Consider the following 54,529-nt stretch of genomic DNA (forward strand, 5'->3'; position numbering starts at 1 on the left):
ACAAATATTGGGAAAACCCCCGCATCATCTGATGCGGGGGTTTTCTGCGTTCAGGGTCCGGAAACGTCGAGGTCCCGGATATCGGGGTGAGCGCCGTGGCAGGGGCGGCTACCGTGGCCGCATGACTACCCCGACCAGCGACGACTACATCGTCCGCGCCATACGCCCCGACGACTGGACCGCGGTGAAGCGGCTGCGCCTCGACGCGCTGCGGGACCCGGTGGCGCACCTTGCCTTCCTGGAGACGTACGAGGACGCCGCGGCCAAGCCGGACGCGTTCTGGCAGGAGCGTGCGATCGGTTCGGGGGAGAGGTCGGAGTCGGCTCGGCAGATCATCGCTGAGACACCGGACGGCACCTGGGCCGGCAGCGTCACCGTGCTCATCGAGGAGGCGGGCTCGGAGGACTGGGCCGGTTACCCGGTGGAACGACGGCAGGGGCACGTGGTGGGCGTCTTCGTGCGGCCCGAGCACCGCGGGAACGGGCTGATCAAGACCCTTTTCGACGCGGGTGTGACCTGGGCGTGGCAGCAGGGTGCCGAGCGGATCCGGCTCTTCGTGCACGCGGACAACACGCGGGCGCAGGGTGCCTACCGCAAGGTGGGCTTCGCGCCGAGCGGGGTGGCCGTGGCGTTCTCGAAGGACGAGGCCGAGTCGGAGCTGGAGTTCGTCCTGGAGCGGCCGCTCTAGACCGGGAGTTCCTGGTGGGGCCAGCGGGACCGGGCCTGCTCACGGGAGCGGAGCAGGGCGAGCGCCGGCAGGCCCTGCTCGGCTCCGCCGGTGAGGAGCGTCGGCAGCTCCGGGAACGGCGCGACGGCCGCGACGTCGTCCAGGACCAGGACGAGTGGTGGGTCGAGCCGACCGGAGGATGACCGTTCGGCCATGCGCCGGCCGCGCTCGACCACGCTGGAGACGAGGGCCGTCAGGAGCGGCATCGCGCCGGGGCTCGTCCTGGGGTCCTCGATGGATTCACCTACCACATAAAGCGTGCCCCCTTCGTGGACGAAGGAATCCAAGGCAAGGGCATCAGTTCGGTTTGGAGTGCAGGCTTCGCGGATGTTGACCGTGGACAGGGCGGACAGCGCACGGCCGGTCAGTTCCTGGGCCACTTCCCGGCGTTCGGGGTGTGCGGTGAGGGCTGCCTCGAGTTCGCCGGCGGCGCCGGGGGCTGCCTTGGCATGGGTGCGCAGGGTGCGTACGGCGTCCTGGACCTGTGTGCCCTGGGACCAGCGCTGGACGTGGCGGATGGTCCGGTTCTCCAGCGCGGCGGCGTGGAGGTAGCTCCGCAGGAGCGTTGTGGCCGTGTCGGCGACCGCCTGGTCGATCCTGGCCGTCGGCTGCACGGGGCTCAGCAGGGCGGTGGCCCTGTGCAGGGCCGTCTGCCTGTCCTCGCAGCCGCTGATGGGCGACCAGTGGAGGCGGCCGGGGGTGTCGCAGAGGTGCGTGGGGTCGTAGAGGAGCGTGGGGCCCAGTTTGGCCCGGGCGTCCTTCGTGTCCTGCCAGAGGGCGGGGTTCGAGGTGACGACGAGGGCGGGACCCTGGGCGTCCTGGACGGCCTGGACCGCGGTCGCGTGGCGGACCGCGGGCGGGGCGTAGTGCACGGCGCACGCGGCGCGGTCGCTCCCCCAGACCGCCGTCTGTCCACCGACCGGCTGGGCGGCCACGGGGTCCGCCGTCGCCATCTCCCTCTGCATGTGCTCCACCGGCTGCGGGGCCGGTTCCGTGCGCTGCCCGGGTACCTCGTGCACCTCGTGCTGTCGCACCGGTGCCGGACGCGGGCGCTCCGCGACCGGGGCCTTCTCCGTCCGTCGCGCGGCCTTCCCGGCCCTCCATCGCGCCACCGTGCCCATGACGAACACGGTGAGGACCAGGAGGACCATCAGCTGGCCGATGAACAGGCCCCAGAACAGGCCCCAGCCGGAGAGCTGGGGCGCGGGGGTGTCCGGCCAGGCGCCGGCGATGTCGTGCGGCCGGCCGACGAGATGGCGCATGGCGGGCGGGGTGCGGGTGAACGTGAGGCCGTCGGGCCAGGCGCCGTGGGCGAAGAGGGCCGCGAGACCCGTGGCCGTCCACACCATCACGGTCATGCCGAGGAGGAACGCGAGTATGCCGATCAGAAGGCCGTCGGGGATGCCGCCCTGGGCCTCCCGCCGGCCCTCACGGCGATCGTGGGCGTCCGGTCTCACGCTGTCCCCCCTACGCCACCGTCGATTCCGAGTCGCCCAGGTGCTGCTCCACGAAAGCCGCGGCGCGCTGCTCGGCCTCCAGTTCGGCGGCGCGCAGTGCGTCGTCGGCCGTGAGGTCGGCGGAGGACTCGGTCATCGCGCGGTCCGTGAAGACCAGTGGGCGTTCCGTCTCCGTGATCAGGTGTTTGACCACCTGCACGTTGCCGTTGACGTCCCAGACCGCGATGCCCGGCGTCAGGGTCGGGATGATCTCCACCGCCCACCTGGGCAGGCCCAGCACCCGGCCGGTGGCCCGTGCCTCGTCGGCCTTCTGGGCGTAGATGGTTCTGGTCGACGCCATCTTCAGGATCGCCGCCGCCTCCTTCGCCGCCGCCCCGTCGACCACGTCGGACAGGTGGTGGACGACCGCCACGAAGGACAGGCCCAACCGGCGCCCGAACTTCAGCAGCCGCTGGAACAGCTGCGCCACGAACGGGCTGTTGATGATGTGCCAGGCCTCTTCGACCAGGAAGATGCGCTTCTTGCGGTCGGGGCGGATCCAGGTGTGCTCCAGCCACACGCCGACGATCGCCATGAGGATGGGCATGGCGATGGAGTTGCGGTCGATGTGGGACAGGTCGAAGACGATCAGCGGCGCGTCCAGGTCGATGCCGACGGTCGTCGGGCCGTCGAACATGCCGCGCAGGTCACCGTCGACCAGCCGGTCCAGCACCAGCGCGACGTCGAGTCCCCAGGCCCGTACGTCGTCTATGGCGACGTTCATGGCCTCCGCCGACTCCGGCTCGGGGTGCCGTAGCTGCTCGACGATGTCGGACAGGACCGGCTGGCGGTCGACGATGCTCTCGTTGACGAAGGAGTGGGCGACCTTCAGGGCGAAGCCGGAGCGTTCGTCCAGGCCGTGGCCCATCGCCACCTCGATGATCGTGCGGAGCAGCGCCAGCTGGCCGGTCGTCGTGATCGACGGGTCCAGCGGGTTGAGCCGGATCCCGTGGTTCAGGGCGGCCGTCGGGTCCAGCCGGATCGGCGTGATCCCCAGCTCCTGCGCGATCAGGTTCCATTCGCCGACGCCGTCCTCGCCCTGGGCGTCCAGGACGACCACCTGGCGGTCCCTGAAGCGCAGCTGGCGCAGGACGTACGTCTTCTCCAGCGCCGACTTGCCGTTGCCGGACTCGCCGAGGACGAGCCAGTGCGGGGCCGGCAACTGCTGGCCGTACAGCTGGAAGGGGTCGTAGATGTAGCCCTTCCCGGAGTACACCTCCCGGCCGATGATGACGCCGGAGTCGCCGAGGCCGGGCGCGGCGGTGGGCAGGTAGACGGCCTGGGCCTGGCCCGTGGAGGTACGCACGGGAAGCCGGGTCGTCTCGACCTTCCCGAAGAGGAAGGAGGTGAAGGCGTCGGTGAGGACGGACAGCGGATCCCGCATCGGTGAATCAGCCCCTACCTTCGGATGCCGGTGGCGAAGGGAAGTGTGTTCACGAAGGCGCGGTGGTGCTCTCGGTCGCACCACTCCAGCTTGAGGTACGACTTGCCGGCGGAGGCCCTTATCGTGCGCTTGTCGCGGGCGAGTGCCTCCGGGGAGCGGGAGGAGACGGTGATGTAGCCGACCAGGTTGACGCCCGCCGCGCCGCTGGCGAGATCCTCGCCCCGCTGATCGAGGCGGTTGTGCGCGGCGATGTCCCGGGGGTCCACCGTCCGGTTCATCTTGGCGGCGCGGGACGCCTCGGCCTCGTCGTTGGTCTTCTCGGTCAGCATGCGTTCGATGGCCACCTCGGTGGGCTCGAGGTCCATCGTCACGGCGACCGTCCGGATGACGTCCGGGGTGTGGACGAGGAGGGGCGCCAGGAAGTTGACGCCGACCGGGGTCATGGGCCACTCCTTCACCCAGGCCGTCGCGTGGCACCAGGGGGCGCGGGTGGTGGACTCCCGGGTCTTGGCCTGGAGGTAGGTGGGCTCCATGGCGTCGAGCTCGGCGGGCCAGGCGTTGCGCCTGGTCATGGCCTGGATGTGGTCGATGGGGTGGTCCGGGTCGTACATGGAGTGGATCAGCGAGGACAGCCGGCCCTGCCCGAGCGGCTGCCGTACGCGGATGTCGGCCTCCTGCAGCCGTGAGCAGATGTCGGTCAGCTCGCGGGCCATGACGACGGCGAGCCCGGCGTCCCGGTCGACCTTGCCACCCTGGGCGCGCACGGCACGGGCCATGGCGTTCGCCTCGGCGGCCAGTTCGCGGTTGAAGTGCATGCAGGCGACGAGGTAGGCGCGGTGCTGCTCGCTGCTGGTGGACACCATGGACTGCAGCTGGTCGTACGAGCTGCGCAGCCAGTCGGGGGAGCGGGTGTCGCCGCGCAGGACGACGTCCTTGGCGTGGGCGTCCGGGTCGGCGGGCAGGGTGCGGGCGAGCATCTGCAGCCGGGTGACGAAGCCGTCCCCGTTGGCGACGTGCTTGAGCAGCGTGCCGAAGCGGTCGACCAGGGCCTCCTGGTCCTCGGAGTCGCGCAGGCCGACGCCGGGGCCCTCGATCTCGATGGCGGCGGTGACGGTCTTGCGGTCGGCGTGCAGCAGTACGGCGATCTCGTCGGGCCCGAAGGGAGCGGCGAGCCAGGTGATCCGTCCGATGCCCGGGGGCGGGCCGATCTCGATCTCCCGGCCGTCGAGACGGGTGCCCGCCTCCATGACGTTCGACCGGTAGACGGCGCCTCGCTTGACGGTGCGCTTGTAGCTGCGGTTGATCTCGAACCACTTGTAGAAGGTGCGGCGCTTGTAGGGCACGTAGACCGCGGCGAGCGCGAGCAGCGGGAAGCCCATCAGCAGCACGATCCGCAGTGACAGGACCGGGACGAGGAGGCCGCACATCATGCCGAGGAACGCGCCGGCGATGATCAGCGCGATCTCGCCGGACTCGCGGTTCCGGCCGACGATCGCGTTCGGCCTGGCGCGGCCGATCAGATACGTGCGGCGGGGCGTGACCGGATGGGACAGGTGGGACTCGGTCGTCAACGCCCTTCACCTCCCGAGCGGTTGTTACGGGCGTTGCTGGCGTGCGGGGTGTTGACCGTGCTGGCCGCGCGGGGCGCGGGAGCGGCGGACGGGACGGCTCCGCCGGTCCCGGTGGGGGTACGGCTGCTGTGGGCGGCGACGCCGCCGGTGGCGGGGTTGGCCGGGCGGGGTGCGCTGCCGCTCTGGCCTCCCGCGTTGCTGTCGGCGCGGGTGCTGTGGGTCTTGATGCCCTGGGCGACGAGGGTGGCGGGGGAGCTGATGACGGCGGCGGCCTTGCCTTCGGCGCCCTGCATGATGCGGTTGCTGCGGGAGCCGGCGAGTTCGTCGCCGAAACCGGGGACGAAGCGGTAGATCATCGCGCTGGCGAAGATGGCGAGCAGGATGATGGCGAGGCCGGAGACGACGGCGGAGAAGGCGTCGGGGCCGCTGTCGCCGGAGAGTGCTCCGGCGAGTCCGAGGACTATCACGATGACCGGCTTGACCAGGATGACGGCGATCATGATGCCGGCCCAGCGGCGGACGTGTCCCCACAGGTTCTTGTCGACCAGTCCGGCGTAGACGACGGTGCCGAGGAGGGCGCCGACGTAGAGCAGGGCGGCGCGGATGACCAGCTCCAGCCAGAGGATCCCGGCGGCGAGGATGCTGACCAGGGAGACGACGATCAGCATGATCGGTCCGCCGCCGATGTCGTTGCCCTTGCCGAGGGCGCCGGAGAAGGTGCCGAAGAACGTGTTCGTCTGGTCGCCGGTGGCCTTCGCGAGGACGTCGGTGACGCCGTCCGTGGCCGACACGACCGTGTAGAGGATCAGCGGGGTGAAGGCGGAGGCCAGCACGGTGAGCCACAGGAAGCCGATGGCTTCGGAGATGGCGGTGGTGAGGGGCACGCCGCGCACGGCTCGCTTGGCCACGGCCAGCAGCCACAGCAGCAGGGTGAGGACCGTCGACGCGGCGAACACGATGGCGTACTGCTGCAGGAACTTCGTGTTGGTGAAGTCGACGTTCGCGGTGTCCTTCACGGCGTCACTGAGCTTGGTGATGGTCCAGGAGGCGGCGTCGGCACAGCCCTTGGCGAGGGAGCCGAGGGGGTCGAGGGTGTCGGAGAGGGGGGAGTCGGGGGAGACGCCGGAGGAGCCGCCGCCGGAAGAGCCGTTGTCCTTTTCGCAGAAGTCCCGTGCGGCGCCGTGGATCAGGTCACAGGGGTCGTTGCTTTTGGCGGGCTTCGGGGTCGGGGCCGCGAACGCACGCGTGGCCATGAGGACCGCGGTGGTCTGAGTGGCCGTGACGGCTGCGGCCAGGCCGAGTACGCGTCGATTAGCGGGCATAAGTGAACCCTCCGTACTCGTTGACTGCCTTCGACATCTCATCGGCGCCAGCGGCCCTGTCGTCGCCGGGAACGGGCGCCGGGCCTTCCTTCTGCGAGTGCGTAATGATCTTCCAGTCGTTGGCGGCCCACTCCAATTTCATGGTGATGGTGAACCAGCTGTTGGTGACCGGGTTGGTGGACTTGTCGCCTGCGAGACCGAGGATGCCGCTGCACCAGACCTCGACCGTGGCAGCGTCGCTTGTGGCTGCTGTGACTTTGGTACCGATGGGGCTCGTTCGTGAGACGAACGTGTAGCCCTTTGGGGCCGAGCCGTCGTCATTCAGGCCGAGGCTTTTGTTGAAGGCCGCCGTGTAGGCCTTATCGAAGGCCGCTTCGGAGTCGGAGATCCCGGAGGGGGTGATGACGGCCTGCAGGATGGAGTCGCGCCCGGCCTTGTTGAACATCTCGGCCGACCCCAGCGCCACCGCGTAGTTCGCCGCCGCGCTCTGCGCTCCCTGTTCCGTGTGGGCGAAGCCTGAAGGGATCGTGCCCGTCTTCGTCTCCACCGGCTTCGTCCCGCTCGCCGCGGTCGTCGCCGCCTTCGGCCGGTCCCCCTTGTCCGCCGAGCCGTCGGCGGACGACTCGTCGCCGCGGTTCGCGAAGGCGATGGCGGCGATGAGCAGGACGACGACGCCGACGACGGTCACCAGGCTCCGGGAGGAGGAGCGGCGGCCGCCTCGGCGTGGGGCGCCACCGTAGGGGTCGTTCTCGGGCAGGCGGGTGCGGGTGTGGCCCGTGTCGTCGTAGCCGGTGTAGCCCTGCTCGTCTCCGGGACTCATGCCGTGTACGCCCCCTCCACCTCGTAGACATACGACGGTAGCCGTGCTGGTTCCCGCGCGGGCGCGGTGTGGTGACTCGACATCAGGGAAACGCAACCTCAGCCGGTGGGCACGACGGGTGGGTGGGGTGGAGGGGACAGCCGGGCGCGCCCGGGTGCGAAGGCGAGCGGAGAGGTCGTCAGACCGCCATGCCGTACACGATGGTGAACAGTGTGCCGAGGGAGCCGATGATGAAGACGCCGGTGAGACCGGCGATGATGAGGCCCTTGCCCTGTTCCGCGCTGAAGGTGTCGCGCAGGGCGGTCGCGCCGATCCGTTGCTTGGCCGCGCCCCATACCGCGATGCCGAGGCAGAGGAGGATGGCCACGGCCATGACCACCTCGATCATCACCTTGGCTTCGTTGCCCAGGCTGCCGAAGGGGCCCCAGTCCGGAGCGATCCCGCCGATGATGGTGTTGATGTCTCCCTTGTCGGCCGCAAAGAGCATGTAGTCACCGCCCCTGGTGGGTAGTTCCGCGAGTGCCCCTGCGGTGTGCAGAGGTCACTCCTCATTGTCGCCGACAACGTCGCCAACGTATGTCGACTTGACGTCATTGGCTGGCGGGTTTCGTACGAATGGCGCGTACGGTCACTCTGTGTATCACGCGAGGTCACGCCGGGCAACGAAGACGGCCCGAAACCCGGGGTGCGGTCCCGTCGTTGGCCATCTTCACGGCTTCGCCCGGTTTCTGACGACTGGTCGGGTGAGGCGCCGAGACGATGTTCTCACGGGTTCCGGTGGCCGCCCGGGGGTCAGCGGGGCTTGAGGCCGTGGAGCAGCAGGTGGACGTGTTCGTCCAGGCCGGCCAGGACCTCGTCCGCGTCCAGGGCGCAGCCGGCGATGAGTGCGGCGAGGCCGTGCAGGCTCGCGGCGGCGACCGTGGTGATGCGTTCGGGGTCGCCCTGGACGATCTCGCCCTGGTCCTGGGCGTCCGCGATCAGCCGGGTTATGGAGCCGAGGGACCGGTCCACGGCGCCGGCGAGCTGCGCGGAGCTCTCGGGATCGTGCTTGCGCGCGAACATCAGCTCCAGGAGTTCGGGGTTGTCGACGGCGAAGCCGAGGTAGGCGCGGGCGAGGGCGGTCATCCGCTCCTCGAAGGACTGGCCGGCGCGGAGGCCGGCCGCGGCCAGGGACTGGTTCATCCGCTCGTATCCGTCGAGCGCCAGGGCGTCGAGCAGGGACTGCTTGTCCTTGAAGTGCCGGCCCGGGGCGGCGTGGCTCACGCCGATGTCACGGGCCAGTTCGCGCAGCGAGAGGGCACCGGCCCCCTTCTCGCGCAGAGTGCGCTCGGCGCTCCTGAGCAGTTCCGCTCGCAGGTCTCCGTGGTGGTAGGGGCGGCTCGTGGACATGCGCGTCATCGTATCCCGATGTTGTCGACGCCAGCATTGTTGTCATTGACAGCATTGTTGGCGATGCCTACATTGGCGTCATGGCTGCTACGAGCGGACCGCGCGGCAGGCGCGGCAAGTGGAACGCGACCCACCTCCCCGACCTGACCGGCCGTACGGCCGTGATCACGGGCGCCAACAGCGGCCTCGGTCTCGTCACCGCCGGGGCCCTGGCCGGGGCCGGGGCGCACGTGGTGTTCGCCGTACGGGACCTCGCGCGGGGCGGCGCCGCCGCGGCGAGGGTGGACGGCAGTACCGAGGTGCGCCGCCTCGACCTCGCGGACCTGGACTCGGTGCGCGAGTTCGCCGCCGGCTGGGACCGCCCGCTGGACGTGCTGGTCAACAACGCGGGCGTGATGATGCTGCCCGAGCAGCGCACCGCGCAGGGCTTCGAGATGCAGTTCGGCACCAACCACCTCGGGCACTTCGCGCTCACCAACCTGCTCCTGCCGCACATCACGGACCGGGTGGTGACCGTCTCCTCCGGCCTGCACCGGGCCGGCGACGGAGTGATCGACTTCGCCGACGTGAACCTGACCGGGCGCTACTCCCCGACCCGCGCCTACGCCCAGTCCAAGCTGGCCAACCTGCTGTTCACGCTGGACCTCCAGCGCCGGCTGACCGAGGCCGGCTCCCCCGTGCGCGCGCTGGCGGCCCACCCTGGCTACGCGGCCACCAACCTCCAGAGCCACGCCGCGAACCCCTTCGCCCGCGCCTTCATGACCCTCGGCAACCGGTTCCTCGCCCAGGACGACAAGGGCGGCGCCCTGCCGACGCTGTACGCGGCGACCCAGGACCTCCCCGGCGCCTCCTACGTCGGCCCCGACGGCCTCGGCGAGATGCGGGGCGCACCGGCGCTGGTCGGCCGCAGTGCGGCGGCGAGCGATCCCGAGGCTGCGCGGCGGCTGTGGACGCTGTCGGAGGAGCTGACCGGGGTGACGTGGGGGCTCGCGCAGGCCGAGGCCGGCCGGCCTTGACGTGACCTCGCGGCGCCGCGGCGGCCGGGCCCCTGCCGACCGGCCCCGCCTCACTGGCCCGCATTGCCCTGGACCAGCGCGTTCACGTTCTTGTCGCCCTTCCTGGACCGGGTCTCCTTGGTCGTGACCTTCTTGGTGATCTTCGTGACGCGCCCGTCCGGGCCGAACTCCACGGACGTCTCGGTCGTCGTCTCCCTGGAGCTCGTTCGCCGGTGGTGATTGCCGCGCTCGTCGCCGTGGCGGTCGCCGTGGTGATGGGCGACGACCGCGGCGGAGCCGGTGTGCGAGGTCGCGGGGGCGGCGAACGCGCTGGTCGGCAGCAGCGCGCCGCCTGCGGCGAGGCCGGCCGTGGCGCCGAGCAGGGCGAGACGCTGGATGCGGGAAGTCTGGGCGATGCGAGCCATGACGGTTCTCCTTCGTTGCTCAATACGGCTGGGGACGACCGCCGGGCGGCCGCGTCCCTTCAGGGGCCTCTCGGTCGGGCCGCCTGATCTCGCTTGCTGCGATGTATCCAGTAGGCCCCGGGCCCGTGCGTCACGTCATGACACTGCAATTCGGGACTTGACGGACGGCCGCTGCCGTGTTGGGGGGCGGGAGGAGTCGTAGCCCCGGGTGGCGGGAAGCCGTTGTGGTGGACCGTCACCCGGACGGCCCAGTGCGACACGGGGTGTGGGAGGTGGGGCCGTGAAGCCGGGGCAACGGCTCGGGAACGTTTCGCAGGTGTGTGCGGCTCGTGGCGTGGAGGCGGTGGGCCGGGCGGCCCACTACGGTGAGCCCGAAGCCGATCGTGATCGCGGGACCCCGACCGCCGCACCCGTGAGCGCGTCCGGTGAGCGTCGAGGCCCAGGGGCCGCGGGAACGTTGCGCGGAGGAAGCGAGGCTCTGATGAAGCGCGACTCACGCCACCGGCCGGCCTCGCGTCCCGCCCTGCTGGGCGCCGTGGTGCTGCTCGCCCTCACCTCGGCGTCCGTGGCCGCCGCCGACGACGGGCCGGGGCCCCTCGGGGTCACCGCCGACGCGGTCGCCTCGCGGCAGAGCGCGCGGGTCGGCGCGCTGTTCCACGCGGACCGTGCGGACGACCTGGCAGGCGGGCACTTCTGCACCGCCTCGGTGGTGCACAGCCCGCGGCGCGACCTCGTCGTCACCGCCGCGCACTGCGTGGACGGTGTCGCCGGCGACCTGGTCTTCGTGCCGGGCTACCGGGAGGGGCGGGCGCCGTTCGGGGTGTGGAAGGTGACGCGCACCGTCCTGCCCGACGGGTGGGACGAGGACAGCGACGTCGCCTTCGCCGCCGTCGACGAGCGCGACGGCAGGCGGATCGAGGACGTGGTCGGGGGCAACCGGTTCACGCCCGGGGTCGCCACCGGGGCCACCGCGGTGACCGTCACCGGCTACCCGGACTCCCGCGAGGTGCCCATAAGGTGCACCGCGAAGCCGACCCGCTACAGCAACACTCAGCAGCGCATCGCCTGCCCCGACTTCACCGCCGGCACCAGCGGCAGCCCCTGGGTCAACGGCGACGGCCAGGTCGTCGGCGTCCTCGGCGGCCACGAGAAGGGCGGCTCCACCGACGACGTGTCGTACAGCGTGGTCCTGGGGAGCGAGGCGGAACGGCTGTACCGCGGTGCGGCGAGCGGGGCCTGAGGAAGCGTCACTTCCGCCGGTTCACCTGTGAAATGGCGCCACTTCACGTCCAAATGGCCTTGAACGACGCCCGCGTGGGGGAAAGTTGAACCGTGCGGAAGGTATGGGTGATCGGTGGGGCGGCCGTCGGGCTCGGCATGGGCTTCGTCATGCTGCTCGTCGTCGGGGTGTACGTCGTCGCCGGGAACCTCGTCAACGGGGTGACCACCGGCAGCCGCGGTCTCGCCAAGGGAGCCGTGCCGGCCGCCTACAAGCGGCTCGTGCAGGAGTGGGGCAACCTGTGCCCGGCGCTCAGCCCGGCGCTGCTCGCCGCCCAGCTGTACCAGGAGAGCGGCTGGAACCCGACCGTCGTCAGCCCGGCCGACGCACGCGGCATCGCCCAGTTCATCCCCGGCACCTGGGCGACGCACGGCATCGACGGCAACGGTGACGGCAAGCGCGACATCTGGGACCCGGCTGACGCGATCCCATCCGCCGCGTCGTACGACTGCGAACTCGCGAAGTACGTGAAGGACGTGCCGGGCAACGTCTCCGACAACATGCTCGCCGCCTACAACGCGGGCGCCTACCGCGTCATCCGGGCGGGCGGCGTCCCCGCCATCAGCGAGACGCAGGGCTATGTGAAGCGGATCCGCAGCCTGGAGAAGAGCTTCGCCGCCCCGGTCAAGCGGATCGATCCCACGCGGCAGGCCGCCGGTGCCATCGCCTTCGCGCAGAGCAAGCTCGGCACGCCCTACCTGTGGGGCGGCGACGGCACCGCCGACCAGGGTGGGCGCTTCGACTGCTCGGGTCTGACCAAGGCCGCTTACGAGAAGGTCGGCATCACCCTGCCCCGGGTCGCCAACGACCAGTACAACGCGGGGCCGCACCCCTCGCGGGACCAGTTGCTCCCCGGCGACCTCGTCTTCTTCTCCGACGACCTCACCGACTCGCGGGCCATCCGGCACGTGGGCATCTACGTCGGCGGCGGTTACATGATCGACGCGCCCCGGTCGGGCGCCGTCATCCGGTTCGACCCGGTCGACACACCGGACTACTTCGGGGCCACCCGGGTCACCGAAGATGGCGCAAAAGCGCTCCCCACGAAAGTGTGACCAAGCGTGAACCGGGCCCCTGAGCTGCGGAGACGTATCTCTCTTCGATAACGTCTGCGTGATCATTCAGTGGAGAGTGGAACGTATCAAGGGTGGGTGTGCGTTCCTGTTGACGTAGCCGAGCGGACGTCAGTGCGGGCAGTGCAGCGGAAGCGGATCTACGAACCACGGGGGGCAGGAGCGACGCACACCCGGTGCGTCCGGAAAGACGACGAAGGGGCCGCAGCACCATGGCTGTACTCGCCGAATCCGGATCGAACCCCGACGTCGACCTGCTCTACGACATCAACGGCCTGGCCAAGGACGCCCCGCACTGGTTCGACCGCGTCATGGAGTTCGTGGGCGAGTACGGCCTGCTGCTCGCGATGGTGCTGCTGGTCCTGTGGTGCTGGTCGACCGTGCGGCGCCGGGGCGGCGAGAGCGCGGCCCCCTCGGTGGCCGCGCTGGTATGGGCCCCGCTCGCGGCCGGCCTCGCGGTCCTGGTCAACGTGCCGATCCGCGGCTTCGTCGAGCGCCCCCGCCCCTTCGTCGACCACCGGAACCTGGACGTCCTGGTCTCCGGCAAGACCGACTACTCCTTCGTCAGCGACCACGCGACCATCACGATGGCGCTCGGGGTGGGGCTCTTCGTCGCCAACCGCCGCTTCGGCATCGCCGGCATCGGGCTGGCCCTGCTGGAGGGCTTCTGCCGGGTCTACATGGGCGTGCACTACCCGACGGACGTCATCGGCGGCTTCGCGCTGGGCACGGCGGTCGTGCTGCTCCTGTCGCCGCCGGCCACCGCGCTGCTCACGCCGCTGATGCGGGCGGTGGAGCGGTCGGCGCGGGCCGGGTGGATCGTGCGGCGCCGGCCGGCGGCGGGGAGCAGTGCCGTGCTGCCCGGCGCCCGTCAGCCGGTCGAGTCGGAGGAGCGGGATCTCGCGGCGTAGCCGATGCGGGGTGCGGCTGGGCGGGGTGGGTTCGGTCTGCCCGCGCCTGCGGGGATGCCGCTGCGCCCACCCGTGCCGCCCCAGCGGCACGCCCGCGGCTGGGGCGGTGCGACTGCCCGCGGCTCAGGCGGTGCGCGTGCCCGCGGCCGCCGCTCACACCCCCTGGGCGTAGGAGAAGAAGCGTGACGGGTCGTACTGCTTCTTCACCTTCGTCAGGCGGGTCGCCGCGTCGCCGTAGTAGGCCGTGCGCCAGTTCTTGAGCGTCGGATCCGTGTAGTTCTGGTACGCCGCGCCGGACGCGTACGGCTTCATGGCCCCGTGCGCGGCCGTCAGCCACGACTGTGCCGTACCGCCGGAGGCTCCCGCGCCCCAGGAGGCGATGTACTGGGCCAGCATTCGCGAGCGGCGGTGGACGAACGCCGTCGCGGTCGGCGAGACCCGGTTGACCGCGCCGCCGAGTGCCGTGAACGCGATGCTGCCCGCCCCGCCCCGCACCGACGCGATCTGCTTCAGCACGGTTTGGATGCCCGCCGCGGACAGCGAGCGGTCGAAGAAGTCGGAGCGGGCGGCGTAGGTCTCGCGGCCCAGCCTGCCCTGCGGGGAGCGGCCCGGAGTCGAGCCGGGCAGATGGCACTGGGCGTCGGTGGAGAAGGAGGAGCAGCCGGCGTAGATCTCCATCGCCTCCTCGTAGCCGTGGCGGCGCAGGGACACGGAGGCGGCGTTCGCGTGGGCCTGGTGGGCCAGGCGGTCCACGGCGTTCTGCAGCTCGCCGTAGGTGCCGAGGGAGAAGCAGGCCACGGAGACGGCCGGGGTGCGGCCCGGTGAGCACGACAGGTGCAGCGAGGACCAGATCTCGTCGGGCTGGCTCGGACCCCACTCCTGCCAGGCCTTGAGCACCGCGGCCGCCTTCGACCACGGCCACGTCATGTACGCGGTGACCGCCTGGGGTGCCGCGTGGGTCTTGAAGTGCAGCTCGGTGACGACGCCGAAGTTGCCGTTGCCGGCGCCGCGCAGCGCCCAGAACAGGTCGGAGTGCTGGTGCGCGTCGGCCGTCACCTGGGTGCCGTCGGCCGTGATGAGGGTGGCCTGGGTGAGGCTGTCGCAGGTCAGGCCGTAGGCGCGGGAGGCGACGCCGTGGCCGCCGCCGAGCACGAGGCCGGAGACGCCGACGGTGGGGCAGGAGCCCGCCGGTATCGTCACGCCCTTCGCGGCCAGCGCCCGGTAGACGTCGATCAGCTTCGAGCCGGCGCCCACGACCGCCTGCCCGCCGCTCACCCGGATCCGGTTCAGCTTGGACACGTCGACGATCAGGCGGTTGTCGCCGGAGGAGTAGCCGGCGTAGGAGTGACCGCCGTTGCGTATCGAGACCCGAATGCCGTGCGCGCGGGCGTACGCCAGGGTCGTGCGGATGTCGGCGGCGTGCGCGACGTAGGCCACGGCGGCGGGCTTCAGGCCGTCGAAGCGGGTGTTGTACAGCTGGTGGGCCGTCTTCCAGGACGCGTCGCCGGGCCGCAGCAGGGTGCCGTCCAGGTCACGGGCGAGGGCCGTCCAGTTCGCGGCCGCGTTGGCACTGGTGGTCTTCACGGTCGTCCAGGATGCCGAGCCGGACGGCTTACCGGTATGCGCCGGGGCGGAGTTGTCACCGCCCGCACCGCACGCGGTCAGTGCGGTCGTCGCCAGGGCGGCCGTGCCGCCCGAGATGAACGTACGCCGTTCCATGTCCGTCGCCTTTCCTCGGCTCTCCTGGAACGAGACGACGCCACGGGGCGGGGGGTTCCCCCGGACGGGTGAGGAACGGTGGACACGTGTGCGAGGAGCACGCCGGCGTGCACCGCGCGACCCGGTCGCCGGTATCTCCACGTGCCCTCCCCGTGAGCATTCCGTGACCTCACCGGGCCGACGGCAGGGGTTCACCCCTCGTTCACTTCCGGCCATCGGCGGCTTCACCTGTTCTGCCTAATTTCGGCCTTACCGGGTGCCCGGCGCGGCCTTGAGAAGCGCGCTCACGCACCTCTACGACCTCGCGCGCCGCCGACAGCGGCGGCTCCTGGAAGGAACTCCCGAAAGTGAAGCTTCAGCGCAAGAACCGGCTGCGCGCCCTCTCCCTCGGTGCGATCGCCGTCTCCGGCGCCCTGGCCCTGACGGCGTGCGGCTCGGACGACAACGGCGACGGCGGCAAGGCGTCGGGCGGCTCCTCCGCCGCGGCCAACAGCTCGATCAAGTGCGACGACGCCAAGGGTCAGCTGCTCGCAGACGGCTCCTCCGCGCAGAAGAACGCGATCGACGCCTGGGTCAAGCAGTTCTCGCAGGCCTGCAAGGTGCAGATCAACTACAAGGGCGCCGGCTCCGGTGCCGGTGTCACCTCCTTCAACCAGGGCCAGATCGCGTTCGCCGGTTCGGACTCCGCGCTGAAGCCCGAAGAGGTCACCGCATCCAAGAAGATCTGCTCCGGCGGCCAGGGCATCGACCTGCCCATGGTCGGCGGCCCGATCGCTCTCGGTTACAACGTCCCGGGTGTCGACAACCTCGTCCTGGACGCCCCGACGATCGCCAAGATCTTCGACAGCAAGATCACCAACTGGAACGACGCCGCGATCAAGAAGCTGAACCCGGGCGCGAAGCTCCCCGACCTGAAGATCCAGGCGTTCCACCGCTCCGAGGACTCCGGCACCACGGACAACTTCACCAAGTACCTGATCGCCACCACCCCGGACAACTGGAAGTACTCCGGCGGCAAGGCCTGGCAGGCCAAGGGCGGCCAGGCGGCGTCCGGCTCCGCCGGCGTGGCCCAGGGCGTCAAGCAGAACTCGGGCGCGATCGGCTACTTCGAGCTGTCCTACGCCAAGGACATCAGCACCGTCTCCATCGACACCGGCGCCAAGTCCCCGGTGAAGCCCTCCACCGCGTCCGCCACCGCCGACATCGCGGCCGCCAAGGTCGCCGGCACCGGCAAGGACCTGGCGCTGCAGCTCGACTACAAGACCAAGGCCGAGGGCGCCTATCCGATCACCCTGGTCACGTACGAGATCGTCTGCGACAAGGGCAACAAGGCGGGCACCCTGCCCGCCACCAAGGCCTTCCTGCGCTACATCGCCAGCGAGGACGGCCAGAAGGTCCTGACGGAGAACGACTACGCCCCGATCCCCGCCGAGATCATCGCGAAGGTCCGCACCACCATCGACGGCCTGAGCTGACCTGATCCGAGAGTGCGGCCCGGCGCCCCGCAGGGCCGGGCCGCACCGTCCGGTGCACCGCCGCCATGAGCCGTGACCCCACCCGGGAACCCGGCTCCGCAGACCGGAGAACCCGATGGACATATCGACGAAGCAAACCGACGCACCTCCACCCGCCCCGCAGCCGGCCCTCACCGAGCGCAAGCGCGACGCCCGCGGCGCGAGCCGTCCCGGCGACCGCATCTTCCTCGGCCTCTCCCGCGGCTCCGGCATCCTGCTGCTGGTGATCATGGCCGCGATCGCGGTCTTCCTCACCTACCGCGCCAGCCTCGCGATCAGCAAGGACCACGGGAACTTCCTCACCACCTTCGAGTGGAACACCAACCTCACCCCGCCGGTCTTCGGCATCGCGGTCCTCGCCTTCGGCACGGTCGTCTCCTCGATCGTCGCCATGGCCATCGCCGTGCCCGTCGCCGTCGCGATCGCGCTGTTCCTCACCCACTACGCCCCGCGCCGGCTGAGCGGTCCCATCGCCTACGTGATCGACCTGCTCGCCGCCGTGCCGTCCATCGTCTACGGCCTGTGGGGCGCCCTGGTCCTCGTCCCGCACATGCAGGGCCTGTACGGCTGGCTGGACGACTACCTCGGCTGGACCGGCCTGTTCTCCTGGGACGGCGGCGCCCCCCGCGCCATGCTCACCGTCGGCATCCTGCTGGCGATCATGATCCTGCCGATCATCACCAACGTCAGCCGTGAGGTCTTCCGGCAGGTCCCGCGGATGCACGAGGAGGCCGCGCTGGCCCTCGGCGCCACCCGCTGGGAGGTCGTCCGCATGTCCGTCCTGCCCTTCGGCCGCTCCGGTGTGATCTCCGCGTCCATGCTCGGCCTCGGCCGCGCCCTCGGCGAGACCATGGCGGTCGCCACCGTGCTCTCCCCGAGCTACGACATCCAGGCCAGCCTGCTCGACCCGGGCGGCGGCACCTTCGCCCAGAACATCGCCAGCAAGTTCGGTGAGGCCACCGACCAGGGCCGGGACGCGCTGATCGCCTCCGGTCTCGTCCTGTTCGTCATCACCCTGCTGGTCAACGGCGCGGCCCGCGCGATCATCGCCCGCCGCAAGGAGTACTCGGGGGCCAACGCATGAGCACCGCAGCCGTCACCGACAAGCGCCCCAGCACCCTGCGCGGCGCCAGCCTGCCGAAGTGGTCCCCGTGGGCCATCGCCGCCGGCTCCGTCGCCGTCGCGGCCGGTCTCGGCCTCGTCGCCGGCCTGCACAGCAAGGTCCAGTGGGGCCTGATCGCCGCGCTGCTCTTCGTCGCCGGCACCTACGGCATCGCCGCCCGCGTGGAGGGCCGCCGGCAGGCCAAGGACCGGGTCGCCACCTCCCTCGTCTGGGTCGCCTTCCTGCTCGCCGTCGTCCCGCTGGTCTCCCTGGTCTGGACGACCGTCGCACGCGGCGTGAAGGTCCTCGACGTCTACTTCCTCACCCACTCCATGGGGATCGTCGCCGACTCCGAGCCGGGCGGCGGCATCTACCACGCGATCATCGGCAGCCTGGAGCAGGTGGGCCTCGCCACCGCCATCGGCGCCCCGATCGGCGTGCTCACCGCGATCTACCTGGTCGAGTACGGGCGAGGGCGGCTGGCGCAGGCCGTCACCTTCTTCGTCGACGTCATGACGGGCATCCCGTCGATCGTCGCGGGCCTGTTCATCCTCAGCCTGATGCTCATCTTCCACATGCAGCCGTTCGGCTTCGCCGGTTCGCTGGCCCTGGCCATCCTGATGATGCCGGTCGTCGTCCGCTCCACGGAGGAGATGCTCAAGCTCGTCCCGAACGAGCTGCGCGAGGCCTCGCTGGCGCTCGGTGTGCCGAAGTGGCGGACCATCCTGAAGGTGGTCCTGCCGACCTCGATCGGCGGGATCACCACTGGCATCATGCTCGCCGTCGCCCGCATCACGGGTGAGACCGCGCCGGTGCTGCTGCTGGTGTTCGGCAACCCGTTCATCAACAACAACCCGTTCGAGGGCGCGCAGGCGTCGCTGCCGCTGTACATCTTCCAGCAGTACAGCGCGGGCAACGACGCGGCGTTCGACCGTGCGTGGGCGGCGTCCCTCACGCTGATCGCCTTCGTGATGATCCTCAACCTCGTGGCCCGCGGCATCGCCCGCTGGAAGGCCCCGAAGACCGGTCGCTGACGCGGCCATACAGCGACCGAGCACGAATTTTCCTGGAAGTGGAACAGACATGGCCAAGCGAATCGACGTAAGCGGGCTCACCGCCTACTACGGCTCCCACAAGGCGATCGAAGACATCTCGATGACCGTCGAGCCGCGCTCGGTGACGGCGTTCATCGGCCCGTCCGGCTGCGGCAAGTCGACGTTCCTGCGCACGCTGAACCGCATGCACGAGGTCACGCCCGGCGGGCGGGTCGAGGGCAAGGTGCTGCTCGACGACGAGGACCTGTACGGCACCGGCATCGACCCGGTGTCGGTGCGGCGCGAGGTCGGCATGGTGTTCCAGCGGCCGAACCCGTTCCCCACGATGTCGATCTTCGAGAACGTGGCGGCGGGCCTGCGCCTGAACGGCAACTACAAGAAGAGCCGGCTGAACGACATCGTCGAGAAGTCGCTCAGGGGCGCCAACCTCTGGAACGAGGTGAAGGACCGCCTGAACAAGCCGGGCTCCGGTCTCTCCGGTGGTCAGCAGCAGCGGCTGTGCATCGCGCGGGCCATCGCCGTCGAGCCGAAGGTGCTGCTGATGGACGAGCCGTGCTCCGCCCTGGACCCGATCTCGACGCTCGCCATCGAGGACCTGATCGGCGAGCTGAAGGAACGGTTCACGATCGTCATCGTGACGCACAACATGCAGCAGGCGGCGCGCGTGTCGGACCGTACGGCGTTCTTCAACCTGGCGGCGGTCGGCCAGCCCGGGCGGCTGATCGAGATCGACGACACCGAGCGCATCTTCTCCAACCCGTCCGTGCAGGCCACGGAGGACTACATCTCCGGCCGCTTCGGCTAGGCCGGTACGGAACCCTCGCGGTGCTGCATGGCGGTGCCACCGTGAGGACGCAGAAGGGCCCGCCCCTGGCTCCCGGGGGCGGGCCCACCGCGTTCGGCGCCGGACGCGGTGGGCCTCCGGCCGCGACCAAGGGGACGGCTCCCCACACAGCGGAACACCCACCCGTCCCGGCCTGCCTTTCGGCCGGCCGGGACGGGTGGGTGTTCGGTGGGCGAGCCCCGGGGGCCCGGGAAGCTACAGCACCGTCAGGTTCACGATGCCGAAGGCCGCCGCGGCGACCAGGGCCGCCGCCGGCATGGTGATGAACCAGCCCAGGACGATGTTCTTGGCCACGCCCCAGCGGACGGCGTTCACCCGTTTCGTCGCGCCCACACCCATGATCGCCGAGGTGATGACGTGGGTCGTGGAGATCGGCGCCTTGAACAGGAACGCGGTCGTGAACATGATCGACGCGCCGGTCGTCTCGGCGGCGAAACCCTGCGGCGGGTCCAGCTCGATGATCTTGCGGCCCAGGGTCCGCATGATGCGCCAGCCGCCCGCGTACGTGCCGAGGGACAGCATCACGGCGCAGACCAGCTTCACCCAGACCGGGATCGGGTCGCTGAACGTCTGGTGGCCGGAGATGACCAGGGCCAGCACCACGACACCCATCGTCTTCTGGGCGTCCTGGAGGCCGTGGCCGAGGGCCATGCCGGCCGCCGACACGGTCTGGGCGATGCGGAAGCCCCGCTTGGCCTTGTGCGGGTTGGAGCGGCGGAACAGCCACAGGATGGCCGTCATCACCAGGTAGCCGACGATCAGGCCGACGACCGGCGACAGGAACATCGGAATGATGATCTTGTCGAGTACGCCGCCCCACAGCACCTGCGTGCCGCCCGCCAGCGCCGCGCCCACCATGCCGCCGAACAGCGCGTGGGAGGACGAGGAGGGGAGGCCGAAGTACCAGGTGACCAGGTTCCAGACGATGGCGCCGATCAGCGCGGCGAAGAGGATGCCCATCCCCTTCGAGCCCTGCGGTGTCTCGATCAGGCCCTCGCTGACGGTCTTGGCGACCCCCGAGCCGAGGAAGGCGCCGGCGAGGTTCATCACGGCCGCCATGGCGAGCGCGGCACGCGGCGTCAGGGCCCGCGTCGACACCGACGTCGCGATCGCGTTCGCCGAGTCGTGGAAACCGTTCGTGTACGTGAAGAAGAGCGCGACCGCGATGGTCACGATCAGGGCGAAGGTGTCCATCGACGCCTCAGGACTCCTTGACGGCGATGGTCTCCACCGTGTTCGCCACGTGCTCGAACGCGTCGGCCGCCTCTTCCAGGACGTCCACGATCTGCTTCAGCTTCAGCACCTCGATCGCGTCGTACTTGCCGTTGAAGAGGTGGGCGAGCAGCTTGCGGTGGATCTGGTCGGCCTGGTTCTCCAGCCGGTTGACCTCGATCCAGTACTCGGTGAGGTTTTCCATGGTGCGGAGGTTCGGCATCGCCTCCGCCGTCAGCTCCGCGGCCCGGGCCAGCACCTCGATCTGCTGCTCGACGCCCTTCGGCAGTTCCTCGACGTTGTAGAGGACGACGAGGTCGACGGCCTCCTCCATGAAGTCCATGATGTCGTCGAGCGACCCGGCGAGGGCGTAGATGTCCTCGCGGTCGAACGGCGTGATGAACGAGGAGTTCAGCTGGTGGAAGATCGCGTGCGTGGCGTCGTCGCCTGCGTGTTCCGCGGCCCGCATACGCTCTGCGATCTCGGCCCGGGCGGAGGTGTCCGCCCCGAGCAGTTCCATCAGGAGTTTCGAGCCGGTGACGATGTTGTCCGCGGAGGCGGCGAACATGTCGTAGAAGCTCGTCTCCCTGGGGGTCAGACGAAAGCGCACGTGGGGTCCTCGGGGTGCTTCGGTTTCGGGTCAGGCTGATGCTAGGCGCAACATCCGGCCACGGCTATCGGGCCGTCCCCCAGTGTCGCCCATCGGGCGCGGCGATCGGCACGGGGGCGTACCAAAGGCCCTCTACCCCGGAAAATTCGTTACGATATACCCTCTAGGGGTATGCAATCGCCGCTCGTCCCGACCTGGAGGCCCGCGATGACGACGACCGAGGCCGGCGCCACGCACGGCTACCACGAGCAGAAGGCCGAGCACCTCAAGCGGCTGCGCCGGATCGAGGGCCAGATCCGCGGGCTGCAGCGGATGGTCGAGGCGGACACCTACTGCATCGACATACTGACGCAGGTCTCCGCATCGACCAAGGCCCTGCAGTCCTTCGCGCTGCAGCTGCTGGAGGAGCACCTGCGGCACTGCGTCGCCGACGCGGCCCTCAAGGGCGGTGACGAGATCGACGCGAAGGTGGACGAGGCGACGAAGGCGATCGGCCGGCTGCTGCGCACCTGAGCCCGGTGGCTCAGTCCTTGCGCTCCTCGGCCACCCGCAGCACCTGGTCGATGCTCTCCAGGCTGAGGCGGTCCTCCGCGGCCGAGGCCGCGATGATCAGCTCTCCGCACAGCTCGATCTCGGCGAGGGCCACGTGGTCCTGAACCGCCGTACCGCCGACCGGAGCCACCCGCCTCACCTCTTCCCTGCCGTCACCGGCTTCCTAGAGTAGGCAGGGCTCCACACACCGCGCATGGCACGGAAGGGCTACTTACCCGGTGGCGTCCCGGACTAGTGCCCCGGCCGGTTCCCGGCCCGTCCGCCCGTCGCGGCGCCCGAGCCGTCCTCGGCGATGCGGCCCGCGTAGATGTCCGCCGCATGCGGCAGGAGGACGTCGACGGGGGTGCCGAAGGCGTACAGCAGCGTGGTCGAGGCGACCGCCACGGGGGTCTTGCGCAGGCCGTTGACGAAGCTGAAGCGCTGTCTGAGCTTGCGGATGCGGCCCTCGTCGTCCAGGTACGCGTCGAACGGCACCTCGGCCGTGGCGAACCCCTCCGCCGCCGCCGCGAGGGAGGCCCTGCCGTCGGCGGAGGCGTACCGCGCGGCCCGGCTGAGGTCGGCCGTCCCCCGGTAGTGCCGGACCGGTGTGCCGGCGATCTCGGTCCTGCCCAGGTAGGTCGCCGTGAGCGTCCCGCGCAGCACCTCGGCCGCCGCGTACGGGTCCGTCGCGCCGCCGGTGACCAGGTTGCCGTCGGACAGCGACGCGGTCTCCACCCGGACCCACTTGTCGGCGGGCACACCCGCGCCCCGGTTCTTCATGAAGAGCGCGCCCGGGGCGAGGAGTTCGGTGATGGGCCGGTGCTCGGAGGCGCCCGTGGGGTCCGCGGGCAGGACGACGGTGAGCCGGCCGAGCCTGCGCCGGTAGTCGTAGACGCCCTTCCCGCGGATGGTGACCCGGGTGCCGCCCGTGGCCATCTCCATCGAGGTGCCGGCCCTGGAGCTGCCCGCGCCGCGCAGGGCGTCCGCGGCGCGGTGCAGGGTGGCGACCGGGTCGCCCGCGCCCTTGACGTCCTCGGCGGCGGCTCCGCTGCTGGAACACCCCGCGGCCGCCGTGCCGAGGCCGAGCATGATGCCCGCCGCGGCGACCGTCCTGGCCACGCGCCTGTGCTGCCGCCGATCCATCGCTTCGCCTACCCCCAGCCGGTACGTCCGTCACGGGTCCTGCTGTCGTCCGGTCAACGACGGGCAGGGGGGTGCCGTCACGCACCGCCGGGGGCGCGAGGGGGACGGGCGGAGGCGGACGGGGAGCGAAGAGCGGCGGGCAGGCCGTGCGTAGGCTGCGCCGCCGGCTGGGTAACGTTCTCACCGTGGCAGTCACCGGGGCACAGCAGGACGGGCCGGAGCGAGCCCGGTCCGGGACGGAACACCTCACGACGACGGCCGAGCAGGGCCGCTTCTGCGTGGCCAGATGCGCCTGCGGCTGGCGCGGCCCCGCCCGCCGGGCGCGCAGCCAGGCCCGCACGGACGCCCAGACCCACACCGAGGCCCTCTGACTCAGGTCACTAGTCGCGCCGCAGGTGCCCGGACGGCCGCAGCAGGGCGTCCACCAGGTCCCGGTCGCGGGGCTGGCTGAGCCGGTCGCGGGCCGCGGCGGGGGCGAGCCACAGGACGCGGTCCACCTCGGCGTTCGGCGCGAACCGGCCGGACACCGCCTGGGCCGCCCAGTACCGCACCTCTTTGGGGCGGCCGCCCGCCGAATAGCGCATGGTCGGCAGTTCGTCCCCGGGCACGGCCGTGTACCCGGTCTCCTCCGCGACCTCGCGCAGGGCGCCCACGACCGGGTCCTCGCCCCGCTTGAGCTTGCCCTTGGGGTGCGACCAGTCGTCGTACTTCGGCCGGTGGACCAGGCATATCTCCAGGTCACCGGCGAGCGGCGAGCGGCGCCAGAGCACGCAGCCCGCTGCCTGGATCGGGGTGGCGTTCACACCGGCTCCTCGGAACTTCAGGGTGCGGTGACGGTCTGTCTCTGCCAGGCCCGCTGGAAGGCGAACCTGGACGCCTCCACCTCGTGCCGCTGGTCGGCGTGGAGCACGCCGAGCGCGTACGCGGTGGCGGGCGTGATGCGGGGGGTGCGGGCGGCCTGCGCGGCCGCCGCGGCCGCCTCCGAGGCGTCCCGGTGCCGGTTCAGGGCCTGTCCCGCCGCGAGGAGCCGCACGTTCGCGGCGCCGTCCGCGCCGTGCAGGACCTCGCGGGCGTACCGGTGCAGGCGGAGCAGCAGCCGCACCTGGTGCCAGGGGCCGTCCTGGGGGTGGGGCGCCGGGTCCGGTGACAGGCCGTGGACCAGGGCCTCCGCGTTGTAGGGGTGGCCGGCGGTGATCAGCGGGAGAGCGGTGACGGCGTCCGTGAGGCGTTCCTCCGCGGCGGCGGCGAGGGGGCGCAGGTCGGTGGTGGGGGCGTCGGCGGCCAGGGGGACTTCGCTGGCGAGTAAGGCGACCTTGTCGGCGACGGCGTGGAAGCGGGAGGAGCCGATGGCCTGGAGCGCCGTGGAGTGGGCCCTCGTCCGGGCGAGCGTGAGCTGGCGTTCGAGCAGGGCGCCCGCCTTGGCCGCGCCCACGGTGAGATTGCCGTGGTCCGTGGCGGGCGTCCGGTGGGCGGGGCCGGCGCCGCCGGTGAGCGCCGCCTTCGCCGCGGCCGGCGCCGTCCCGGCGGCACGGCTGCCGGCGGTGACCACGTCGGCCGCCTGCGCGGGGACCGGCACGGCCCCCGACAGCCGGTGCAGGGCCAGCAGCAGGCGTTCCAGCCGGGCCTCGTAGGCGTGTTCCAGGCCCAGGGTTCCCGACAGCCAGGCCAGTTCCGGGCGCATCTCCTCGGACCAGCCGGCGTCGAGGAGGGGGCGGAAGGTGTGCAGGCTGGCGCTGATGCGGCGGGCCGAGCGGCGCAGGGCGCGCGCCGCGTCGGCGGGCTCCTCCGCGCCGCCCGCGGAGCCGCCGCCGGTCTCCCGGTGCAGGCGCAGCGCGCGGAGGAACTCCGTGGCCCGGGCGCGCAGGTAGCCGGCGAGGGCTTCCCCCGTCACATCCGCGGCCGCGGGGTCCGTCGGGTCAAGGTGTCGCTGTGCCACGCCGGCGCCTCCGGGCGTCTATGAGCATCTCCTGGACGTTGCGCAGGGGCTGGCCGTCCGGGTCGGCCGCGTGCCGCGTCCACTCGCCGTCCGGGCCGAGGTGCCAGGACGCGGTGCCGTCGGACATGCCGGTGTCCAGCAGCCGGTTCAGGGCCGCGCGGTGGGCGGGGTCGACGACCCGGACCAGCGCTTCTATCCGGCGGTCGAGGTTGCGGTGCATCATGTCGGCGCTGCCGATCCACACCTCGGGTTCGCCGCCGTTGCCGAAGGCGAACACCCGGGAGTGCTCCAGGAAGCGGCCGAGGATGGAGCGGACCCGGATGTTGTCCGACAGGCCCGCCACGCCGGGGCGGACGGCGCAGATGCCGCGTACCCAGACGTCGACGGGCACGCCCGCCTGGGAGGCCCGGTAGAGGGCGTCGATGACCGCCTCGTCGACCATCGAGTTGACCTTGATGCGGACGAAGGCGGGACGGCCCGCCCGGTGGTGCTGGATCTCCTTGTTGATCCGTGCGACCAGTCCGTCCCGCAGGGACTTGGGGGCGACGAGGAGCCGGCGGTAGGTCTCGCGGCGGGAGTAGCCGGAGAGGCGGTTGAAGAGGTCGGAGAGGTCGGCGCCGACCTGCGGGTCGGCCGTCAGCAGGCCGAGGTCCTCGTAGAGGCGGGCCGTCTTGGGGTGGTAGTTGCCGGTGCCGACGTGGCTGTAGCGGCGCAGGGTCTCGCCCTCCTGGCGGACCACCAGGGACAGCTTGCAGTGCGTCTTCAGGCCGACCAGGCCGTAGACGACGTGGCAGCCGGCCTCCTCCAGCTTGCGCGCCCACTTGATGTTGGCGTGCTCGTCGAAGCGGGCCTTGATCTCGACCAGGACGAGGACCTGCTTGCCGGACTCGGCGGCGTCGATGAGCGCGTCGACTATGGGGGAGTCGCCGGAGGTGCGGTACAGGGTCTGCTTGATGGCGAGGACGTCCGGGTCGGCGGCGGCCTGCTCCAGGAAGGCCTGGACGGAGGTGGAGAAGCTGTCGTAGGGGTGGTGCAGCAGGACGTCCCGGGCGCGCAGGGCCGCGAAGATGTCCGGCGCGGACGCCGACTCGACCTCGGCGAGGTCGCGGTGGGTGCCGGCGACGAACTTGGGGTACTTCAGCTCCGGCCGGTCGAGGCTGTGGATGCGGAAGAGGCCGGTGAGGTCGAGCGGGCCGGGCAGCGGGTACACCTCCGCCTCGGAGATCTTCAGCTCGCGTACCAGCAGGTCCAGCACCTCGCGGTCGATCGACTCCTCGACCTCCAGGCGCACCGGCGGGCCGAAGCGGCGCCGCATGAGTTCCTTCTCCAGGGCCTGCAGGAGGTTCTCGGTGTCGTCCTCCTCGACCTCCAGGTCCTCGTTGCGGGTGAGCCGGAAGGCGTGGTGCTCCAGCACCTCCATGCCCGGGAACAGCTCTTCGAGGTGGGCGGCGATGACGTCCTCGATGGGCACGTACCGGCCGGGGGAGCTCTCCAGGAAGCGGGACAGCAGCGGCGGGACCTTCACGCGCGCGAAGTGCCTGTGGCCGCTGACCGGGTTGCGTACGACGACGGCCAGGTTCAGGGAGAGGCCGGAGATGTACGGGAAGGGGTGGGCCGGGTCGACCGCCAGCGGGGTGAGGACGGGGAAGATCTGGTGGCGGAAGAGGGTGAACAGGCGCGCCTGCTCCTTCTCCGTCAGCTCGTTCCAGCGGACCAGGTGGATGCCCTCCTCGGCGAGTGCCGGGGCGACGTCCTCGTGGTAGCAGGCGGCGTGCCGGGCCATGAGCTCGCGGGAGCGGGCCCAGATCATCTCCAGGACCTCGCGGGGCTGGAGGCCGGAGGCCGAGCGGGTGGCGACGCCGGTGGCGATGCGGCGCTTGAGGCCGGCCACGCGGACCATGAAGAACTCGTCCAGGTTGCTGGCGAAGATCGCGAGGAAGTTGGCGCGTTCCAGCAGCGGGGTGTTCGGGTCCTCGGCCAGTTCCAGGACGCGCTCGTTGAAAGCGAGCCAGCTGCGTTCCCGGTCGAGGAACCGCCCCTGCGGCAGTGGTGCCCCCTCGGCCTGCGACTCCTCGTAGGCGTCGAGGTCGGCGTCGATGTCCGGTTCGAGATCGGAGACCGCCGCCGACACGGCATGCTGGCGGTGCGCGGCGATGGAGCCCACGGAGGGCTGGACGTGCTGGACCTCTGCTGCCTGGGTGTCTTGCTGGCTCATGACCCCATTCTTCCGCGCCGGGGGCGTCACAGGCGCGTCGGAACGTGCGGGCGGTAGCGTCACGACCCCGTTCTGCGCGCGCCCCGCGGGGGGCGGCGAAGGCTCTGGCACGGCGGGCTTCATTGGCCGAGCGTCGCAAGCCTGTCTGAATCGATGGTTACGGAGACATGACGTGCGGGATAGCGCGGGGCGGCTCGGCGGGTGACGGCGTCGCGAAAGCGACGGTTTCCGGCACCGGGGCCACGGTCCGGCCCGTGGCGCTCCCGCGGGTGACCGGCGGCCGGGCGGGGGGTGGGTTGCCCCGCCGGCGCCCGGACGGCCCCGGTGATCGGCGGGGCGGGGACGGAGGGCACGGCGGCGGGCCGCTCGGGCGGCGCTAGGAGGGGCGGCCGTCGGGGCGGCCGCCCCGACGGCCGCCGTCACGCGGCACGATCAGGTTTCGCTGCGGTACATCAGGTCCGTCTCGTGCACCGTGAACCCCAGCCGCTCGTACACCGACACGGCCGCCTTGTTGTCGGCGTCCACGTAGAGCATGGCGGCCGGCAGCTGCTGGGCGGCCAGGTGGCGCAGGCCGATCGTGGTGAGGGCCTTGCCGAGCCCGCCACCCTGCTCGCCGGGCCGCACCCCGAGGACGTACACCTCGCCCAGCCCCTCCTCGGCGTGCACCTTGGTCCAGTGGAAGCCGACCAGTTCCCCGCGCCGCTCGGCCAGGAAGAACCCGGCCGGGTCGAACCACGGCTGGGCCTTGCGGTCGTCGAGGTCCCGCTGGGTCAGTGAGCCCTGCTCGGGGTGGTGGGCGAAGGCGGCCGCGTTGACCGCGAGCCAGGCCGGGTCGTCCTTGCCGGACACGAAGGTGCGCACGGTCACGCCCTCGGGCAGCCGGGGTTCGGGCAGCTCCAGGTCGGTCAACGGCCTGCGCATCTGGCGCAGTTCACGGAACAGGGTCAGGCCGAGGACCTGGGCGAGGTGCCGGGCGGCGGCGTGCCCGCCGTGCGCCCACACCCGCAGCCGCTTGTTGGAGGCGGCGAGCAGTGCCGAGCCGAGGGCCCGGCCGTGCCCGTGCCCGCGGTGCACGGGGTGGACGACCATCTCGGCGGCCGGTGCCTCCACCGGGTCGGTGTCCTCCAGCTGGGCGTAACCGACGAGTTCGCCGCCGGCGGTCAGCAGCAGGTGCGAGACGCCCTCGCGGGGGCCGCCGCGCAGCTGCAGCCGCCCCTGCTCGGACACCGGCTGCTGTCCGTCGACCCCGGCGGCCTCGGCGAGCAGGGCGAGTACGGCCCCGGCCTGGTCGGGCGTGAGCGCGGAGAAGGTCTCGATGGAGCGGGCGGGGAAGGCCCGTACGGTGTCGTCGCTGCTCATGCGTACGAGGGTACGGGGCGGGCGGGGCGAAGTGCCGACAGCGCGGCGCGCAAAGAAAACGGCAAAGGGAAACCAGGATGTAACCATGAACCCCCTGTCGCGCTACGCGCGTTGACCTTAGGCTGCGCCGAGCCGCCCACTGACCGGAAACCGACCCACAGGGGGGTCCCATGCCAGCCGCACCCCGGCGCACCAGACGCCGTGCCACCGCGCTCCTCGCGGCCACCGCCGCGCTCACCACCGCGGCCGCCCTGGCCGCCGCACTGCCCGCGCAGGCGCACTCCGGCAAGGGCGGGCACGGCCGTCCCGGCCGTTACCAGGACGTCCAGCTGCTGTCCTTCAACGACCTGCACGGCAATCTGGAGCCCCCGTCCGGCTCCTCGGGCCGGGTCAGCGAACTCCAGCCGGACGGCACGACGAAGACCGTCGACGCGGGCGGCGTCGAGTACCTCGCCTCCCACCTGCGCTCGGCCCGCGCGGGCCACCCGTACTCGATCACCGCGGCCGGCGGCGACATGGTCGGCGCCTCCCCGATGCTGTCGGGCCTCTTCCACGACGAGCCGACCATCGAGGCGCTCAACAAGCTGAAGCTGGACGTCACCTCGGTCGGCAACCACGAGTTCGACGAGGGCGCCGGGGAGCTGGCCCGTCTGCAGAACGGCGGCTGCCACCCCACGGACGGCTGCTACACCGACAAGGAGTTCAAGGGCGCCGACTTCCCGTACCTGACCGCGAACGTCCTGGACGAGAAGACGAAGCGGCCGATCCTGAAGCCGTACTGGGTCTGGAAGAAGAAGGACGTCAAGATCGGGTTCATCGGCGTCACCCTCGAAGGGACCCCGAACGTCGTCTCCGCCGACGGCGTCAAGGGCCTGGCCTTCAAGGACGAGGTCGAGACGATCGACAAGTACGCCAAGGTGCTCCAGCGCCAGGGCGTGCAGTCGATCGTCGCGCTGGTCCACGAGGGCGGCTTCCCGGCCTCCGGCGCCTACAACTACGACTGCGACTCCCCGGGCGCGGGCGCCGGCATCTCCGGCCCGATCGTGGACATCGCGAAGAACGTCACGCCGGCCGTCGACGCCCTCGTCACCGGTCACACGCACAACGCGTACGTCTGCGACATCCCCGACCCGTCCGGCCGGCCCCGCATGGTCACCTCGGCGGCCTCCTTCGGCCGGCTGTACACCGACACCACGCTGACCTACGACCGCCGCACCGGCGACATCGCCCGCACGGCGGTGAAGTCGGCGAACCGCGTGGTCACCCGGGACGTGCCCAAGGCGCCGGACATGACGGACCTGATCGCCCGCTGGAACACCCTGGCCGCCCCGATCGGCAACCGTCCCATCGGCTACATCTCCGCCGACATCGGCAACACCGGCACGGAGTCCCCGATGGGCGACCTGATCGCCGACGCGCAGCTCGCGTACGGCAGGGAGCTGGACCCGAGGACCAGCCTGGCGCTGATGAACCCGGGCGGGGTGCGCGCCGGCCTGACCTACGCGGCCAAGGGCGCCGAGGGCGACGGTGTCGTCACCTACGCCGAGGGCTTCACGGTCCAGCCGTTCGCCAACACGGTGAACCTCCAGGACTTCACCGGCGCCCAGCTCGTCCAGGTGCTCAAGGAGCAGGTCAGCGGGTCCAACGCGGCCGCGCCGAAGATCCTCCAGCCGTCCGCGAACCTCACCTACACCCTGGACCTGACCAAGTCCGGCGCAGACCGCGTGGTCACGGACTCCATCCGCCTGAACGGTGCCGCGGTCGACCCGGCGGCCACCTACCGGGTCGCCACCAACAGCTTCCTCGCGGGCGGCGGCGACGGCTTCCCGACGCTGGGCCAGGGCACGAACGACCTGGTCGGCGCCGACGACCTGGCGGCCCTGGAGAAGTACCTGACGGCGAACTCGTCGGCCGCGAACCCGATCGCCCCGCCGAAGGCGGACCGGATCTCGGTCGTCCAGTAACCGCTCACCCGTGCGTTATCGCGATGCCCCTGGGAGCTCCTCCCGGGGGCATCGCCGTCCTCCTTCCCGCGCGGTCAGGAGGCGGTGGGTGTCCAGTCGCCCAGCCAGTCGGCGACCTCCTGCCGGGCGGCCTGGGCGTCGGTCAGCTGGGGGCGGTCCGTGCCGGCCGTGCCCGCACCGGCGCCGGTGTTCCGGTACTCGGCGAAGCGGTCGTCCTTCCAGGAGAAGCCGCTCATGTCGGTCCACGGGGTTTTCCTGACGGCTGGATCAGCCCGGCGTGCCCGGCCCCTGACGGCCCAGCAGCCCCGCCCAGTCCTGCGCGAGGGCCCAGTCGGTGAAGGAGTGCCAGCCGACCTCGGGGTAGGCGCGGCGCAGGGCGCTCACGTCCACGTCGAGGCCGGTGCCGGTGAAGTAGGCGAACATCGCCGCCAGGTCGGCGGAGCGGGTGCGGACGTGGTCGAGGGGGACCTCCTGGTGGGTGACGGCAGTGCCGGTGGCCTCCGCCAGGGCGGCCGCGATCTGTTCGGGGGTGCACTCGTCGGAGGCGATGTCGATGCGGCGGCCCGTGAACTCGTCGCGGCGCAGGAGGACGAGCGCGGCGAACGCGCCGATGTCGGCCGCGGGGATGAGGGTGAGCGGCCGGCCGGCCGGCATGGGCCAGGCGAAGGCGCCCTCGCGCAGCCCGTCGAGGGTCCAGCCGCTCGTGTAGTTGTCCATGAACGCGGCCGGGGCGATCACCGTCCAGGGCACGCCGCAGGCGCGCAGGTGCCGCTCGACCGCGTGCTTGCTCTCGTAGTGCGGGACGCCGGTGCCGCGGTCGGCGTGGGCGGCGGAGGTGAGCACGACGTGCCCGAGGCGGGCGGCCGCCGCGGCGTCGACCAGGGCCCTGCCCTGTCGTGTCTCGGTACCGGTGTCGGTGCCGAACGGGGTGGTGACCGCGAAGAGCGCGTCGGCGCCGGCGAGGGCCGCGTCGAGGGAGGCGCGGTCGTCGAAGTCGGCGTGCCGGACGTCTGCCCCGAGGCGGCGCAGTGCCTCGGCGGCGGGTGAGCCGGGGTGGCGGGTGAGGGCGCGGACGCGATGGCCGGCGGCCAGCAGGGAACGGGCGGTCGCTCCGCCCTGGGCGCCGGTCGCGCCGGTGACGGCGATGGTGGGCATGGGTCTCCCCCGGTGGATAGTGTTGTTGCGTGACGCATCAGCTGCGTCACGCAGGAAATGGTACAGGTGAATCGCTGCGCCGTGCAGTGAATTTGGAGGGGCTTTCCATGACGGACCCGAGCCGTGCCCGGCTGTACGAGGAGTTGTCCATGGAGTCCCGCCGCTATCTGGCGGCGTACGTCCTCTTCAACCAGGCCGTCGCGGACCACCTGGGCCTGCACCCGACCGACGTGCAGGCGCTGAGCCTGCTGACGGCCGGGCCCGAGCCGCTCACGGTCCGGCAGATCGCCGACATGACGGGCCTCACCACCGGGTCGGCCACCCGTCTGGTGGACCGGCTCGAACGGGGCGGCTACGTCGCCCGGACACCCGACACGCACGACCGCCGCCGGGTGCTGGTCACCCCGGTGCCCGAGCGCGTCGCCCGCGTCACCGCGCTCTGGGACGACCTCGGACGGACCTGGCGGACGATCCTCGACGACCACACCGAGGACGAGCTGAGGGCGATCACCCGGCACATGCGCCGGGCCAACGACCTCAGCCACACGCAGATCCAGTACCTGCGCTCCCTGCCTAAGCGGGACTGAGCGGTCCGGCTGGCCGCGAGGGTCCGGCGGGGTCCGGCAGTCCGGCACGGTCCGGCGGGCCGGCTAACCGAGTTGGGGTGCCGGCCAGCCGGGCCGACGAACCGGTGCGCGCCTGGTCGACGAGCCGGTGCGCCTGACCGGTGAGCAGGTGCGCACCGGCCGACGGGATCGGCCGGGTGTGGCGGCCGGCAGGTCCGCGCCCGGACGGCAGGGCTCGCGACCGGCGGCCCCCTGCGACCGGCCCGGCGGTCGAGCCTCCGGCCGTGCCGGCAGCCGGAACGGCCGGCCGCCCCGGCCTGGTCCGCCGACTCGGCCTGGCCGGCCGACTCGGGCAGCCGCGCCCGGCAGCCTGGTCGGGCCCAGCCGCGCGCGCAGGGCGGCCGAAGTGGCCGGCCGGTGCGGTCCGTGTCCGGTCGGCCGGGTTCGCGGGCGGGGCGGGAGGTTCAGAGGCCGGTCGGCCAGGGCGGGGCGGCCCGGCCGGTCAGCCGGCCGGGGGCTCCGGTGGTGGTGTCGGCGCGCCCGGCAGGCGTACCGTCGCCACCGTGCCGCCGCCCTCCGCCCGGGCCAGGGCGACGTCGCCGCCCGCCTGCTGGACCGTGCGGGCCACGATGGACAGGCCGAGGCCCGAGCCCGGCAGCGCCCGCGCGCTGGGAGAGCGCCAGAAGCGGTCGAAGACGTGCGGGAGTTCGTCCTCGGGGATGCCGGGGCCGTGGTCGCGCACCGTCAGCACGCCCCCGGTCAGCCGGACCTCGACCGTGCCGCCCACGGGGCTGAACTTCACCGCGTTGTCCAGGACGTTGACGACCGCCCGCTCCAGCGCGGACGGCTCCGCCCGGACGAACCAGGGCTTCAGGTCCGCCGTGATCGTCAGCTCCGGCCCGCGCAGCCGGGCCCGGCGCAGGGCCGCCTCGACGGTGTCCTGGAGTGCCACCACCTGCACCCGCTCGCCCCGTTGCCCCTCCGAACGGGACAGCTCCTGCAGGTCGCCGATCAGCGAGGCCAGCTCGGTCATCTGCGCCTTCACCGAGTTGAGCAGCGCCCTGCGGTCGTCCGGGGGCAGCGGGCGGCCCGTCTCCTCGCTGCGGGTGAGGAGTTCGATGTTCGTGCGCAGCGAGGTGAGCGGGGTGCGCAGTTCGTGGCCGGCGTCCGCGATCAGCTGCTGCTGGAGGTCGCGGGAGCTGGCGAGGGAGGCGGTCATGGAGTTGAAGGACCGGGAGAGCCGGGCGATCTCGTCCTCGCTGTCGTCCTCCACGGGGATCCGGATGCCCAGGTCCTCGGTCCGGGCCACGTGTTCCACCGCGTCCGTGAGCTTGTCCACGGGGCGCAGTCCCGCCCGGGCCACCGCGAGCCCCGCCGCGCCGGCCCCGACCACCCCGATGCCGGAGACGAGCAGCAGGATCAGCGCGAGGTCCTTGAGCGTGTCGTGCGTGGCCTTCAGCGGTATGGCGACCTGCAGGGCCGTGTTCGGATACAGCTGAGGCGGGGCGCCCGGGCCGGTGACCGTCAGCGGCTGGGTCAGCACCCGCACCGCGTTGCCCTCGGAGTCGACGCCGTCGCGCTCGACGCTCTCGAGGAGCCCGCCGCTGCTCTGGTTCGCCCGCGCGATGACGTCGAGGTCCCCGGCGACGGTCTTCACCCGGCCCGCGGAGTCGGCGGACACGCACGCGGTGCCGTCCCGCTTGACGAGCTGCAGGTAGTAGTAGGTGCCGTGGTTGTGCAGGCCGTTCGCGGGCGCGGACCCGCTGGGCTGCTGGGGGCAGGTCGCGAGCACGGACTCCGCGTTCACCCCGCGCTGGGGCTGCGCGGCCTTGCGCAGGTCCTGGTCGACCTGGTCGAACAGCTTGCGCTGCACGATGAACCAGCAGGTCACCGAGACCGCGGCGACGGCGAACGCCACCGCCGCCGCGACCAGCATCGCCAGCCGTGCCCGGATCGGCAGCGCCTGGTACCGGCGCACCAGCCGGCTCACTCGGCGCCGCCCTGCCGCAAGACGTACCCCACCCCCCGCACGGTGTGCACCAGGCGCGGCTCACCGCCCGCCTCGGTCTTGCGGCGCAGGTACATGACGTAGACGTCGAGGGAGTTGGAGGAGGGCTCGAAGTCGAAGCCCCAGACGGCCTTGAGGATCTGCTCGCGGGTGAGTACCTGGCGCGGGTGGGCCATGAACATCTCCAGGAGCGTGAACTCGGTACGGGTCAGCTCCACCTGCCGTCCGCCCCGCGTGACCTCGCGGGTGGCGAGGTCCATGCGCAGGTCGGCGAAGGTGAGGGCCTCGTCCTCCTGGGCCTCGGCCGACACGTCGGCCGCGTACGAGCTGCGCCGCAGCAGCGCGCGGATGCGGGCGAACAGCTCGTCCAGCTCGAAGGGCTTGACGAGGTAGTCGTCGGCACCCGCGTCCAGGCCGGTCACCCGGTCGCCCACCGTGTCGCGGGCCGTGAGCATGAGGATCGGGGTGGTGTCGCCCGCACCCCGGATGCGGCGCGCCGCGGTCAGGCCGTCCATGCGCGGCATCTGGATGTCCAGGACGACCAGGTCCGGCTTGTACGCGGTGGCCTTCTCCAGCGCGTCCGCGCCGTCGACGGCCACCTCCGTGTCGTACCCCTCGAAGGCGAGACTGCGCTGCAGTGCCTCGCGTACGGCCGGCTCGTCGTCGACGATCAGGATGCGCTGGGGGTCACGGTCGCCTTCGGCGGGGCTCATCGCTCGCGGTTCCTCGGGGTGCGGTGGGTCGGGTGCGGTGGGTCGGTCGGGTCGGGTGTCTCTCAGACTCGCACGTTCCCCGGCCGGAGCGTGGGCAGGCCGGGCTCAGACGGCGAGCGCGCTCAGGCTGCGCATGGTGTTCAGGCGCCTGAGGGGCACCTTGCGGCGGTGCGGGCGGGCGGCGGAGACGCGCAGGCCCATCAGTTCGGGGACCGGCGTCGTGGCGACCTCGGGCGCGCGGGCCGCGGGGGTGTCCTGGTGCAGTGCGGAGGCGATCGAGAGGGCCAGGGTGACGTCGGCCGGACCGCGGACGGTGCTCTGGTGCGAAACCTTGGTGATCATGCCCTGCTCCCTGCTAACTGGTGGAGCCGGCCCGGAGCTTGGCCAGGTCGGACTTGACGGTGTTGACGGGGATGGCGAAGCCGAGGCCGACGCTGCCGGCGTCCGAGGACGAGGAGGCCTGCGAACTCGACGAGTACATCGCGGAGTTGATGCCGACGATGCGGCCACTCGCGTCGATCAGCGCGCCGCCGGAGTTGCCCGGGTTCAGGGACGCGTCGGTCTGGATCGCCTTGTAGGTGGTGGTCGACGAGCCCGTGTCGCCGTTGAAGTCACGGCCGCCGAACCGGAACGGCCACTGGCCGTCGCCGTCCTGGCTCTGGCCCTGGTTCTCGTCGGTGGAGACGGTGACGTCACGGGCGAGCGCGGAGACGATGCCGCTGGTGACGGTGCCGGTCAGCCCCTCGGGGGAGCCGATCGCGACGACCGTGTCACCGACCTGGACGCCGTCCGAGTCGCCGAGGGCCGCCGCCTTCAGGCCCGAGGCGCCGGACAGCTTGATCAGCGCGAGGTCCTTGGAGCTGTCGGTGCCGACGACCTGGGCGGTGTAGTTCTCGCCGTCGCTGGTGCGCACCTTGATGGAGGTGGCGCCGGAGACGACGTGGTTGTTGGTGACGACCTCGCCGCCGGACGTGATGATCACGCCCGAGCCGGTGGAGGAGCCGCCTGCGAGGGTGGCCTGTATCTCGACCACGCTCGGGCTGACCGCGGCGGCGATCGCGGCGACGTTCCCCTTCTTGCCGGTGGGCACCGCGTTCGCGGTGGTGCCGGCGGAGGCGGCCGTGTCCTTGCCGGTCAGCTCCTGGAAGGCGTACGCCGTGCCGCCGCCGACCGCCGCCGCGACGATCGCGACCGCCGTGAGCAGGGCGCCCGGACCCCGGGTGCGCTTCTTCCGGGGCGCCGGCGCCGCCGGCTCGGCGAACGTCACCGTCGAGGGCTCGTACGGAGGCGGGGGCGGCCATTCGGGGTTCACGGGAGTGGAGTGGCCGGGCTGCTGGGGGTAGGCACCCTGTGGGGCGTCGTACCCGTGTCCGTACTCGCCGTCGCGGCGGATGCTCTCTGTCATGACAAGAGCGTGCCCCGCGACCATGAGAGCTTCCTGAGTGCCGGCTGAGAAGCCCGGCAGAACCTCGTTCGCCCTGTATGAGGACGGTCCGGGGAGGGCCTGCCGGGGAAGCGGGCCCGCTCAGTCGCAGCCGCAGGACGTGCGTACCACGAGCCGGGACGGGAACGTCTTCAGCCGCTCGCGCCGGGAGCCCGGGACCCGCAGCCCGTCGTCCAGGACGAGGTCGACCGCCGCCCGTGCCATCGCCGAGCGGTCCGAGGCGACCGTGGTCAGCGGCGGGTCGGCGAGCGCGGCCTCCTTGATGTCGTCGAAGCCCGCCACCGCCAGCTTCCCGGGCACGTCGATGCGCAGCTCGCGCGCCGCCCGCAGCAGGCCGATCGCCTGGTCGTCGGTCGAGCAGAAGACCGCGGGCGGCCGGTCCGGACCGGACAGGAGGTCCAGCGCCACCCGGTAGGCGTCGTAGCGGTTGTAGGGCGCCTCGAAGAGCCGGCCCTCGGTGGACAGGCCCGCCTCGGCCATGGCCCGCCTCCAGCCCTCGACGTGGTCGGAGACCGGGTCGCCGACCGCCGGGGTCTCGGCCGTACCGCCCAGACAGGCGACGTACTCGTAGCCGTGCTCCAGCAGATGGCGTACGGCGAGCTGGGCGCCGCCGAGGTCGTCCGTCACCACGGCCACGTCGTCGATGGCCTCGGGGCGCTCGTGCAGCAGCACCACCCGGGCGTCCCAGGCGTCGATCTCCGCGGCCGCGAGGTCGTTGAGGGCGTGGCTGACCAGGATCAGCCCGGAGACCCGCATGCCGAGGAAGGCGCGCAGGTAGTGGACCTCGCGTTCGCCGATGTAATCGGTGTTGCCGACCAGGACCATCTTCCCGCGCTCGGAGGCGGCCTGCTCCACCGCGTGCGCCATCTCCCCGAAGAAGGGCTGGCGGGCGTCCGGGATGATCAGGCCTATGAGGTCGGTGCGCCGGGACGCCATCGCCTGCGCGACCCGGTCGGGCCGGTACCCCAGCTCCTTGATCGCGGCGAGGACACGCTCGCGCGTGGCCGGGGCGACCGGCCGGGGTCCGTTGTTGATGACGTAACTGACGACGGCGGTGGAGGTCCCAGCCAGCCGTGCCACATCATCCCGAGTCACCTTGGCCACGCGCGGAGTCTACGCGGATTGACCGGCTCCGGGCAGGGCGTATCACCGGTTGGATGTGCGGACGCAATGACCCCCGCGCGCTCCTGCGCCGCCCGCCCGGGAAATCTACGCGTCCGCGTGGAGTCCGGCGCCGTCCAGCGCGGCGGAAGCGTCCGCATCCTCCGCCTTCGTCCGGCCCGTCTTGGCCTTGGCCTCCTCGGCGGCCCGGTCGCCCTTCTCCGGCGTCACGAAGCGGTAACCGACGTTCCGGACGGTTCCGATCAGCGACTCGTGCTCGGGGCCGAGCTTGGCGCGCAGCCGTCGTACGTGCACGTCGACCGTGCGGGTGCCGCCGAAGTAGTCGTAGCCCCACACCTCCTGCAGCAGCTGGGCGCGGGTGAAGACCCGGCCCGGGTGCTGGGCCAGGTACTTCAGCAGCTCGAACTCCTTGAAGGTGAGGTCGAGGACCCGGCCCTTGAGCTTCGCGGAGTAGGTCGCCTCGTCCACCGACAGGTCGCCGTTGCGGATCTCCATGGGGGAGTCGTCGCCGACGATCTGCTGGCGGCCCATGGCGAGCCGCAGCCGTGCCTCCACCTCCGCGGGACCGGCGGTGTCGAGGAGGACGTCGTCGATGCCCCAGTCGGCGGTGACGGCGGCGAGGCCGCCCTCGGTGACGACGAGCAGGAGGGGACAGCCGGGGCCGGTGGAGCGCAGCAGCTGGCACAGGCTGCGCACCTGCGGCAGGTCGCGGCGGCCGTCCACGAGGATGACGTCGGCGCCGGGGGTGTCGACGAGGGCGGGGCCTTCCGCCGGAGCCACGCGCACGTTGTGCAGCAGCAGGCCGAGAGCGGGAAGCACCTCCGTCGACGGCTGGAGGGCGTTGGTCAGGAGCAGCAGAGAACTCATACGTCTGGTTCCTCCTCGGTCCCTGCGAGGACGTGTGCGGTGCGGCACTGCTCTGCGATCCCGAAGGCCCCGTACACCGGCGGTCACCGGAGGCTTCTCGCCGTATACAACGCTTCCGAAAGCACAAAAGGACCCGGGGGCTACGCTGCCCGAGTCCTCTGTCCAGCAGAATAGCCCACATGAGCAACGGTCCGGCGGGTCATGGGGCACGTTCCACCATTCGTCCGTATCGCGAGACACGCGGAGACGCCCGTATCCGGACGTTCCTGCACACCGCAGACGGAATCCCCCTCGATTCCGTATACGATCCGCCGTCCGCTGTATACGATCCGCCCTCCGCCGCACACGAAGCCCGTGCCGGCACCTCCCGGCCGGCCTCCCGTGACGTGGTGTTCGTGATCGCCCACGGCTTCACCGGGGACGTGGAGCGTCCGCACGTCCGCCGGATCGCGGGCGTCCTGCGCGGCCACGGCGCCGTCGTCACCTTCTCCTTCCGGGGCCACGGGCGCTCCGGCGGGCGTTCCACGGTCGGCGACAAGGAGGTGCTGGACCTCGCGGCCGCCGTGGAGTGGGCCCGCGGCCTCGGGCACGCGCGCGTGGTGACGGTCGGCTTCTCCATGGGCGGCTCGGTGGTCCTGCGGCACGCCGCGCTGCACCCCGGCTCGGTCGACGCGGTGGTCTCGGTCAGCTCCCCGGCCCGCTGGTACTACCGGGGCACCGCCCCCATGCGCCGCCTGCACTGGCTGGTCACCCGTCCCGGGGGCCGCCTGGTCGGCCGCTACGGCCTGCGCACGCGCATCCACCACCGAGACTGGGACCCGGTGCCCCTCTCCCCGGCGGAGGCGGCCTCGCGGATCGCCCCGACCCCGCTGCTGATCGTGCACGGCGACCGCGACGCCTACTTCCCCCTCGACCACCCCCGCATGCTCGCCGGGGCGGCCGCCGGCCACGGCGAACTGTGGGTCGAGCCGGGCATGGGCCACGCCGAGCACGCGGCGGGCGACGCCCTGGTGGCCCGGATCGGGGACTGGGCCGCGGCCGCGGCGGGCTAGCCTGGCACCATCCTTCTTTGTCTTTCCCTGCCGTCGATGAGGAATCAGATGCCCAAGGTCACGGTGCGCTACTGGGCCGCCGCCAAGGCCGCGGCCGAGGTCGCCGAGGAGCCGTACGACGCGGACACGCTGGCCGGCGCGCTGGCCGCGGTCCGCGCGCGACACCCAGGTGAACTCACCCGCGTGCTGCAGCGATGCTCGTTCCTCGTCGACGGCGATCCCGTCGGGACCCGGGCGCATGAGACGGTACGGCTGGCCGAGGGCGGCACGGTCGAGGTGCTCCCGCCGTTCGCAGGAGGGTGACGCGATGACCGAGCAGCCGTACCAGGGCGGCCCGTACGAGGGCCACGACCCCTACCAGCAACAGCCCGCCCCGGCGGAGTGGGCCGGCTACGACCAGTACGCCCACCCCGGCTACGACCCCGAGTCCACCCAGCAGTGGCAGGGGCAGACCTGGGAGACGCAGACGCACGCGCCCGTGCAGGCCGCGGAGACCGCGTACCTGCCGCCGGTGCGGGAGCAGCAGGCGTACACCCACCAGTACGGCCAGGGGCACGCCGAGGGCTACGCCGAGCCGTACGCCGAGCCGTATGCCGAGCAGCCGTACGCGCACCAGGCGCCGATGGCACAGCCGCAGCCGCAGCCGCAGCCGCAGTCCCAATCGCAGCCGCAGCCTGTCGCCGTCCACGAGGCCGTCCCCGGGCCTGCCGCCGGGCGGGCCCCCGAGGCCGCGGCGGGGGAGCCCGACTACGGCCCCGCCACCATCGCCGGCAACGCCCGCGTCACCGACGCGCAGCGGGCCCGGCTGGAGGGCCGCTCCCCGATCATCGAGCCGGGCATGCAGCCGGCGGCGCTCACCGCGCTGCTGGGCGCGCTGCTGGCCGCGACGGCCCCCGTCGGCTCCTACGCCCTCCTGGTCCCGCTGGTGCTGCTCCAGGCGGTCACCGCGGCGGGCTGGTTCCGGCTGAACGGCATGTGGCCGGCCCGGCAGGGCATCGCGCTCGCCTTCCTGGGCGCGCTCGTCGCCGACGCCGCGCTGCTGGGCGCGGGCCGCGGGCACGCGCCGGCCGCGATCCTCGGTACGCTCGGCGTCTGGGTCCTGCTCTGCCTGGTCCTGCAACTGCGGTCGCACGCGGACCCCGACGAGCGGATGTACGGCCTGATGGCGACGGTCGCCTCGGCGGCGCTCGCGATCGTGGCGACCGGCTACCTCGGCGCCGAGCCGAAGGGCGTGTCGGTCGGCGCGGCGGCGGTGGCGGTCGCCGTCCTCGCGAGGGCGCTGCCGCTGCCGACACCGGCGTCGGTGGTCGTGGCCGTCCTCGCGGCGGCGGGCGCGGGCATCGCCGTCGGCGGCATGACCGGCTTCGGCTCGAAGGGCGCGCTGCTGGGCGCGGCCGCCGGCGCGTGCGCGCTGATCGGCCACCGGGTGGCGAGCTACGACTACCCGTCCCGCTTCGTCCACTTCACCGCGGGCGTCGCCCTGCCGCTGTCGGCGGCGGCACCGGTGGTCTGGGTGCTGGGCCGGACCCTGGGACACGGCGCGTAGCGAAAACGGCGCCGTGTCCTCGGAGTTGAGGAAATGTCCGGGCGGGTCCGGGCGTTGATCCCGTCATGACTCAAGGACCAGCGCCCCGCCCCCTGTCCGACGAGGCCCTCTCCGGCCTGCTGGGCAAGCAGCGGTTCGGCACGCTCGCCACCGTCAAGCGCAGCGGCCACCCCCACCTGACCACCATGCTGTACAGCTGGGACCCCGGGGCCCGCACGGTGCGGTTCTCGACGACGGCCGACCGGGTCAAGGTCGGGCACCTGCGGCGCAACCCGCGTGCGGCGCTCCACGTGCAGGGCGGCGACGTGTGGTCGTTCGCCGTCGCCGAAGGCGAGGCCGAGGTCTCCGGGAGCACCACGGTTCCCGGTGACGCGGTCGGGCGGGAACTGCTCGGAATGATCCCGGAAGCCGCCCGGCCCGAGGACGAGGACGCGTTCCTGGAGCAGTTGGTCGCCGAACGCCGGGTGGTCATCCGCCTGAAGGTGGACAGGCTCTACGGCACGGCACTCGACATCGACGGCTAGGGCCTGGCGGACAGGCCCCGGTACACCCCGGCTCGTTTCGGTGGAGCTCGGTTTTGGCGGAGCTCGATTTCCGTGGAACAGCCGGAGGGCCGCATCCCCACTGGCGTCCAACCCAGGGGATGCGGCCCTCCGTCGTCACTGAGCCCGGTTCGGCGGGGTCCTCAGACCGCGATCGCGACCTCTGCCAGTCCGCCCTGCTGGGCGACGACCGTGCGGTCGGCGGTGGCGCCGGGGACGAGGGCGCGCACCGTCCAGGTGCCCTCGGCCGCGTAGAAGCGGAACTGGCCCGTGGCGGAGGTGGGGACCTCCGCGGTGAACTCGCCGGTCGAGTCCAGCAGTCGGACGTAGCCGGTCACCGGCTCGCCGTCGCGGGTCACCTGACCCTGGATGGTGGTCTCACCGGGCTTGATCGTCGAGGCGTCGGGGCCGCCGGCCTTCGCTCCACACATGTCTTTCTCCAGAGGGGGTCTCGAACCAGAAGGTCGGTCGGTGGGTTACTTGTTGGCGCCGAGCTCGATCGGCACGCCGACGAGGGAGCCGTACTCGGTCCAGGAGCCGTCGTAGTTCTTGACGTTCTCCACGCCCAGCAGCTCGTGCAGGACGAACCAGGTCAGGGCCGAGCGCTCACCGATGCGGCAGTAGGCGATCGTGTCCTTGGCGAGGTCCACGCTCTCGTCGGTGTAGAGGGCCTTCAGGGCCTCGTCCGACTTGAAGGTGCCGTCGTCGTTGGCGTTCTTCGACCACGGGATGTTGCGCGCGGTCGGGACGTGGCCCGGGCGCTGCGACTGCTCCTGCGGGAGGTGGGCCGGGGCGAGCAGCTTGCCGGAGAACTCGTCGGGCGAGCGGACGTCGACCAGGTTCTGCGAGCCGATGGCGGCCACGACGTCGTCGCGGAAGGCGCGGATCGAGGTGTCCTGGGCCTTGGCCTTGTAGTCGGTCTTCGGGCGCTCGGGCACCTCGTCGCCGGGGACCAGCTCGCGGGCGTCCAGCTCCCACTTCTTGCGGCCGCCGTCGAGGAGCTTGACGTTCTCGTGGCCGTAGAGCTTGAAGTACCAGTAGGCGTAGGACGCGAACCAGTTGTTGTTGCCGCCGTAGAGGATCACCGTGTGGTCGTTGGAGATGCCCTTGTCGGACAGGAGCTTCTCGAAGCCCTCCTGGTCGACGAAGTCGCGGCGGACCGGGTCCTGGAGGTCCTGCGTCCAGTCGATGCGGATCGCGTTCTTGATGTGGTTCTTCTCGTAGGCGGACGTGTCCTCGTCCACCTCGACGATGGCGATGGTCGGGTCGTCCAGGTGGTCCTGCAGCCAGTCGGCGTCGACCAGGACGTCGCTGCGGCTCATGCTTTCTCCTCCGGGGCAGTTGCGGCGGGGCGTGCGTGTGCGGTGGCGCGCGTCAGTGCGCACGGGTGCCCAGATCGGGGCACGGGGAGTGGAATCGGACGTCGGTGGGACGGTCCGCTCAGAACGAGCGACAGAGCATGGCGGCGACGCGGCACAGGTCGACTGCCCGCCGCTTCGTGAGATCCGCCTGTCGCTTCATGGCCTCGATCGTAGGGACGTCCGGGCGGACATGTCACCGGCGTGTCGGATGTTGAGACACGATCGTCCGTATGGCGGTACGAGAAAGGCGCCCGGGCCGTGTCCGCACGGTCTCCGGGCGCCTTTCTCGGGGCTGCATCTGGGAGGCGGACGGACTCGTCTCGCCTGTCGGACCGCTGTTCGGGCCGTGGCAGCCGCTCCGGCGCGGCCCTATCCGGCCAGCTTGACGTCCGTGCCCTTCACCGTGATCTCCACGCCGTCCTCGGCGGCCTGCACCTTGTCCAGCTTGATGCCGCCGGGGAGCTGGTTCACGGCCTGCTGGAAGTCGGTGATGCGGCGGATGCGGTCCTCGGCGATCGTCGCGGCGCCGAGCGCGGGCAGCGAGTCCGCGTGCACCTGGACCTTGTCGTCGACGACGCTGACCGAGCTGAGCACGTTCACCGTCCGCTTGAGCCCGAGCGACTTGACCGTGGCCTCCACAGCGACCTTGATCTTGCCGTTGCCCCCGTCGGAGAGGCCGGTGACCCGGGCCAGGACACCGGGGGCGACCTCGGTCGGCTCCGACTTCGTCGTCTTCATCAGCTCGTCGTAGGCGATCGTCGCCGTGCCGGTGGCGCTGGACGCGGTGGCCGAGCTGTAGTCGCCGGAGAACTCGACGCCCTTCATGTCGGCCTTCAGGTCGTCGATCCGGATGGTCTTGCCCGCGGTGCCGGTCTCGGCCTGGTAGTCCTTGATGCCGACCTCGACGTCGTCCAGGGAGCCGCCGGCGACCTGGGTGAGGAACGGGAAGCCCTTGATGTTCACGTCCGGGGTCGAGGCGAGGTTCTCCGTCGACTTCAGCTTGTCCGCGGCCTCGCCCTCGGCGAAGTGGACGGCGACCCGGTCGACGACGACGAAGAGGGCGCCCAGAATCACGACGACGATCAGCAGTATTCGCAGGGCGCGCATGTGGTCTTCCCCCGGGTCGGCGATGTACGGCGTACGCCACGGTAACCCCGCGGGCAGGGCCTTTGGTGACATTGTCGATCAGTTGTGACAGGGCTCGCCGGCCCTACCCTTGAGGCATGTACGCGCGGCGTCGGCACATCTACTTCGCCATGATGGGGACGTGCATCGGCCTCTTCGTCCTGGCTTGGGGTGTCGTGCGCCTGTGGTCCGTGCCGGCGGCCGTCGGCATGTGCGTCGCGGCCATGGTCATCCCGCCCGTCGCCGCGATGGTCGCCAACCGGAGGGGCCCGGAGGACCGCTGGTGGGACGACCCCTCCGGGGACCCGAAGTCCGACGAGTGGTGGGACGAACTGGACGGCAAGAAGCGCCCGCGTCCGTAGCCGGGAGCGGCCGCGACGGCTCGGTGGCCGCGACGGCTCAGTAGACGAGCGCCTGCGTGTCGTCCGCCAGGGACTCCTGCACGAACACCTGGGCGCCCGCGATGCGCACGCCCTCGATGACGTCCTTCTCCGTGATCTCCCGGCGGGCCGCGCACTGCGTGCACAGCGTGATCCGGCCCCCGGCGAGGAGCGAGTCGATCAGGTCGGGCAGCGGAGCCGCGTGCGGCAACTCGAACTCGGCGGCACGCCCGGGCAGCGCGAACCAGGACGACTCCCCGGTCAGCCACAGGGACACCTCGACCCCGCTGGCCACGGCCACCGCCGCCACCGTGAACGCCTGCGAGCAGCGCTCGGGGGCGTCGGCCCCGGCGGTCACTTTGATCACGAGCTTCTTGGTCATTCTCGAATCGTAATCCGCCTGCCAACGACTTTTACGGACATGCCATTGCGCCCGCAGCCCGCCCGGGCGGACCTCGTCAGGAGCGCCGGGACCCGGCCGCGTAAGCTGGGCCCCGGCTCTGTCGTAATCCCAGGTTTCCCCAGGCTCTCCCGGGCCCTCCCGGGCAGGGGGACCCCGACCCCCGCTCAAGGAGCACCCCGTGGAGATCTTCTTCGAAACCCTGCTGGTCCTGGTCTGCGTCGGCGTGCTCGCCTTCGCCGGTCTGACCGTGAAGAAGCTGTTCCAGGGCCAGCGCTGATCCACACCGAGGAAAGCTTCCGCTCATGATCGAGATCCCGTCCGACCTGCACAAGGACCTCGTCCCCCTCGCCTTCCTGCTCGGCAACTGGGCCGGCGCGGGCGTGCACGACTTCCCCGGCTCGGAGAAGTGCAACTTCGGGCAGGAGGTCAGCTTCAGCCACGACGGCCGGGACTTCCTGGAGTACCACTCCCACACCTGGGTGCTGGACAAGGACGGCAACAAGGTCCGCCCGCTGGAGTCGGAGTCCGGCTACTGGCGGATCGACGCCGACCGCAAGGTCGAGGTCACGATGACCCGCGACGACGGCACGGTGGAGATCTGGTACGGCGAGATGGCCGACAAGAAGCCGCAGATCGACCTGGTCACGGACACCGTCGCGAGGACCGCCGCCGCCGGTCCGTACTCCGGCGGCAAGCGGCTGTACGGCTACGTCAAGAGCGACCTGATGTGGGTCGGCGAGAAGCAGACCCCCGAGGTCGAGCTGCGCCCCTACATGTCGGCCCACCTGAAGAAGGTCGTCACCCCGGAGGAGGTCGAGCGCTGGGCGAAGGCCCTGCCGGACGACCTGCCGGACGACGGCATCGCCTTCTTCAAGTAGGCCCTCGGCGCTTCGCCGAGTCCATCACGTCCCCCGTGCCGTAGCGGCCCGGGGGACGTTGTGCTTGTCGGCCGCTCACGAGTGTTAACCCCCGCCGATGACCGCCAGGGTTAACAGATGGCCCTGCATGGCAATGCGCTTGAGATCGCCCCGGGCGCGTGACTAGAGTGATGACGTCGTCGCCGAGAGTGAACACCGGTTTGCTTCGCCAACGCGCGGAACCCCGGTCGTACTTGGGGTACGACCGGGGTTCCGGAGGCTGTGCCCTGGGTGGCTTGCGATGCAGAGGCGGGCCCAGAACATTCACCGAAGACGGTAGCACGGAGCATCCATGGATGCACTGGGGGGAATCATGACCAATCGCCTGCCCGCATGGATGCTGCGCGACCTGTCCCTGCCGCGGCTGCGGCGGTACATCCGTGCCGCGCACGGCGACGCCGGGGCAGCGGAACGGCTCTACTGGTGGAACATCGAGGTGTCGGCCGCCCTGCTCGGCTCCCTCCATTGCTTAGAACTCGCCCTGCGCAATGCCCTGCACAACGCGCTTGTCCGACACCACGGCAGGCCGGACTGGTGGGCGGTGGCGCCCTTGAACGAGCGCGGACTCAAGCTCGTGGACGATGCCCGCCGCTCCTGTGGGCGCCGCCTTCCGCGCACGACGCCGGACGACATCGTGGCGGAGCTGTCCTTCGGCTTCTGGGTCTCCCTGCTCAGCCACGGCTCGGGCTACGACCGGCACTTCTGGGTGCCCGTCCTGCACTCGGCGTTCCCGCACTACCGAGGCCGTCGTGACCGTGTCTACCGCGACCTGACCTCGCTGGTCCTGCTGCGCAACCGTGTCATGCACCACGAGCCGGTCCACCATCGGCATCTCGCGGCCGACCATGACACCATCTACCGCGTGCTCGGCTACCTCAGCCCCCAGCTGGCCAAGGAGGCCCAGGCCATGGACCGGTTCCGGGTCGTGCTCGCCGGCCGGGCGGATGCCCTGCGCGGCACGAGACAGCCGCGATTCTGACGAGGGGGGCGCTGTGACCGACGCCGAGTTCGCCGGCGTGCTCGTCTCCCGGCCGGACATCGCGCGCCTCGCCGGGGTGAAACGTCCCGCCGTCACCAACTGGGAGAGGCGACACGCGGACTTTCCCACGCCCGTGGACGCTGACGTCGAGGTCGAGCGGTTCCGTGCCGACGAGGTGTTGGCCTGGCTCTCCGTGCGGGCCGTCCCCGCGAACGCCCGACGTCCTGGCGAAGCGGCGGGAATGACCTACGGCGACCGGTTCCGGGCGGCTTTGACCGGAGGTGCGCCAGGTGGACTGCTGCGCGCGGTCGAGAGGCTCGCGGGACCGGACGCGGACCGGCTGCGGGGGCCCATGCCGCTGGACCGTTATCTCTTCTGGTTGCTGTTCCTCGTTCTGAACCAGATCGTGGCACCCGATGACGGCCTGGCGAAGGTGGTGGCCACATGGCACGCGTCGGCCCATGACCTGCCGGAAAAACTGGTTCCACGTCACCTGGTGGCCGAGCTCGCGGACATCCTCGGACGCACCGGCGCGAGCTCCGCGCCGGAGAGCCGAGACGCGTTCGACCACGTACTGGTGCTCTGGCGTGCCGCTCACGCGCGCGAGGGCGGCGCCTTCCTCACCCCGCCCTCCGTGAGCCGGGTCATGGCCGGCGCACTGGCCGCGGTACGGCCCGGCGCGGTCCGCGTGCACGATCCGTACGGCCGTACCGGAGAACTGCTCGTCGCGTACCTGGACGCGGCCGCGGCACACGGCGGCAGCGCGCCGCGACGGGTCGGCGGCCGGGTGCCCGAGCCTCTGGAACGGCAGGTCGCGGCATGGAATCTGCGGGTGCACCAGGACGGTCGTGCCGTGCAGCTCGACGACGGACCGTTCACTCCGGCGCTCGACCCCTTCGCCGACCCCCCCGGCGCCTTCGACGTACTGCTGACCAATCCGCCCTTCGGCCGACGTCTGGAGGACGTGGCCCCGCCCCCGTACTGGACCTACGGCACCGCCCGCCGGACCGAATTCGACTGGCTGCAGTACATCGTCTCGCGGCTCGCTCCGGAGGGGCTGGCCGCCGTACTGCTGCCGGCCGGGGCCTCCTTCAACGCCGGTGCCGCCGAGACCGTGCGGGCAGGCTTGGTCGAGGCCGGTGCCGTGGAATGCGTGATCGCGCTGCCCGCCGGGCTGTTCACGCTCACCGCCGTCAAGACGCAGATCTGGTTCCTGCGCGCCCCCGGCTCCGGTGAGGCGACGCATCCCGAGGTGCTCTTCGTGGCCGGTGAGCACCTCGGTCACCACGTCACTCGGACCCAGAGATCCCTGTCCGACGACGACATCGCGCGGCTGATCGGGGAGTACGTGGCCTGGCACAGGGGCCGTGCGGCGGGGCGCGCCTTCACGGGCACCCCTGGCCTGAGCCAGGCCGTACCGGTGCCGGACATCGCGGTTCAAGGCCATGTCCTCGACCCGGCCCGGTATGTCCGGCAGGCCGGCCAGGCCCATGCCGCCGGTGCGCCCGGCCTTGCCGAAACCCGGGAGCACCTGGCCAGGCTGGCCGAGGAGATCGCTACCCGGCACGCCCGGGCGGAGGCGGCCGACGCCGAGGCGGCCCGGTGGCTCAGGAGGTACGGATTGTGACGACGGCCGACGAACTCGTGCCGCCACCCGGCTGGTCGTACCGCCCCTTGCGGGAGCTGTGCGCGTCCATCCAGACCGGCCCGGCCCGACGCACCGAGGACAAGGGCCGCACCCAGGCTGACGGCGGGGTTCCCCTGGTACTGCCGCGCGACCTGCGCGGCCGGTGGATCGTCACCGAGGAGGCCGCGGTCGTGCCGGCGCTCTCCTGGGAGCGAGCGCGGACGCTGGTGAAGTACGAGTTGGCGGAAGGGGACATCCTCCTCAGCCGGACCGGCACGGTGGGGCGTTGTGCCCTGGTCACCGGTGAGCACGCCGGCTGGCTGTTCCACCCGAACCTGGTACGGCTCAGACTGCCCGAGGCGGGGCAGGCCGGGGCCGCGTATCTCGCCGCCTACATGAGCGCGACCGCCGCGCAGGACTGGATCAGGTCCCGGGCGGCGGGCGCGGTCATCCCGTCGCTGAGCATCCGCGCCCTGGGCGAGCTGCCCGTGCTTCTGCCACCCGCCGCCGAGCAGGAGGCGATAGGCGCCACGCTCGCCGCCCTCGACGCCAAGGTCCGGGCACATACCGAGATCGCTCGCGTGACCCAGGTGTACCGCCGCGTACTCGCCGACGCCCTGATGAACGGCGTTCTGCCGGCCGAGCCGTGACCGGGGCCGCCCCACCCTAGACTTGGGTGCGTGGTGAACACCGACTGGAAGAGCGACCTCAGGCAGCGCGGCTACCGGCTGACGCCACAGCGGCAGCTTGTCCTCGAAGCCGTGGACACCCTTGAGCACGCGACCCCCGACGACATCCTCGTGGAAGTGAGGAAGACGGCGTCGGGGGTCAACATCTCCACCGTCTACCGCACGCTGGAACTGCTGGAGGAACTGGGCCTGGTCAGCCACGCCCACCTCGGCCACGGTGCGCCCACCTACCACCTCGCCGACCGCCACCACCACCTGCACCTGGTGTGCCGGGACTGCGAGAACGTCATCGAGGCGGACGTCGACGTGGCGGCCGAGTTCACGGCGAAGCTGCGGGAGCAGTTCGGTTTCGACACGGACATGAAGCACTTCGCGATCTTCGGCCGGTGCCGGGACTGTGCGCTGAAGAGGTCAACTACCACGTCGTAGGCTTGCGGTATGAAGAGCCCCCTGCTGTCCCTGCCCGGCGCCGTCCCCGCCGAAGGAGTGGACGAAGGCGTCGCGGCCCACTACGGCGAGCTGTTCCGTGAGCAGCGTGCCCTCGCCGACGGCACCGGTTTCGTCGACCTGTCGCACCGCGGTGTCGTCACCGTCACCGGCGACGACCGGCTGAGCTGGCTGCACCTCCTGCTCACCCAGCACGTCAGCGAGCTGCCGGTGGGCGAGGCGACCGAGGCGCTGATCCTCTCCGCGCACGGGCACATCGAGCACGCGCTGTACCTGGTGGACGACGGGACGACGGTCTGGGCCCACGTGGAGCCCGGCACCCAGGAGGCGCTGATCGCGTACCTGGAGTCGATGAAGTTCTTCTACCGGGTCGAGGTCGCCGACCGCACCGCCGACTTCGCCGTCGTCCACCTGCCGGCCGGCTCCATCGCCCAGGCGCCCGAGGGCGTCGTCGTCCGCGAGACGGCCCACGGCCGGGACCTCTTCCTGCCGCGCGCCGACCTGGAGGAGTTCGCCGCGACGCACGGTCCCGCGGCCGGCCTGCTCGCCTACGAGGCGCTGCGCGTCGAGCACCACCGGCCCCGGCTCGGCTTCGAGACCGACCACCGCACGATCCCGCACGAGCTGGGCTGGATCGGCACGGCGGTGCACCTGCAGAAGGGCTGCTACCGGGGCCAGGAGACGGTCGCCCGCGTCCAGAACCTGGGCAAGCCGCCGCGCCGGCTGGTCTTCCTGCACCTGGACGGCAGCGACGTCCACCTGCCGGTGCCGGGCACGGACATCCGGCTCGCGGACGAGGGGCCCGACGGCCGCAAGGTCGGATTCGTGACGACGTCCGCGCGCCATCACGAGCTGGGGCCGGTGGCGCTGGCGCTGGTGAAGCGGAACGTGCCCACCGATGCGAGGCTCCTGGCCGGAGAGACCGCGGCGGCCCAGGAGACCGTGGTCGAGCCTTAGCCGCGCCGTCGCCGGGTGCGGGCGCGTGGGGGCCGGTCGCGCAGTTCCCCGCGCCCCTTCAGGCGGCACCCTGCGCGCGCGGGTGGGCCGCTCTAGATCTCCAGCAGCACCGTGAACGGGCCGTCGTTCGTCAGCGACACCCGCATCTGCGCGCCGAACCGGCCCGTGGCCACCGTCGCACCCAGCCCACGCAACCGGGCCACCACCTCATCGACCAGCGGCTCCGCGACATCACCCGGCGCCGCCGCGTTCCAGGTCGGACGGCGCCCCTTGCGCGCGTCGCCGTACAGCGTGAACTGGCTGATCACGAGCAGCGGCGCGCCGATGTCGCTGCACGACTTCTCGTCGCCCAGCATGCGGATCGACCACAGCTTGCGCGCCAGCTGGGCCGCCTTCTCCTTGGTGTCCTCGTGCGTCACCCCGACGAGGACGCACAGCCCCTCGCCCTCGATCGCGCCGACCGTCTCGCCGTCCACGACGACGCTCGCGCCGTCCACCCTCTGCACCACCGCACGCATGCGGACCATCATGCCGGGTCCCCCGCAACCCGGCCGCGGCGCACCCAATATGGATCTCTTACCGCCCATCTGGGGCTGTTCGGGGGCACTCGGTCACATTGCGGCCACTTGGGGTGGCACGATGCATGCACACGCCGGTCGAGGGGACGGTCACATGCACATGAGCACACCGAGCACCAGCGGGCGGCCGACGGCGCAGGGGACGACGTACCGGCCGCCCGCCCAGCGCGGCGACGCCACGGCGGGCCCGGCGCTGCCCGGGGAGCCTCCCGAGCCCGACGTGGCCCGGCTGAGCCTCCCCGAACTGCGCGCCCTGCGCCGCGACGCCCAGCGCGACGAGGCGGACCTCAGCTATGTGCGGCGGCTGCTGCAGGGCCGGATCGACATCCTGCGCGCGGAGCTGTGCCGGCGTGGCCGGGCGTCCGTGCCGGCCCCCGCCGACGGCTCCGTGGTCGACCGGCTCCCGGAGATCCTCAAGGACGCCCCGGCCCGGCAGCGTTCCTCCGCCCGCCACGTCACGCTGGGCACCCCGCACAACGAGGAGTACCGGCAGCTCGCCGCCGAGATGCTCGGGGAGGTCGAGCTGTCCGACCTCCAGGCGCGTACGGACCCCGAACTGGCCAGCGCCATGGGCCGCCTCGTCGGTTACGAGCAGGAGGTCTCCCGGCGCCGTCAGCGGCTGCAGCGCACGACCGACGACTGCAGCGGGGAGATCGCACGCCGGTACCGGATGGGCGAGGCGCAGGTGGACGACCTGCTGGCCTGAGCGGCACGCGGCGGCGGGCGCCGGGAAATACGGGCGACAGGCCGGAGCCGTCCGCCTACGGTGGCCCCATGAGCGACGTCCGGACCGTCACCGATGCCGAATTCGAGGACTGGCAGCGCGCCCTGAACACCGGGTTCCTGCGGCCGCCGGTGCTGACACCGGAACAGATGGAGGCGCGGCGCCAGGTGCCGGGACGCCGGCTGGGCGCCTTCGACGGCGACCGGTGCGTCGCCACCTTCCGCTCCTTCGCCCAGGAACTGACCGCCGTCGGCGGCACACCCGTGCCCGCGGACGCGATATCCAACGTCACCGTCAGCCCGACCCACCGCCGCCGGGGCCTGCTGTCCCGGATGATGCGGCAGGACTTGGCCCAGGCCAGGGAGCGCGGCGACGTCGTGGCCACCCTGATCGCCGCCGAGTACCCGATCTACGGGCGGTACGGCTTCGGACCGGCGACCTGGACCACCGAGTGGACCGTCGACGTCCCGCGGGCCGGCCTCGACCCGCGCTGGTCCGGCCCCGAGGACGGCGGCCGGATCGACCTGGTGGACGCCGAGGACGTGCGCAAGCTCGGCCCCGAGCTGCACGACCGGTTCCGCCGTACCCAGCCCGGCGCGGTCAGCCGGGACGAGCTGTGGTGGCGGATGAACACCGGGGCGGTGAACTCCGGCGACTGGACCGAGCCGTTCTACGCCGCGTACCGGTCGGCCTCCGGCGAGGTCGAGGGCCTGGTGTCGTACGAGGCCGACGACAAGTGGCACGGCAAGCAGCCGCAGAACACCGCCGACGTCAACTGGCTGCTCGCCACCTCGCCGGCGGCCGGGCGCGCCCTGTGGCGGTACCTGTGCTCGATCGACTGGATCACCAGGGTCAAGTCCGGCTGGCGCGGCCCCGACGACCTGCTGCCCTTCCAGCTGCCCGACCCCCGCGCGGCCCGCGTCACCGAGCACGCGGACTGGCTGTGGGTGCGCATCCTGGACGTCGTACGGGCCCTGGAGGCGCGGACGTACGAGGCAGAGGGCACGCTGGTGCTCCAGGTCCTGGACGGCGGGGACGGCGCGGACGCCGGCCCGGCCGGGGGCCGGTTCCGGCTGGAGGCCACCCCCGAGGGCGCGTCCTGCGTGCCGATGAGCACCGGGAGCGCGGATCTCACCCTGGAGGCAGCCGAGTTGGCCCGCCTCTGGCTCGGTGACGAGTCGGCGCTGCGGCTCACCGCCCTCGGCCGCGTCCAGGAGGAACGGGAGGGCGCCGCCCGCAAGGCCGACGCCCTGTTCCGCACGCCCGGACGCCCGTGGTGCCCGGACCTCTTCTGACGCCTCCTTCCCTCGGCGGCACGCGGACCCGACACTTCCCTCGTGACTTCTGATGCGACGAAGCCGAGCGGACGGAACGCGAACGCGATCGAGAAGCTACGAGAGCTGATCGCACCTGCCCGAGTGGTCCTGTGGGACTTCGACGGACCGATCTGCCGCCTCTTCGCCCGGCACACGGCGGAGCGGGTGGCCACCGAGCTCGTGGACTGGCTGGAGAGCCGCGGCCTGCACGGACTCGTCACCGGCGGCGAACCCGGGTCGCCCGACCCGCGGACGGTGCTGCGCGCGGTGGACCGCCGCCGTCCCGGCAGCGACCTCGTCGCGGAGCTGGAGGAACGCCTCACCCAGGAGGAACTGCGGGCCGCCGTCTCGGCGATGCCCACCGCCTACGCCGATCCCCTCATCCGCACCTGGACCGCCGTGGGCGCCCGCCTCGCCGTCACCACGGACAACTCACCCCGGGCGGTGCGTGCCTACCTCGGCAGCCGCGGCCTCACGGGCTGCTTCGAACCCCGCGTCTACGGCCGTGCCACCGGGCCGCGTCCGCTCGGTACCGGCCCGCACCGCCTCGAGAGGGCCCTCGGCGACACGGGCTCCGCGCCCGCGGCCGCCCTGGTGATCGGCGGCTCCGTCTCCGACCTGGCCGCCGCGGCCGACGCGGGCGTGCCCTTCCTCGGCTACGCCCGCAACGAACGCGAGGCGGAGCCGCTGCGGTCGGCGGGAGCGGTGTGTGTGGCCGGATCCCTGGAACCGGTGCTGCGGGTGCTCCGCGACGGCCGATCCGGCCCCACCGCGCCGTTTGCGTAGGCTCACCCCCATGGAAGAGATGGGCCTGCGGGAGCGTAAGAAGCAGCGGATGTACCAGGACGTGTCGGACACCGCCGTGCGGCTGTTCCTGGAGCGGGGCTTCGACGCGGTGTCGGTCGCGGAGGTCGCCGCGGCCGCCGGGATCTCCAAGCCGACCCTCTTCCGGTACTTCCCGGCCAAGGAGGACCTGGTCCTGCACCGGATCGCGGACCACGAGACGGAGGCCGCGCGGGTCGTGGCCGGGGCGGCGGACCCGGTGGACGCGCTGCGCCGGCACTTCCTCGCCGGGCTGGAGCGGCGTGATCCGGTCACCGGGCTGAACGGCCATCCCCAGGTGCTCGCCTTCCACACCCTGCTGTACGGGACGCCGGCCCTGGTGGCGCGGGCGTACGGCCACCAGGAGCGGGCGGAGGCGGCGCTCGCCGAGGCCCTGGGCGGTGACCTGGACGCCCGGCTGGCGGCCGGGCAGATCGTCGCCGTCCAGCGCATCCTCGCGCTGGACAACTGGCGGCGGATCGCGGCGGGGGAGAGCGTGGAGCGGGTGGCGCCGGACGCGGTACGGGCGGCCGAGCGGGCGTTCGGGCGGCTGGCGGCCGGGTTGCCGGGACTGGGCGGCCGGGCGGCTGCGG

General features: G+C 71.7%; 58 protein-coding genes and 1 pseudogene (1 of these 59 cut by a window edge). 28 read left to right on the forward strand and 31 right to left on the reverse strand.

Going from position 1 to position 54,529, the window contains the following annotated elements:
• Positions 1 to 121: 121 nt before the first annotated feature.
• Positions 122 to 688, forward strand: coding sequence for a GNAT family N-acetyltransferase (locus IE177_RS23365; protein ID WP_190017361.1), 567 nt, complete (start codon positions 122 to 124; stop codon positions 686 to 688).
• Here IE177_RS23365 and IE177_RS23370 read toward each other — a convergent pair.
• The 7 genes from IE177_RS23370 to IE177_RS23400 form a co-directional block, all read right to left on the reverse strand.
• Entirely contained in the window at positions 685 to 2,184 is a 1,500-nt protein-coding gene (locus IE177_RS23370) for a type IV secretory system conjugative DNA transfer family protein (protein WP_190017362.1), read from the reverse strand. The two genes, IE177_RS23365 and IE177_RS23370, sit on opposite strands and share 4 nt — an antisense overlap.
• 10 nt (positions 2,185 to 2,194) lie before the next feature.
• Positions 2,195 to 3,607, reverse strand: a complete 1,413-nt coding sequence (locus IE177_RS23375; protein ID WP_190017363.1) for an ATP-binding protein — start codon at positions 3,605 to 3,607, stop codon at positions 2,195 to 2,197.
• A 14-nt stretch (positions 3,608 to 3,621) separates the two neighbouring features.
• Complete coding sequence (locus IE177_RS23380; RefSeq protein WP_190017364.1) at positions 3,622 to 5,178, reverse strand: SCO6880 family protein; 1,557 nt, start codon at positions 5,176 to 5,178, stop codon at positions 3,622 to 3,624.
• Positions 5,175 to 6,500 carry a hypothetical protein gene (locus tag IE177_RS23385; RefSeq protein ID WP_190017365.1) on the reverse strand — a complete coding sequence of 442 codons (1,326 nt, stop codon included), beginning with the start codon at positions 6,498 to 6,500 and terminating at the stop codon, positions 5,175 to 5,177. Before IE177_RS23385 ends, IE177_RS23380 begins: the two co-directional genes overlap by 4 nt.
• Positions 6,490 to 7,320 carry a DUF8175 domain-containg protein gene (locus IE177_RS23390; protein WP_190017366.1) on the reverse strand — a complete coding sequence of 277 codons (831 nt, stop codon included), beginning with the start codon at positions 7,318 to 7,320 and terminating at the stop codon, positions 6,490 to 6,492. The genes IE177_RS23385 and IE177_RS23390 overlap by 11 nt, the downstream gene beginning before the upstream one ends.
• A 178-nt stretch (positions 7,321 to 7,498) precedes the next feature.
• Complete coding sequence (locus IE177_RS23395) at positions 7,499 to 7,807, reverse strand: DUF8827 family protein (protein ID WP_014673544.1); 309 nt, start codon at positions 7,805 to 7,807, stop codon at positions 7,499 to 7,501.
• 305 nt (positions 7,808 to 8,112) lie between these two features.
• Positions 8,113 to 8,718 carry a TetR/AcrR family transcriptional regulator gene (locus tag IE177_RS23400; RefSeq protein WP_190017367.1) on the reverse strand — a complete coding sequence of 202 codons (606 nt, stop codon included), beginning with the start codon at positions 8,716 to 8,718 and terminating at the stop codon, positions 8,113 to 8,115.
• 71 nt (positions 8,719 to 8,789) lie between these two features.
• Here IE177_RS23400 and IE177_RS23405 point away from each other — a divergent pair, with 71 nt between their 5' ends.
• On the forward strand, positions 8,790 to 9,725 hold the full coding sequence (locus tag IE177_RS23405; RefSeq protein ID WP_190017368.1) for an oxidoreductase: 936 nt from the start codon (positions 8,790 to 8,792) through the stop codon (positions 9,723 to 9,725).
• 50 nt (positions 9,726 to 9,775) lie between these two features.
• On the opposite strand, the gene IE177_RS23410 is transcribed toward IE177_RS23405, so the two are convergent.
• The gene (locus IE177_RS23410; RefSeq protein WP_190017369.1) at positions 9,776 to 10,129 is read right to left on the reverse strand and encodes a hypothetical protein; all 354 of its coding nucleotides are present in this window, start codon (positions 10,127 to 10,129) and stop codon (positions 9,776 to 9,778) included.
• 481 nt (positions 10,130 to 10,610) lie between these two features.
• Here IE177_RS23410 and IE177_RS23415 point away from each other — a divergent pair, with 481 nt between their 5' ends.
• From IE177_RS23415 to IE177_RS23425, 3 genes are all read left to right on the forward strand, one after another.
• A complete protein-coding gene (locus IE177_RS23415) occupies positions 10,611 to 11,369 on the forward strand; it encodes a trypsin-like serine peptidase (RefSeq protein WP_190017370.1) in 759 nt (252 codons plus the stop codon).
• 92 nt (positions 11,370 to 11,461) lie between these two features.
• A complete protein-coding gene (locus IE177_RS23420; protein WP_190017371.1) occupies positions 11,462 to 12,463 on the forward strand; it encodes a C40 family peptidase in 1,002 nt (333 codons plus the stop codon).
• Between the two features lie 230 nt (positions 12,464 to 12,693).
• Positions 12,694 to 13,392: a phosphatase PAP2 family protein gene (locus IE177_RS23425; RefSeq protein ID WP_190017372.1), complete on the forward strand. Its 699-nt coding sequence runs from the start codon at positions 12,694 to 12,696 to the stop codon at positions 13,390 to 13,392.
• Between the two features lie 153 nt (positions 13,393 to 13,545).
• On the opposite strand, the gene IE177_RS23430 is transcribed toward IE177_RS23425, so the two are convergent.
• Entirely contained in the window at positions 13,546 to 15,111 is a 1,566-nt protein-coding gene (locus IE177_RS23430) for an FAD-binding oxidoreductase (RefSeq protein ID WP_190017373.1), read from the reverse strand.
• 347 nt (positions 15,112 to 15,458) lie between these two features.
• Here IE177_RS23430 and pstS point away from each other — a divergent pair, with 347 nt between their 5' ends.
• The 4 genes from pstS (at position 15,459) to pstB (ending at position 19,587) form a co-directional block, all read left to right on the forward strand.
• A complete protein-coding gene (gene pstS, locus IE177_RS23435; RefSeq protein ID WP_190017374.1) occupies positions 15,459 to 16,586 on the forward strand; it encodes a phosphate ABC transporter substrate-binding protein PstS in 1,128 nt (375 codons plus the stop codon).
• Between the two features lie 115 nt (positions 16,587 to 16,701).
• Complete coding sequence (gene pstC, locus IE177_RS23440) at positions 16,702 to 17,709, forward strand: phosphate ABC transporter permease subunit PstC (protein ID WP_190017375.1); 1,008 nt, start codon at positions 16,702 to 16,704, stop codon at positions 17,707 to 17,709.
• Positions 17,706 to 18,761, forward strand: a complete 1,056-nt coding sequence (gene pstA / locus IE177_RS23445; RefSeq protein WP_190017376.1) for a phosphate ABC transporter permease PstA — start codon at positions 17,706 to 17,708, stop codon at positions 18,759 to 18,761. The genes pstC and pstA overlap by 4 nt, the downstream gene beginning before the upstream one ends.
• Positions 18,762 to 18,810: 49 nt before the next feature.
• The gene (gene pstB, locus IE177_RS23450) at positions 18,811 to 19,587 is read left to right on the forward strand and encodes a phosphate ABC transporter ATP-binding protein PstB (protein WP_190017377.1); all 777 of its coding nucleotides are present in this window, start codon (positions 18,811 to 18,813) and stop codon (positions 19,585 to 19,587) included.
• 234 nt (positions 19,588 to 19,821) lie between these two features.
• On the opposite strand, the gene IE177_RS23455 is transcribed toward pstB, so the two are convergent.
• Together IE177_RS23455 and IE177_RS23460 are read right to left on the reverse strand one after the other, a co-directional pair.
• A complete protein-coding gene (locus IE177_RS23455; protein WP_190017378.1) occupies positions 19,822 to 20,820 on the reverse strand; it encodes an inorganic phosphate transporter in 999 nt (332 codons plus the stop codon).
• Positions 20,821 to 20,827: 7 nt separating this feature from the next.
• The gene (locus IE177_RS23460) at positions 20,828 to 21,448 is read right to left on the reverse strand and encodes a DUF47 domain-containing protein (RefSeq protein WP_190017379.1); all 621 of its coding nucleotides are present in this window, start codon (positions 21,446 to 21,448) and stop codon (positions 20,828 to 20,830) included.
• Positions 21,449 to 21,655: 207 nt separating this feature from the next.
• Between IE177_RS23460 and IE177_RS23465 the strand changes: the two genes are divergently transcribed.
• Positions 21,656 to 21,961 (forward strand): metal-sensitive transcriptional regulator, encoded by a 306-nt coding sequence (locus IE177_RS23465; protein ID WP_190017380.1) that lies wholly within the window; start codon positions 21,656 to 21,658, stop codon positions 21,959 to 21,961.
• A 10-nt stretch (positions 21,962 to 21,971) separates the two neighbouring features.
• Here the strand turns inward: IE177_RS23465 and IE177_RS23470 are convergent, their stop codons facing one another.
• Positions 21,972 to 22,130 carry a hypothetical protein gene (locus IE177_RS23470; protein WP_190017602.1) on the reverse strand — a complete coding sequence of 53 codons (159 nt, stop codon included), beginning with the start codon at positions 22,128 to 22,130 and terminating at the stop codon, positions 21,972 to 21,974.
• Between the two features lie 101 nt (positions 22,131 to 22,231).
• Positions 22,232 to 23,122 (reverse strand): SCO4651 family lipoprotein, encoded by an 891-nt coding sequence (locus IE177_RS23475; protein WP_190017381.1) that lies wholly within the window; start codon positions 23,120 to 23,122, stop codon positions 22,232 to 22,234.
• Between the two features lie 185 nt (positions 23,123 to 23,307).
• Here IE177_RS23475 and IE177_RS23480 point away from each other — a divergent pair, with 185 nt between their 5' ends.
• The gene (locus tag IE177_RS23480; RefSeq protein WP_190017382.1) at positions 23,308 to 23,493 is read left to right on the forward strand and encodes a hypothetical protein; all 186 of its coding nucleotides are present in this window, start codon (positions 23,308 to 23,310) and stop codon (positions 23,491 to 23,493) included.
• 9 nt (positions 23,494 to 23,502) lie between these two features.
• On the opposite strand, the gene IE177_RS23485 is transcribed toward IE177_RS23480, so the two are convergent.
• The 4 genes from IE177_RS23485 to mshD form a co-directional block, all read right to left on the reverse strand.
• A complete protein-coding gene (locus IE177_RS23485) occupies positions 23,503 to 23,925 on the reverse strand; it encodes an NUDIX hydrolase (RefSeq protein WP_190017383.1) in 423 nt (140 codons plus the stop codon).
• 17 nt (positions 23,926 to 23,942) lie between these two features.
• Positions 23,943 to 25,058: a CHAD domain-containing protein gene (locus IE177_RS23490; protein WP_190017384.1), complete on the reverse strand. Its 1,116-nt coding sequence runs from the start codon at positions 25,056 to 25,058 to the stop codon at positions 23,943 to 23,945.
• Positions 25,039 to 27,396, reverse strand: coding sequence for an RNA degradosome polyphosphate kinase (locus tag IE177_RS23495; protein ID WP_190017385.1), 2,358 nt, complete (start codon positions 27,394 to 27,396; stop codon positions 25,039 to 25,041). The genes IE177_RS23490 and IE177_RS23495 overlap by 20 nt, the downstream gene beginning before the upstream one ends.
• Before the next feature lie 309 nt (positions 27,397 to 27,705).
• Positions 27,706 to 28,632: a mycothiol synthase gene (gene mshD, locus IE177_RS23500; RefSeq protein ID WP_190017386.1), complete on the reverse strand. Its 927-nt coding sequence runs from the start codon at positions 28,630 to 28,632 to the stop codon at positions 27,706 to 27,708.
• Between the two features lie 170 nt (positions 28,633 to 28,802).
• Between mshD and IE177_RS23505 the strand changes: the two genes are divergently transcribed.
• Positions 28,803 to 30,596, forward strand: coding sequence for a bifunctional metallophosphatase/5'-nucleotidase (locus IE177_RS23505; protein WP_190017387.1), 1,794 nt, complete (start codon positions 28,803 to 28,805; stop codon positions 30,594 to 30,596).
• A gap of 74 nt (positions 30,597 to 30,670) precedes the next feature.
• Here IE177_RS23505 and IE177_RS23510 read toward each other — a convergent pair.
• Positions 30,671 to 30,859, reverse strand: a pseudogene (locus IE177_RS23510) (pectinesterase family protein); the annotation flags it as partial.
• A gap of 4 nt (positions 30,860 to 30,863) precedes the next feature.
• Positions 30,864 to 31,751: an NmrA/HSCARG family protein gene (locus IE177_RS23515; RefSeq protein ID WP_190017388.1), complete on the reverse strand. Its 888-nt coding sequence runs from the start codon at positions 31,749 to 31,751 to the stop codon at positions 30,864 to 30,866.
• A 107-nt stretch (positions 31,752 to 31,858) separates the two neighbouring features.
• Between IE177_RS23515 and IE177_RS23520 the strand changes: the two genes are divergently transcribed.
• Entirely contained in the window at positions 31,859 to 32,338 is a 480-nt protein-coding gene (locus tag IE177_RS23520) for a MarR family winged helix-turn-helix transcriptional regulator (RefSeq protein WP_190017389.1), read from the forward strand.
• Between the two features lie 481 nt (positions 32,339 to 32,819).
• Here the strand turns inward: IE177_RS23520 and IE177_RS23525 are convergent, their stop codons facing one another.
• The 6 genes from IE177_RS23525 to IE177_RS23550 all read right to left on the reverse strand — a co-directional run bounded on the left by IE177_RS23525 (position 32,820) and on the right by IE177_RS23550 (position 38,471).
• On the reverse strand, positions 32,820 to 34,307 hold the full coding sequence (locus IE177_RS23525; protein ID WP_190017390.1) for a sensor histidine kinase: 1,488 nt from the start codon (positions 34,305 to 34,307) through the stop codon (positions 32,820 to 32,822).
• Positions 34,304 to 35,038 (reverse strand): response regulator transcription factor, encoded by a 735-nt coding sequence (locus tag IE177_RS23530; protein ID WP_190017391.1) that lies wholly within the window; start codon positions 35,036 to 35,038, stop codon positions 34,304 to 34,306. Before IE177_RS23530 ends, IE177_RS23525 begins: the two co-directional genes overlap by 4 nt.
• A gap of 105 nt (positions 35,039 to 35,143) precedes the next feature.
• On the reverse strand, positions 35,144 to 35,380 hold the full coding sequence (locus IE177_RS23535) for a hypothetical protein (RefSeq protein ID WP_190017392.1): 237 nt from the start codon (positions 35,378 to 35,380) through the stop codon (positions 35,144 to 35,146).
• Between the two features lie 13 nt (positions 35,381 to 35,393).
• Positions 35,394 to 36,443, reverse strand: coding sequence for a S1C family serine protease (locus IE177_RS23540; protein WP_190017393.1), 1,050 nt, complete (start codon positions 36,441 to 36,443; stop codon positions 35,394 to 35,396).
• Between the two features lie 120 nt (positions 36,444 to 36,563).
• Positions 36,564 to 37,586, reverse strand: a complete 1,023-nt coding sequence (locus tag IE177_RS23545) for a LacI family DNA-binding transcriptional regulator (protein WP_190017394.1) — start codon at positions 37,584 to 37,586, stop codon at positions 36,564 to 36,566.
• A gap of 105 nt (positions 37,587 to 37,691) precedes the next feature.
• On the reverse strand, positions 37,692 to 38,471 hold the full coding sequence (locus IE177_RS23550; protein ID WP_190017395.1) for a winged helix-turn-helix transcriptional regulator: 780 nt from the start codon (positions 38,469 to 38,471) through the stop codon (positions 37,692 to 37,694).
• Positions 38,472 to 38,650: 179 nt separating this feature from the next.
• Between IE177_RS23550 and IE177_RS23555 the strand changes: the two genes are divergently transcribed.
• From IE177_RS23555 to IE177_RS23570, 4 genes are all read left to right on the forward strand, one after another.
• Positions 38,651 to 39,523, forward strand: a complete 873-nt coding sequence (locus tag IE177_RS23555; protein WP_190017396.1) for an alpha/beta hydrolase — start codon at positions 38,651 to 38,653, stop codon at positions 39,521 to 39,523.
• Positions 39,524 to 39,571: 48 nt separating this feature from the next.
• A complete protein-coding gene (locus IE177_RS23560; protein ID WP_190017397.1) occupies positions 39,572 to 39,826 on the forward strand; it encodes a MoaD/ThiS family protein in 255 nt (84 codons plus the stop codon).
• Positions 39,827 to 39,830: 4 nt separating this feature from the next.
• On the forward strand, positions 39,831 to 41,069 hold the full coding sequence (locus IE177_RS23565) for a hypothetical protein (RefSeq protein WP_190017398.1): 1,239 nt from the start codon (positions 39,831 to 39,833) through the stop codon (positions 41,067 to 41,069).
• Between the two features lie 65 nt (positions 41,070 to 41,134).
• Positions 41,135 to 41,593, forward strand: a complete 459-nt coding sequence (locus IE177_RS23570; protein WP_190017399.1) for a pyridoxamine 5'-phosphate oxidase family protein — start codon at positions 41,135 to 41,137, stop codon at positions 41,591 to 41,593.
• 161 nt (positions 41,594 to 41,754) lie between these two features.
• Here IE177_RS23570 and IE177_RS23575 read toward each other — a convergent pair whose 3' ends face one another.
• The 4 genes from IE177_RS23575 to IE177_RS23585 form a co-directional block, all read right to left on the reverse strand.
• Entirely contained in the window at positions 41,755 to 42,042 is a 288-nt protein-coding gene (locus IE177_RS23575) for a DUF1416 domain-containing protein (protein WP_010351646.1), read from the reverse strand.
• A gap of 45 nt (positions 42,043 to 42,087) precedes the next feature.
• Entirely contained in the window at positions 42,088 to 42,933 is an 846-nt protein-coding gene (locus tag IE177_RS23580) for a sulfurtransferase (RefSeq protein WP_190017400.1), read from the reverse strand.
• 118 nt (positions 42,934 to 43,051) lie between these two features.
• Positions 43,052 to 43,132 carry a putative leader peptide gene (locus tag IE177_RS35830; protein WP_351515640.1) on the reverse strand — a complete coding sequence of 27 codons (81 nt, stop codon included), beginning with the start codon at positions 43,130 to 43,132 and terminating at the stop codon, positions 43,052 to 43,054.
• 209 nt (positions 43,133 to 43,341) lie between these two features.
• A complete protein-coding gene (locus tag IE177_RS23585) occupies positions 43,342 to 44,079 on the reverse strand; it encodes an LmeA family phospholipid-binding protein (RefSeq protein WP_190017401.1) in 738 nt (245 codons plus the stop codon).
• A gap of 116 nt (positions 44,080 to 44,195) precedes the next feature.
• On the opposite strand from IE177_RS23585, the gene IE177_RS23590 reads away from it, so the two are divergent.
• Positions 44,196 to 44,459, forward strand: a complete 264-nt coding sequence (locus IE177_RS23590; RefSeq protein WP_190017402.1) for a DUF3099 domain-containing protein — start codon at positions 44,196 to 44,198, stop codon at positions 44,457 to 44,459.
• A 37-nt stretch (positions 44,460 to 44,496) separates the two neighbouring features.
• On the opposite strand, the gene IE177_RS23595 is transcribed toward IE177_RS23590, so the two are convergent.
• Entirely contained in the window at positions 44,497 to 44,859 is a 363-nt protein-coding gene (locus IE177_RS23595; protein WP_190017403.1) for a DsrE family protein, read from the reverse strand.
• A 323-nt stretch (positions 44,860 to 45,182) separates the two neighbouring features.
• Here IE177_RS23595 and IE177_RS23600 point away from each other — a divergent pair, with 323 nt between their 5' ends.
• The 6 genes from IE177_RS23600 to ygfZ all read left to right on the forward strand — a co-directional run bounded on the left by IE177_RS23600 (position 45,183) and on the right by ygfZ (position 50,496).
• Positions 45,183 to 45,758 (forward strand): heme-binding beta-barrel domain-containing protein, encoded by a 576-nt coding sequence (locus IE177_RS23600; RefSeq protein WP_190017404.1) that lies wholly within the window; start codon positions 45,183 to 45,185, stop codon positions 45,756 to 45,758.
• Positions 45,759 to 46,110: 352 nt separating this feature from the next.
• Positions 46,111 to 46,776: a hypothetical protein gene (locus IE177_RS23605; protein WP_190017405.1), complete on the forward strand. Its 666-nt coding sequence runs from the start codon at positions 46,111 to 46,113 to the stop codon at positions 46,774 to 46,776.
• Between the two features lie 13 nt (positions 46,777 to 46,789).
• A complete protein-coding gene (locus tag IE177_RS23610; RefSeq protein WP_190017406.1) occupies positions 46,790 to 48,403 on the forward strand; it encodes an N-6 DNA methylase in 1,614 nt (537 codons plus the stop codon).
• Positions 48,400 to 49,053 (forward strand): restriction endonuclease subunit S, encoded by a 654-nt coding sequence (locus tag IE177_RS23615; protein ID WP_190017407.1) that lies wholly within the window; start codon positions 48,400 to 48,402, stop codon positions 49,051 to 49,053. Before IE177_RS23610 ends, IE177_RS23615 begins: the two co-directional genes overlap by 4 nt.
• Positions 49,054 to 49,083: 30 nt before the next feature.
• Entirely contained in the window at positions 49,084 to 49,521 is a 438-nt protein-coding gene (locus tag IE177_RS23620; protein ID WP_190017408.1) for a Fur family transcriptional regulator, read from the forward strand.
• Positions 49,522 to 49,530: 9 nt separating this feature from the next.
• Positions 49,531 to 50,496, forward strand: a complete 966-nt coding sequence (gene ygfZ / locus IE177_RS23625; protein ID WP_190017409.1) for a CAF17-like 4Fe-4S cluster assembly/insertion protein YgfZ — start codon at positions 49,531 to 49,533, stop codon at positions 50,494 to 50,496.
• Positions 50,497 to 50,588: 92 nt separating this feature from the next.
• Here the strand turns inward: ygfZ and dtd are convergent, their stop codons facing one another.
• The gene (gene dtd / locus IE177_RS23630; RefSeq protein WP_190017410.1) at positions 50,589 to 51,014 is read right to left on the reverse strand and encodes a D-aminoacyl-tRNA deacylase; all 426 of its coding nucleotides are present in this window, start codon (positions 51,012 to 51,014) and stop codon (positions 50,589 to 50,591) included.
• Between the two features lie 160 nt (positions 51,015 to 51,174).
• On the opposite strand from dtd, the gene IE177_RS23635 reads away from it, so the two are divergent.
• The 4 genes from IE177_RS23635 to IE177_RS23650 all read left to right on the forward strand — a co-directional run.
• A complete protein-coding gene (locus tag IE177_RS23635) occupies positions 51,175 to 51,780 on the forward strand; it encodes an RsiG family protein (RefSeq protein WP_190017411.1) in 606 nt (201 codons plus the stop codon).
• Between the two features lie 68 nt (positions 51,781 to 51,848).
• Entirely contained in the window at positions 51,849 to 53,093 is a 1,245-nt protein-coding gene (locus IE177_RS23640; protein ID WP_190017412.1) for a GNAT family N-acetyltransferase, read from the forward strand.
• 42 nt (positions 53,094 to 53,135) lie between these two features.
• On the forward strand, positions 53,136 to 53,900 hold the full coding sequence (locus IE177_RS23645) for an HAD family hydrolase (protein WP_190017413.1): 765 nt from the start codon (positions 53,136 to 53,138) through the stop codon (positions 53,898 to 53,900).
• A gap of 10 nt (positions 53,901 to 53,910) precedes the next feature.
• Positions 53,911 to 54,529, forward strand: the 5' portion of a protein-coding gene (locus tag IE177_RS23650; protein ID WP_190017414.1) for a TetR family transcriptional regulator. The gene runs 41 nt beyond the window's last position; 619 of the gene's 660 nt are visible here — the first part of the coding sequence; it begins with the start codon at positions 53,911 to 53,913; its stop codon lies beyond the right edge, outside the window.

It is taken from the genome of Streptomyces lucensis JCM 4490, from assembly GCF_014650035.1.
GTDB lineage: Bacteria > Actinomycetota > Actinomycetes > Streptomycetales > Streptomycetaceae > Streptomyces > Streptomyces lucensis.

What these genes read in the sequence shown, in the direction of transcription:
- IE177_RS23505 (WP_190017387.1), top strand. Translation starts at nt 28,803, where the DNA reads ATGCCAGCCGCACCCCGGCGCACCAGACGCCGTGCCACCGCGCTCCTC.
- IE177_RS23410 (WP_190017369.1), bottom strand. Translation starts at nt 10,129, where the DNA reads ATGGCTCGCATCGCCCAGACTTCCCGCATCCAGCGTCTCGCCCTGCTC.
- IE177_RS23475 (WP_190017381.1), bottom strand. Translation starts at nt 23,122, where the DNA reads ATGGATCGGCGGCAGCACAGGCGCGTGGCCAGGACGGTCGCCGCGGCG.
- IE177_RS23590 (WP_190017402.1), top strand. Translation starts at nt 44,196, where the DNA reads ATGTACGCGCGGCGTCGGCACATCTACTTCGCCATGATGGGGACGTGC.
- IE177_RS23585 (WP_190017401.1), bottom strand. Translation starts at nt 44,079, where the DNA reads ATGCGCGCCCTGCGAATACTGCTGATCGTCGTCGTGATTCTGGGCGCC.
- IE177_RS23430 (WP_190017373.1), bottom strand. Translation starts at nt 15,111, where the DNA reads ATGGAACGGCGTACGTTCATCTCGGGCGGCACGGCCGCCCTGGCGACG.
- IE177_RS23580 (WP_190017400.1), bottom strand. Translation starts at nt 42,933, where the DNA reads ATGAGCCGCAGCGACGTCCTGGTCGACGCCGACTGGCTGCAGGACCAC.
- IE177_RS35830 (WP_351515640.1), bottom strand. Translation starts at nt 43,132, where the DNA reads ATGAAGCGACAGGCGGATCTCACGAAGCGGCGGGCAGTCGACCTGTGC.
- pstB (WP_190017377.1), top strand. Translation starts at nt 18,811, where the DNA reads ATGGCCAAGCGAATCGACGTAAGCGGGCTCACCGCCTACTACGGCTCC.
- IE177_RS23565 (WP_190017398.1), top strand. Translation starts at nt 39,831, where the DNA reads ATGACCGAGCAGCCGTACCAGGGCGGCCCGTACGAGGGCCACGACCCC.
- dtd (WP_190017410.1), bottom strand. Translation starts at nt 51,014, where the DNA reads ATGCGTGCGGTGGTGCAGAGGGTGGACGGCGCGAGCGTCGTCGTGGAC.
- IE177_RS23415 (WP_190017370.1), top strand. Translation starts at nt 10,611, where the DNA reads ATGAAGCGCGACTCACGCCACCGGCCGGCCTCGCGTCCCGCCCTGCTG.
- IE177_RS23555 (WP_190017396.1), top strand. Translation starts at nt 38,651, where the DNA reads ATGAGCAACGGTCCGGCGGGTCATGGGGCACGTTCCACCATTCGTCCG.
- IE177_RS23365 (WP_190017361.1), top strand. Translation starts at nt 122, where the DNA reads ATGACTACCCCGACCAGCGACGACTACATCGTCCGCGCCATACGCCCC.
- IE177_RS23390 (WP_190017366.1), bottom strand. Translation starts at nt 7,320, where the DNA reads ATGAGTCCCGGAGACGAGCAGGGCTACACCGGCTACGACGACACGGGC.
- IE177_RS23595 (WP_190017403.1), bottom strand. Translation starts at nt 44,859, where the DNA reads ATGACCAAGAAGCTCGTGATCAAAGTGACCGCCGGGGCCGACGCCCCC.
- IE177_RS23530 (WP_190017391.1), bottom strand. Translation starts at nt 35,038, where the DNA reads ATGAGCCCCGCCGAAGGCGACCGTGACCCCCAGCGCATCCTGATCGTC.
- IE177_RS23575 (WP_010351646.1), bottom strand. Translation starts at nt 42,042, where the DNA reads ATGTGTGGAGCGAAGGCCGGCGGCCCCGACGCCTCGACGATCAAGCCC.
- IE177_RS23405 (WP_190017368.1), top strand. Translation starts at nt 8,790, where the DNA reads ATGGCTGCTACGAGCGGACCGCGCGGCAGGCGCGGCAAGTGGAACGCG.
- IE177_RS23385 (WP_190017365.1), bottom strand. Translation starts at nt 6,500, where the DNA reads ATGCCCGCTAATCGACGCGTACTCGGCCTGGCCGCAGCCGTCACGGCC.
- IE177_RS23635 (WP_190017411.1), top strand. Translation starts at nt 51,175, where the DNA reads ATGAGCACACCGAGCACCAGCGGGCGGCCGACGGCGCAGGGGACGACG.
- IE177_RS23600 (WP_190017404.1), top strand. Translation starts at nt 45,183, where the DNA reads ATGATCGAGATCCCGTCCGACCTGCACAAGGACCTCGTCCCCCTCGCC.
- IE177_RS23540 (WP_190017393.1), bottom strand. Translation starts at nt 36,443, where the DNA reads ATGACAGAGAGCATCCGCCGCGACGGCGAGTACGGACACGGGTACGAC.
- IE177_RS23425 (WP_190017372.1), top strand. Translation starts at nt 12,694, where the DNA reads ATGGCTGTACTCGCCGAATCCGGATCGAACCCCGACGTCGACCTGCTC.
- IE177_RS23400 (WP_190017367.1), bottom strand. Translation starts at nt 8,718, where the DNA reads ATGACGCGCATGTCCACGAGCCGCCCCTACCACCACGGAGACCTGCGA.
- IE177_RS23520 (WP_190017389.1), top strand. Translation starts at nt 31,859, where the DNA reads ATGACGGACCCGAGCCGTGCCCGGCTGTACGAGGAGTTGTCCATGGAG.
- IE177_RS23495 (WP_190017385.1), bottom strand. Translation starts at nt 27,396, where the DNA reads ATGAAGCCCGCCGTGCCAGAGCCTTCGCCGCCCCCCGCGGGGCGCGCG.
- IE177_RS23515 (WP_190017388.1), bottom strand. Translation starts at nt 31,751, where the DNA reads ATGCCCACCATCGCCGTCACCGGCGCGACCGGCGCCCAGGGCGGAGCG.
- IE177_RS23375 (WP_190017363.1), bottom strand. Translation starts at nt 3,607, where the DNA reads ATGCGGGATCCGCTGTCCGTCCTCACCGACGCCTTCACCTCCTTCCTC.
- IE177_RS23570 (WP_190017399.1), top strand. Translation starts at nt 41,135, where the DNA reads ATGACTCAAGGACCAGCGCCCCGCCCCCTGTCCGACGAGGCCCTCTCC.
- IE177_RS23640 (WP_190017412.1), top strand. Translation starts at nt 51,849, where the DNA reads ATGAGCGACGTCCGGACCGTCACCGATGCCGAATTCGAGGACTGGCAG.
- IE177_RS23465 (WP_190017380.1), top strand. Translation starts at nt 21,656, where the DNA reads ATGACGACGACCGAGGCCGGCGCCACGCACGGCTACCACGAGCAGAAG.
- IE177_RS23535 (WP_190017392.1), bottom strand. Translation starts at nt 35,380, where the DNA reads ATGATCACCAAGGTTTCGCACCAGAGCACCGTCCGCGGTCCGGCCGAC.
- pstC (WP_190017375.1), top strand. Translation starts at nt 16,702, where the DNA reads ATGGACATATCGACGAAGCAAACCGACGCACCTCCACCCGCCCCGCAG.
- mshD (WP_190017386.1), bottom strand. Translation starts at nt 28,632, where the DNA reads ATGAGCAGCGACGACACCGTACGGGCCTTCCCCGCCCGCTCCATCGAG.
- IE177_RS23550 (WP_190017395.1), bottom strand. Translation starts at nt 38,471, where the DNA reads ATGAGTTCTCTGCTGCTCCTGACCAACGCCCTCCAGCCGTCGACGGAG.
- IE177_RS23395 (WP_014673544.1), bottom strand. Translation starts at nt 7,807, where the DNA reads ATGCTCTTTGCGGCCGACAAGGGAGACATCAACACCATCATCGGCGGG.
- IE177_RS23560 (WP_190017397.1), top strand. Translation starts at nt 39,572, where the DNA reads ATGCCCAAGGTCACGGTGCGCTACTGGGCCGCCGCCAAGGCCGCGGCC.
- IE177_RS23605 (WP_190017405.1), top strand. Translation starts at nt 46,111, where the DNA reads ATGACCAATCGCCTGCCCGCATGGATGCTGCGCGACCTGTCCCTGCCG.
- pstA (WP_190017376.1), top strand. Translation starts at nt 17,706, where the DNA reads ATGAGCACCGCAGCCGTCACCGACAAGCGCCCCAGCACCCTGCGCGGC.
- ygfZ (WP_190017409.1), top strand. Translation starts at nt 49,531, where the DNA reads ATGAAGAGCCCCCTGCTGTCCCTGCCCGGCGCCGTCCCCGCCGAAGGA.
- IE177_RS23455 (WP_190017378.1), bottom strand. Translation starts at nt 20,820, where the DNA reads ATGGACACCTTCGCCCTGATCGTGACCATCGCGGTCGCGCTCTTCTTC.